We start from the raw sequence: 53672 nt of genomic DNA on the forward strand, positions 1-53672 counted from the left end.
TCGCTGTTGAGCACCGAGGCGAAGCTCAGCGCGAGGTTCGGCAGCGTGTAGCGGTCGGCGCGCGGCAGCGCGATGCGGAAGGTGTGGGCATCCACCACCGTGAACTGCGAGGGATTCTCGAGCGAGCCGGTCGCGAGCTGGCGCTTGCTGGCCGGCAGCGAGACCGCGCGGTCGAGCGACCATTTCACGTCGGCGGCCGTCACCGGCTTGCCGTCGTGGAAGGTGGCGTCGCGGCGCAGGAAGAAGGTCAGGGTGCGGCCGTCGGCGCTGGTCCCGAAGCGCTCGGCCAGCTCGCCGCGGAAGCGTCCGTAGTCGTACTTGAAGACGCCCGGCGAGAGTTGCGCGCGGTCGAAGTTGACGAGCCGATCGTAGACGTTGAAGAACAGGCCCAGCGATTCGCGGCTCACGCCCTCGCCGTGCGGGTCCTGCGAGTTGGGCGCGCCCTCGGAGAGCACGCGCAGCGTGTCCTTGCGTGCCTGGGCCCATGCCGACAGCGGCAGGCTGGTGCCGGCGACGGTGCCGAGCGAGAAGGCGGCGCTGCCTTGTTGGATGAAACGGCGACGGTCCATGGTGATGGCTTTCGGAAAGACGATGAGGAATCAGATCGAGGCGTGGCGTTGCGGACTGGCGCCGTTGAGCCAGTGGTTGCCGACTGCATGCGGCTTCCAGCGCACCGGGTCGTGCACGGTGTGGGTGCGCGCATTGCGCCAGTGGCGGTCGAGGTTGTGCTCGGCCAGCGTGGACTGCGTGCCCGCGAGCTCGATCAGTGCGGTGGCGGCCTCGAGCGCGAACTCGGTGCTCAGCACCTTGGCCTCGGCCACCGCGATCGAGGCCTCGGTCACGTGTTCGGCACCGGGCTCGTCGCGCGCACGGTCGAGCGCGCGGCCCGCGCGTTCGAGCAGCGCCTCGGCCGCATGCTGCTGGATCACCAGCCGGCCGATGCGCGCGAGCGTGAGCGGATCGTCGGCCGCGCGCGCCACGCCGCTGTCGGGCCAGGGCCGCGCGCGCTCGCGCACCCAGTGGTGCAGGTCGGCCATGGCGGCGCGGCCGATGCCGAGGTCGATGGCCGCGTGCAGGAGCTGCGCGAACGGGCCGTGGATGGTCGGCGGCTCGAACAGTTGCGCGCGCGGCAGCACCTGCAGCGCGCCGACCGCCACGTTGTCGGCCGTGACCGTGCCGCTCGCGGTGGTGCGCTGGCCGAAGCCGCTCCAGTCGTCGACGACCTCGAGGCCCGGCGCCTCGCGCGCGACGTAGACCAGCACCTGGTTGTCCTGCTCGTCCTTGGCCGCGACAGGCACCCAGTGCGCGAACAGCGCGCCGGTGCAGTAGAACTTGCGGCCGTCGAGCCGCAGGCCCTCGGGCGTGGCGCGCAGCCGCGCGGTCACGACCTTGGCGTTGGCGGTGCCGCTTTCCGACACCGCGTTGCCGAAGCGCCGGCCCTCGATCGCCTCGCGGAAGAAGAACTTCTGCTGCTGCGCGTCGCCGATCAGGCGCACGGCGTCGACCAGGCAGTAGTGGTTCTGCGGAATCTGGCCGAGCGCGGGGTCGGCTTCGGAGATCAGCGCCGTGACCTCGGCCAGCGTGGCATGCGAGACTGCGGCGCCGCCGAAGGCGCGCGGCACCGTGATGCCCCACAGGCCGCTGGCCGAGAAGCGCTCGACCTCCTCGAAAGGCAGGCGGCGCTGCCGGTCGCGCTCGGAGGCGCCGGTGGCGAAGTCGGCCGCGAGGCGGCGCGCGATGGCGAGGGCCTCGGCATCGTCGCGCACGACGTGGACCGGGCCGGTGGAGACGGAGGAGGGAGCTGTCATGGCGATGCGGAAGTGCGACGCCGCACCCCGGTGTGGGAGGACGGCAGCCGGGCGCGGCCCGGACCGAAGATCTTTTCGCGCCAGCTGCCTTCGGCATAGGCGCGCTTGTGCAGGCCGCGGCGCTGCAGCTCGGGCACCACGAGGTCGACGAAATGCTCGAGGCCCTCGGGGCTCACGGTGCGCACGAGGTTGAAGCCGTCGATGCCGGCCTCGGTGACCCAGGCCTCGATGGTGTCGGCGATCTGTGCGGGCGTACCGACCACGGGCGCATGGCGCGCGCCCAGCGGCATCTGCGCGAGCAGCGCGCGCGGGGTCAGCGGCGCACCGCCGGGCCCCTTGAGCGAAGCGACCGAACTTTGGATCGCATCGGCGCTGCCGCCGCCGATGGCGTCGTCGAGGCCATGGCGCGAGAGGTCGTGGCCGATCGCGCTGCTGAACTGCACCAGGCCGGCCTCGGGCTGCGCGTAGCGGCGGTACTCCTCGTAGCGCGCGCGGGCCTCGGCTTCGGTGGGAGCGGTCACGACCAGCAGCGTGGTCACGAAGCGCACCGCGTCGGCATCGCGCCCGGCCTCGGCGAGCGCCGCGCGCAGCTTGCGCACCACGGCCGCGGTGGCGGCCAGGCCCTGGTTGGGCACGAACACCACCTCGGCATGGCGCGCCGCGAAGGCCGTGCCGCGCGCCGAGGCGCCGGCCTGGAACAGCAGCGGCGTGCGCTGCGGCGAAGGCTCGCAGGGGTGTACCGCATCGAGACGCCAGCCGTCGCCCGCATGACGGATGGCGCGCACGCGCGCGGGGTCGGCATAGATGCCGCGCGCGCGGTCGGCGATCACCGCGTCGTCGTCCCAGCTCTCTTCCCAGAGCCGGTAGACCAGCGTCATGAATTCGTCGGCCAGGTCGTAGCGCCGGTCGTGGCCGGTGGCGGCGGCCGCGCCCTGCGCGCGCGCCGAGCTGTCGAGGAAGCCGGTCACGATGTTCCAGCCGATGCGGCCCTCGCTCAGGTGGTCGAGCGTGGACATGCGGCGCGCGAAGGCATGCGGCGCCTCGGCCGCGATGGTGGCCGTGATGCCGAAGCCCAGGTGGCGCGTGACGCTGGCCATCGCGCTCACGAGCACGGCCGGGTCGTTGATCGGCACCTGGATGCCGTGGCGCAGCGCGGCCTCGGGGCTGCCGCCCCAGACGTCGTAGACGCCGGTCACGTCGGCGAGGAACAGGCCGTCGAACAGCCCGCGCTCGAGCGCGCGCGCGAGGTCGAGCCAGTAGGGCAGCCGCTTGTAGTCGGTGGCGCGGTCGCGCGGATGCCGCCACAGGCCGTGGGTCAGGTGGCTGGGCGTGTTCATGTCGAACGCGTTCAGCAGGATGGGACGGCGGGGAAGGGGCATGGCTGGCTCGCGCGCGCGCCGCCGCGCGGGGCGGTGGCGCGCATGGCGGTGCGCTTGGGGAGGGCCGGTGGCGGTGTCAGTACGGGCGGCTGCCCGAGAGGCTGATGCGCTTGAGCACGCGGCGCTCGCCGTTGTCGAAGGCGCTGCGCGCATGCAGCGTCGCCTGGTTGTCCCAGTAGACGATGTCGCCCACGCTCCAGCGGTGCGTGTAGGCGAAGCGCGGCTGCAGCAGGTGCTGGCGCAGGCGCGCGATCAGCGCGGCGCCGTACTGCGGATCGACGCCGACGATCTCGACCTCGGTGCGCGCGCCCAGGTAGAGCACGCGGCGGCCGCTGTCGGGATGGGTGCGCACCAGCGGATGCACCTCGAAGGGCTCGAGCGGCGTGATGTCGGGCGTGCGGTAGAGCGGGAAGCCGGTGGTGAGCGGCTTGAGCTTGCGCAGGAAGGGGTTGTAGGTGACGAGCCGCAGGTGCTCGATCTCGCGCTGGGTGCCGGCATCGAGCTCGTCCCAGGCGGCCGCGAGGTTGTACCAGGTGGTGTCGCCGCCCTCCGAGGGCACCTCGATGCCGTAGAGCAGCGAGCCCGAGGACGGCACCGGCGTCCAGTGGTGGTCGGCATGCGCCGCGAGCTCGTCATGGCCGAGCACGCCGCCATCGACGTTCGACACCCGCACGATGTCGGGCGTGTTGCCGCCGTAGGGATCGGAGCCCAGCACCGGCACGTTCGACGGCGGACGGAACACGGCGCCGAAGTAGCTCGCGAGGCGCTCGAACTGCGCGTCGTCGAGCCGCTGCTGCTTGAGCACGAGTACATGCCGGTCGAGCAGCGCCTCCTTGAGCGCACGCACCTGCGCAGCCGGCACCGGACGCGTGGCGTCGAGGCCTGTGACCTCGGCGCCGAGCGATGCGTCGATCGCGGCGATCCTGAACGGGACAACGGAAGAAGGTTCGGCAACGGTCGGCCGTTCGGCGGCAAGCACGGAGGACATGGCGTGGGAGCGCGGGCGCGCTGGGTGGAATGGATGCTGCGCCCGATGCTAGGAAAGTTCGCATGGGTTGCATGCGCTCTTTGCGCATGTGGATATGCGGAAAAGAGAGGGAAGGGTGGCCGCGCTCACCCTCGGAAGAGGCCGGAATACCTTGCGAAGCTTCGGCCCGCGCAATCAGCTTTTCTTGGCGAGCGTGGCGATGGGAAGAACGAAGCTCAGCGGGTTGCTGCTGAAGGGAATGAATCCGTGATGGCGGTAGAACCTGGCCGCGACTTCGTCCTTGGCATCGACGACCAGCGCAAAGACTCCCATGCCCGATTGCATCGCGCGCTGCCCCGCATCCCACAGTAGCGCGGCGCCAAGTTGCCGCCCCTGGAAAGCTAGGCTCACCGCAAGACGGCCGAGCCGTGCCACGGGGACCGAGGGATAGCGCGGCAGTTTCTTGGCTATCGGCGCGTCGAGGTCCGTGAGCGGAATGCTGCTGGCGGCGAGCGTGTAGTACCCGGCAATGGCGCCCGACTGCTCATCGACCGCGACATAGCACACGCTCGTGCGGCGGCGTTGGTCCTGCGTGGCCTGCTCCCGCACATACCGATCGAGCGGATCGCTGCCGCATGCAAAGCCGGCACGGTCATGCTCGGCCCCGAGCACCTCGATGCGGAAACGCCCCGTCACTGCGAAGGCGCGATCAGTTTCTTGTGGGCCTTGGCGGCGCGTGCCATCGCGGGAGGCAATTCGGGCGGCGTCAGCAGGAGAGCGGCGAAGCGCTGCTGCTCCTCCATCGACAGGCGGATGATCTGCATCTGCTCGATGGTGCGGCGCGCCGCTTCCTGCGCGGCGCCGACGAGGAAGTCGCTGACGCTGCGGCCTTCGATCTCGGCCGCGCGGCGGACGATCTCCAGCACCTCCGGCGCAATGCGGGCTTCGACGCGTTCGGTTCGGGGTGGGCTGGTGGGCATGGCAAGAATCTCCTTCGAAAATGTACGGCAATAAGCCGTACATTGTCAAGAGTAATTTCTCTTTGGTCGTCACGCCGCCCCACCCGCACGGCGTGACACCCAGCGGTACGCGAAGAATCCGGCCGGCGCTCGTGTGGCTCTTGTTGGCTGTCTTCGAGGCGAATAAAATGTCTAATATTTTTGACATCTTCCGGATCCGAGTCTCGCAATGAACCTGATCGACATCGGCCACGCGGTACGCGCCAGGCGCACTGAGCTGGGCCTGTCCCAGTCTCAGCTGGCGCACCTGAGCGGCCTGTCGCGGCAGACCCTGGTCGGCCTGGAGAACGGTGCGCTGAGCGACCTGGGCGTCAACCGCGTGGGCCAGGTGATGGCGGTGCTGGGGCTGGACAGCCCCGCGCCGGATACGCTGGCGCGTCGCAAGAAGCGTGGCCTGTGGATGGCGGCTAAGACGGCCAGCGTCAGCTACGCGCGCGAACTCGGGCCCGAAACCCTGGAGAAGGTCCTGGCGAGCGGCGACGTGCCGCCGCCATTCACCGCGCACCTGACCCATCTGCTCGATGAAGCGCCCGTTCCCGTCGTCGTGATGGCCGTGGAGGAAACCGCCTCGCGCGCGCACCTGCCGCCGCGGCAGGTCTGGCGCAACGTGGCGAAGCTCGCGGAGTCCTTGTCCGTGCACCGGCGGGCGCTATGGGCATGAAGCCGAGGCCGCTGTCCAACGGTCCCTGGGAGGCACTGTTCGCGCGGGCGCTGACGCTGCTCGACGACATCGGCCGGTACGGTGGCATCGTCGATCCGTTCTGGACCCTGGGCGGCGGGACCGTGCTGATGTTCCGCTACCGTCATCGGCTGAGCAAGGACATCGATATCTTCGTGCCCGATCCGCAATACCTCGGCTATGTCACGCCTCGGTTGAGCGACACGGCGGCGGACTTGACGCAGGACTACACCGAGCAGCCGGGCGCCTTCGTCAAGTTGCAGTTCGAGGAGGGCGAGGTCGACTTCGTGGCCGCTCCCAATCTGCTGCCGGACAAGGCCTGGGAAATCTGGCACATCGGCGGCCGACAGGTGAAGGTGGAGACGGCCGCCGAGATCATCGCCAAGAAGATGTACCACCGCGGCGACCGGGTCACGGCGCGCGACCTGTTCGACCTTGCACTCGTGATCGAACGCGAGCCTCTAGACCTTCTGCCGGCGGCACCGTTCCTGCTGCGCCACCGGGACGCCTTTCTCGGACAGATCCGGCAACCGCATGCCGGCTTGCGCGCCGCGTTCGATGCCATCGCGACATTGGACTACGCGCCGGACTTCGAGCACTGCGCGACCACGGCCGGAGAATTCCTGATCGGCCTGTAGCCCTCAAGCCAGCACGTCCAACGACACGTGGTTCGCAAACCGAACCACGTCCGTGCTCTTCTTCAGAATCCCCGCATTCCGGAAGTCCGTCGCAAATGCCTCCACCTCGTTGCGCAGCGCCTTGCCCGCCGGATGGTGCTTGTAGGTCAGCTCGGTGAACAGCTTCTGCAGGTCTTCCACCGCGACCTTGGGTGCGTACTTGGCATAGATGCGCGCCGACTCGTTCGGGTTCTCGGCCACGTAGTCGGAGGCCTGCGCCAGCGCGCGCACGGTGGCGGCGGCGCGCGGCTTGTCGTTGCGCGCGAACTCGCCGCGCGCGCCGACGATGCAGCACAGGCGCTCGGCGTACTCGCCCTTGGCGCTGTTGGCGATCTCGGTGAAGACGCCGGGGTTGCGCTTCTCGATCAGGTAGACGTTCGGGTCGCCATCGGCAATGGCCTGGATCTCGCCCTTCTTCACGGCGATGTCGAGCAGGTCGGCCGGATAGACGCGCCAGTCGACGTCCTTGTCGATGTCGATGCCCTTCTTCGCGAGATGGATCGCATAGAACTGGCGCGCCGGGCTGTTCTGGTCCGACACGCCGATGGTCTTGCCCTTGAGGCTCGCGAGCTCGGTGGTCACGCCGGCGGCCTTGGCGCCCACCAGCCGCAGGCAGCCGCCGTGCACGCTGCCGACCACCTTCACGTCGAAGCCGGCTTCCAGCGGCTTGACCCAGCGGTGGATCAGGCCCACGCCGACATCGGCCTTGCCGGTGGCCAATGCCTCGAGCATCTGGTCGGACGAGCCGGCCCAGTTCAGCAGCTCGACATCGAGCCCGTTCTTCTCGAAGAAGCCGCGCTCCAGCGCGACCGGCACGGGCGCGAGGCAGAAGCCGGCCTGGCTCCAGGCAAAGGTCAGCTTGCGCGGCTGCGACCAGGCCGAGGCGCCGAGCAGGGCCGCGGAGCCCACGACGGCGGCAGCGGCGCCGGCTTGAAGGACGCTGCGGCGCGAAGGCGGCAGGCGCGAGGAAAGAGAGTCGGTCATCAGGGCTTCTCCACCGGAATATTCGAAGCGGCGAGTGTCCGAGCGCGGTCCGCGCCTATCCAACGAATGTTTTCAGTCATGCATATGTCCGGCCTGCAAGAGCGCGAAGAGTGCGCCATGCCTTGCTCGGAAAACGCATATCGCGCAGCGCTTTTTTTCGTTCCAGCGGCCACGGGCAACGCGAAGAATGGCCGGCCTGATCTTCATGCCCCGGGACCCCCACACCATGCCAACACCGATCTCCCGCCAACGCTTCCTGCGCCGGATCGCCGCGCTGTCGCTGGCCGGCGCCGCCTTCGCGCTGTCCGCACCCGTCCTGGCCGCGCCGGCCAGCGGCGAGCCCGTCTGGTTCGGCGTCAGCGGGCCGCTGACGGGCCAGAACGCGCAGTACGGTGCGCAGTGGAAGGCGGGCTTCGACCTCGCGCTCGAGCACATCAACGCGCAGGGCGGCATCCATGGCCGGCCGCTGGCCTACAACTTCGAGGACAGCCAGAGCGACCCGCGCCAGTCGGTCGCGATCGCGCAGAAGCTCGTGAACGACAAGCGCGTGCTGATCGAGCTCGGCGACTTCTCGAGCCCGGCCTCGATGGCGGCCTCGCCGATCTACCAGCGCGCGGGCCTGGTGCAACTGGGTTTCACCAACTCGCACCCCGACTTCACCAAGGGCGGCGACTACATCTGGAGCCCGTCGATCAGCCAGGCCGACGCGCAGCCGCTGCTGGCAGACCTCGCGGTCAAGACGCTGGGCTTCAAGCGCATCGCGGTGCTCTATCTCAACACCGATTGGGGCCGCACCAGCAAGGACGTGCTGGTGAAGGCCGCGCAGGAACGCGGCGCGCAGCTCGCCATCGCCGAGGGCTACCAGCCCGACGAGAAGGACTTCCGCTCCACGCTCGTGCGCGTGCGCGACGCCAACCCCGACGGCCTGGTGCTGATCTCCTACTACCCCGACGGCGCGCTCATCGCGGGCCAGGTGCGCAGCGTGGGCCTGAAGCAGCCGATCGCGGCGGTGGGTTCGGTCTACTCGCCCAAGTTCATCGAGCTCGGTGGCGCCGCGGTCAACGGCATCCACACCAACACCGCCTTCTTCCCCGAGGAGCCGCGCGCCGAGGTGCGCGACTTCGTGAAGAGCTTCCGCGCCAGGTACGACAAGGAACCCGACGCCTTCAACGCCTATGCCTACGACGCCGTGGTGTATGCGGCAGCTGCGCTGCGCCAGGCCGGACCCAATGCCGACCGCAAGGCCGTGCGCGATGCCTTCTACAAGATCAAGGACGTGCCCAGCGTGATCTTCGGCAAGACCAGCTTCGATCCGCAGACGCGCCGCGTGATCGGCGTGAAGAGCGTGAACCTGGTGGTGAAGGACGGCAAGTGGGCGCAGCTCGACGAGAAGGCGGCGCTGGCCTCGACCCAATGAGCGTGCTCGCGCACGGCGCGCCTTTCCGTGAGGAGAGGGCGGTCCTTCGATGAACTTCGGCTCCTTCTTCGACTACACGGTCAACGGCCTGATCATCGGCAACATCTATGCGTTGCTGGCGGTCGGGCTGGCGCTGATCTTCGGCGTCTCGCACCTGATCAACTTCGCGCACGGCTCGGTCTACACCGTCGGCGCCTACATCGGTTGGGCCTCGATCACCTATCTGCACACGCCACTGCCCGTGACGATCGCGCTGGTGGTGCTGGGCTCGGGCGCGCTCGGCATGCTGATCGAGCGCGTGGGCCTGCGCCCGCTGCAGGGCGCGGCGCGCATCGCGCCGCTCCTGGCCACCATCGGCATCAGCTTCGTGCTCGACATCCTGGTGCAGCTGGTCTTCAGCCCCGACCCGCGCGCGCTGCCCACGGCGTTGCCCGACTGGCGGCTGCAGGTCGGCAGCGGCACCATCGGCGCGCTCGACCTGCTGATCGCGGGCATCGGCCTCGCGAGCGCGGCCGTGCTGTTCGGCTTCCTGCGCTTCACCAAGCTCGGTTGGGCGGTGCGCGCCACCGCGCAGGACCGCGATGCCGCGCAGCAGATGGGTGTCGACGTCGACCGCGTGAACCAGACCGTGTTCGCGATCGCGGCCGCGCTCGGCGGGCTGTCGGGCCTGCTGGTGGGCATGTACTACAACAACATCAGCCCTGCCATGAGCTTCCAGGCCACGCTCAAGGGCGTGGTGGCCACGGTGGTTGGCGGCGTGGGCAACGTGCCGGGCGCCATCGTCGGCAGCCTGCTGCTGGGGCTGATCGAGAGCTACGGCGTGGCGCTGCTGGGCACGCCCTACCGCAACCTGTTCGCCTTCGCGCTGCTGCTGGCGATCCTGGTGTGGAAGCCCAACGGCCTGTTCGGCCGCAAGCGCGCGCTGCCGCCCGAGCCGCTGACCGGCACCTTCATCGCGCCGAGCAAACCCTGGCACGTGCCGCGCCGATTGCTCGTGGCGCTGTTCGCCGCCGCGGTGCTGCTGCCGCTGTTCGATCCCTCGCCCTACCTGCTGCAGACGCTCACCAACGCCTGGCTCTATGCCGCGCTGGCGCTGAGCCTCACGCTGGTGGCGGGCACCGTGGGCCAGATCTCGCTCGGCCATGCGGGGCTGCTGGCCATCGGCGCCTATGCGTCCTCGCTGCTGGTGCTCGACCCGCACCTGCCGGTGGGCACGGGCATCGTGCTGGCGGGCATCCTCACCTCGCTGATCGGCACCGCGCTGATCTTCCCGGCCTTCCGGCTGCGCGGCCACTACGTGTCGATCGCCACGCTGGGCATCGGTGAGATCGTGGCGCTCACCATCCTCAACTGGGAGAGCCTCACGCGCGGGCCGATCGGCGTCTCGGGCATACCACCGCTGTCGCTGTTCGGGCGCGATGCCTCGTCGAACGGCGCGATCTACTGGGCCTCGTTCGGCGCCATGGTGCTGCTCGCGCTGCTGCAGTGGCGGCTGCTGGGCTCGCACCTGGGCCGCACCTTCCGCGCGGTGCGCGAGGACGAGGTGGCCGCGCGCGCCTACGGCGTGAGCCCCGATCGCTACAAGGCACTGGCCTTCGGCTTCGGCGGCTTCGCGGCCGGCGTGAGCGGCGCCTTCACGGCCCACATGTACTCGTACATCAACCACGAGACCTTCGGCTCGCAGATCTCGATCCTGGCGCTCACCATGGTGATCCTCGGCGGGCTCGGGAACATCAGCGGCGCGTTGCTGGGCGCGGTCGCGCTCGTGAGCCTGCCTGAACTGTTCCGCGTCACCGCCGAGTACCGCATGCTGATCTATGGCGTCGCGCTGCTGCTGCTGATCCGTTTCCGCCCGCAAGGCCTGCTGGGCACCGTCTGAAGAAAGAACCACACACCATGAGCCATCTCAACGACTACCTCGCCGAGAAGCGCGCCGCCGTGCTGGCGCGCAATGCCGCCGTCGACGCGGGCAGCGCGCAGCCGCTGCAACTGAAGGCCAGCGTCAAGGCCGAGGGCCGCAGCGGCGTGCGCCGCCTGCGCATCCGCGACCACCAGGTCATCAGCGACAGCCCGCCGAACTTCGCGGGCTACGACCTCGGCCCGAGCTCGCCCGAGCTGCAGCTCGGCGTGCTCGGCACCTGCGTCACGCACATCTTCCTGATCCAGGCGGCCGAGCGGCAGGTGCCGCTCGAAAGCCTCGAGGTCGAGGTCACCGGCATCATCGATCCGCGCGGCGGCAAGCCGGGCCACGAGAGCACGCCGATCTGGCCGCACCAGATCGGCTACACGGTGCACATCGATTCGCCCGCGAGCCAAGCCGAGATCGACGCGCTGTTCGAGGCGGTGGAGCGCAACTGCCCGATCCTCAACCTGCTGCGCAACCCGCAGAGCATCCGCGCCGAGGTCAAGCTCGTGAACTCGAAGGCGCAGGCCGCCACCGCGCCGCAGGAAGCGGGCGATGCCATCGCTGCTTGAGATCCGCGGCCTGGTGCGCCGCTTCGGCGGCCTCACGGCCGTGAACGCGGTCGACCTGCACGTGGACGAGGGCGAACTGCTCAGCGTGATCGGCCCCAACGGGGCCGGCAAGACCACGCTCTTCAACCTCGTGACCGGCTTGGACCGGCCCGACGCAGGGCAGGTGCTGTTCGAGGGGCAGGACATCACGGGCCTGCCCGCGCAGCAGCTCGCCGCGCGCGGCCTGGCGCGCACCTTCCAGCATGGGCGCGTGTTCGCCAACCTCTCGGTGCTCGACAACGTGCTGGTCGGCGCGCACACGCGGCTGCGCGCCGTGAAGCCGCGCATGGGCGGCGTCCCGGGCCTGGGCGCGCTGGCCGAACTGGCGCTGGCGCTGGTGCAGCCCGCCGCCGTGCGGCGCGAGGAGGAGACGCTGCGCCAGGAGGCGCTCGAGATCGTCGCGCTGTTCGGCGAACGGCTGGCGCCGCGCATCGATCACCCGGCCTACAGCCTCTCGTACGCCAACCGCCGCCGCGTGGAGATCGCGCGCGCGCTCGCGCTCCAGCCCCGGCTGCTGCTGCTCGATGAACCGACGGCCGGCATGAACGAGAGCGAGACCGCCGAGATGCTCGAGATCATCCGCGGCTTGAAGGCGCGCGGCCAGACCATCCTGCTGATCGAGCACAAGCTCGACCTGGTGATGCAGCTGTCGGACCGCGTGGCCGTGCTCGACGACGGCCGCAAGATCGCCGAGGGCCGGCCCGACGACGTGCGCAACGACCCCGCGGTGATCGAGGCTTACCTCGGCCACCGGCAGGTGGGGCAGGTGGGCCAGGCACGGCCCGAGGCGGTGCCCGCATGATCGCCACCGTCGCCCGCACGGGCCTGCCGCCGTCGCCGTTGTGGGGAGACGGCCGCGACGAGGACCATGCCGCGCCGGCCGTGCCGCCCGCTGGCCCCGTGGCCCGCACCGCCGTCCATCCGTTGCTGCAGCTGCGCAAGGTCAACAGCTTCTACGGCCCGGTGCAGGCCCATTTCGACCTCGACATCGAGGTGCGCAAGGGCCAGATCGTGAGCCTGCTCGGCGGCAATGCCAGCGGCAAGTCGACCACCATGAAGATCGTGCTGGGCCTGCTCAAGCCGCGTTCGGGCGAGGTGCTGTTCGACGGCGTCTCGACGCTGGGCCTGAGCACGCCGCAGATCATCCGCAAGGGCATCGGCTCGGTGCCCGAGGCTCGCCGGCTGTTCCCCGCGATGACCGTGCGCGAGAACCTGCTGATGGGTGCCTACGCGCGCAACGACCGCCGCGCGGTGGCCGAGGACCTCGAGCGCATGCTCGAGCTGTTCCCGCGCGTGGCCGAGCGCATAGCCTTCCAGGCCGGCACGCTCTCGGGCGGCGAGCAGCAGATGGTGGCGATGGCGCGCGCGCTCATGGGCCGCCCGCAGCTCATCTGCATGGACGAGCCGACCATGGGCCTGTCGCCGCTGTACGTGGACAAGGTGCTCGAGCTGATCGCGCGCATCAATGCCCAGGGCGTCTCGGTCTTCATGGTCGAGCAGAACGCCAGCCTCGCGCTGCAGATCGCGCACCACGGCTACGTGCTGCAGACCGGGCGCATCGTGCTCTCGGGCCCGGCCGCCGCGCTGCTCGACGACCCGCGCATCCGCGATGCCTACCTGGGCGGCGACGGCGCCGCGCGCACCGCCTCCTGAACTTCACACGCCCCCCACGGGAGAACACACGACCATGTCATTGAAACTCGACCACATCGTCATCGCGGTGCACGACCTCGAGAGCGCCATCGCCGACTACGCGGCGCTCGGCTTCCAGGTACTGCGCGGGGGCGACCATCCGGGCCGCACCACGCACAACGCGCTGGTGGTGTTCCAGGACGGCAGCTACTTCGAACTGATCGCCTGGCGCGCGCCCTCGCCCGAGGAGCGCTGGTGGCAATTGCTGCAGCGCCACGGCGAAGGCATCGTCGACTTCGCGCTGCTGCCGCGCAGCACCGCGATCACCGTCGAGGAGTCCAAGGCGCGCGGGCTGACGCTCGACGGCCCGCTCGACGGGGGCCGCGTGCGCCCCGACGGCGAACGACTGCGCTGGCAGACCGCGCGGCCCGCGACGGTCGACCTGCCTTTTCTGTGCGGCGACCTCACGCCGCGCGCGTTGCGCGTGCCCGAGGGCGATGCGCGCACGCATCCCAACGGCGCGCTCGGCGTCGCCAGCCTCGCGCTCGCGGTGCACGACCTCGATGCCACGCTCGAGCGCTACCGCGCGCTGCTCGGCGACGGGCATGGCGAGGTGGCGGTGCATATCGGCGAAGCCGTGGCGCTGCCGGGCAGCGGCGTGCGGCTGGCCGTGATCGCGCTCGGTGGCAGCGCGCTGGTGTTCTCGTCGCCGCGCGCCAGCGCGAAGACGGATGCCGCCACGCCCATCGGCCGCGCGGTGGAGCAGCGGCTCAGCGCGCGCGGCGAGGGGCCGTACGCACTGGTGCTGCACACCGCGGCCACGCCGTCGCCCGAGGCGCCGGACCTCGCGAAGACGCATGGCGCATTGATCGAATTCGCGCCGGCCGCGCGCGAAGGCGCGGCGCGGCGTGCGTCGGCGCTCGACAGCCTCGTGGGCGGCTGAGGGGCGCGGGAGCGGGCCGCTTACTTGTCGGCGTGCTCATCCTTGGCTTCTTCGCCGTCCTCGGCCGATTCTTCCTCCGACTCCTCTTCTTCCTCTTCCGATTCCTCGAAGTACTCGGGGATCGGCTGCTCGGCCAGCGCCTTCGCGAGCTGCAGGCGGAACTCGGCCAGCGCCTTGGCCGACTTGGCGATGTCCTTCGCGCCCTGGTCGGCGATCTTCTCGACCAGCAGGGCCGGTTCTTCCGACAGGATGATCTCGATGTAGTGGTCGGCGAGTTCGGCGGCGGCGATGAGCTTGGCGTCGGTGGACATGCGGTACTTTCGGTGAAGTGGAGAAAGACGCCATCGTGCGCAGCGAAGGTGACGCCGGCACTACACACGCCGGCGCGGGGGTGTCATGCGTGCGTCATCGGAAGCGGCGTCAATGCCCGGGTCCGCAACAAACCGGGCCGCGACGCGCGGCCTCGCGCCACGCCATGAATCCCGGCCATCCCGTCCACGTCCTGTTCCTCTGCAACAGCAATGCCGCGCGCAGCCTGATCGCCGAATCGCTGCTCAACCAACTGGGCCACGGCCGCTTCGTCGCGCACTCCGCGGGCCATGCGCCCACGTCCGACGGCCAGGCCGATCCGCGCACGCTCGAGGCGCTGCGTGGCGCGGGTCTGCCGACCGAAGGACTGCGCAGCAAGAGCTGGGAAGAATTCGGCGCGGCCTCGGCCCCGCACATGGACCTCGTGGTCACGCTCTGCGACGAATCCGCGGGCGAGACCTGCCCGGTCTGGCCCGGCCAGCCCGCCTCGGCGCACTGGTCGCATCCCGACCCGCGCGCACCGGGCGCGGAGCTTGGCGACGACGCCTTCGTGCAGACCATGCATGCGATCCGCCGGCACGTGGAACTGCTGGTCAACCTGCCCGACGAACGCATCGACCGCCTCGTGATCGAGGCGGAGGCGCGTCAGATCGGGACGTCTTGAGCCGCTCGCGTGGGCTCAGCCTTCGCGGCGGTAGAGCGCCCACCTGACGGTCAGAACGTCAGCGGCGATCTTGGCGGCGTTGGCGCCCGCGTAGTCCTGCGTGGGGTCGAACTCGAAGCCCTGGCGGTAGCGCACCACCTGCCCGTAGTCCCGGTCGAACACCATCGGCCCGGTCAGTTCGGCGGGATCGGTGCCGGACGGAACGGCCATGAATTTCTCGGGATCGGTGACGCTTTGGTAGAGATCGACGCTGAGCTGGGACATGGTTTTTTTCCTCGAGGTCTTGGTCGGAAGAATGATCGGCCCCCGGCGCGGGTGGCGGGCAGTCCTCCACCGGCAGGCCGAGTCGGCAATGGCCTACAGAACACGCACGGTCCGATCGATACGGTGTATCAAGGCGTAGATGATTGCGACTGCGCCCAACTTCTTCGCTGGGGAACAAGCATGCAAGACAACCGGGACGCCGCCTTCGCGGCATGGGTGGGCGCCGAAGACGCGGCCCAGGCGGCCATTCACGTGCTGCACCAGCGAACGCGCGGCGGCCGCATGAAGGTCGCACCCCAGGAGATCGAACAGATCGCGCGCCTGCGCAAGGAGGCCGACGTGCGCTTCGCCGCGGTGTGGGGCGCGCTCGGCACGACAGCGTCCGCACCCGAGGCCTTGCCCGAGCCGCTGCCGCGCGTGGAGCGGCCGCAGCGCATCGTGGTGGGACCACGTTCCGCGCAGGGGCAGGCACTGCCTTCGATCGCGATCTGAGCGCGGGCCGCTTTGCGCGGCACTCATGAGCCGAGGCGTCCAGAAGAGCTATCTCTTCTTGCGTAGGTGAGCGCGTTTGCGTGGCGAATGAGCCCGCAGAAGACCGGAATCCTCGATGCGGTCGCTCCTTTTCGACGTGCAGCAGGACTGGCGACGACACCAGCGAGGATCGCGCAATATCCCAAAGGGCGAGTCCCTTGCCGACAGCGCCATTCGCTCCCCGCACAGCAGCGGTTTTCATGACTTTGGTCATTTCGTTTTTCGCTCGAGGCAGCACTAAGATGCCCGCCCATGGCCCACGCCACACCCCTGTCACCGCATGCCGCGCCGCTGCGCAGCGAAGCCGGCCTGCCCCTGCCGGCGCGCGGCATCCTGGTGGTCGACGACCATGAGCTGGTGCGCCTGGGCCTGCGCGCGCTGCTGCTCGCGGAGACCGGCAGCGTGCCGGTGTACGAGGCGCGCTGCCTCGCCGACGCCTTGCACCTCTACGCGCTCCATGAGGCCGCGCACCACCTGGTGCTGCTCGATCTCGACCTGCCCGACTCGCAGGGGCTGGACACCCTGGTGCGCTTCCGGCGCGCCTTTCCTTCCTCGCCCGTGATCGTGCTCTCGGGCAAGGACAGCCATGCGCTGATGCATGGCGCGATGGCGCTCGGTGCGCAGGCCTTCCTGCCCAAGACCGGCCACCTGGGCGAGGTGCTGCGCTACGTGAGGGACAACGACCTGATCGGCCTGCCGGCCCGGCCTTCGACGACCTCGAGCAGCGCGCCCACGACGCCGGCGCGCGCCGAGTCGCAGCCGCAGCTCAATGCGCGCCAGGTCGAGATCCTCGACTGGCTGCTGGCCGGCAAGTCGAACAAGGAGATCGCGCAGCTGTCGCACCTGACCGAGGGCACGGTCAAGAACCATGTGTCCACCTTGCTGCTGCTGTTCGGCATGCGCTCGCGAGCCCAGCTCATCAGCAGCCTTCGGTAAGCTCTCCACGCCATGCGGCCTTCGATGGAGATGCCCGCATGCTCGCGATGACTGACGCGCCCCCGCCCGAACTGGCCCGGCGGGTGCTGCGCGAACAGGTGGCGGCGGTCCATGCGAATGCGCCGGCCGCCTATCTCGCGGACATGCTCACGGCCCAGGCGCTGGGCATCGGCCTGTTCGTGGCCACCTGGCGCTGGCAGGTGCTGCTGTGGATGGCGCTGCACCTGGCATTGACGCTGCGACGCGCCTACCGGCGCTACCGGCGCAGCCCCGATGCGGCCGAGCATCCCGAGTACTGGGCGCGCTTCAATGCGCGCAACGTGCTGCTGCGCTCCTGCGTCTGGGGCCTCGCGCCCTGGCTGTGCGTGCCGCCGGGGCGCAACCTCGGGCTCTGGGTCATGGTCATCGTCATGATGATGGGCGGCTGCGCGGGCGGTGCGCTGTCGCTGGCGGTTCTCAAGCGCAACATCCCGCGCTTCATCGTGCCCAGCATGGCGAGCCTGACCCTGGCGCTGGCCTGGCGCGGCGACACGGTGCACCTGTTCCTGGCCACCGGTTGCCTGCTCTACATGTGCGTGATGATCACCTTCGCGCTGCAGCACCATCGGCTGCTGACGGCCTCGCTGACCATGCGTTTCGAGAAGGAGGCGCTGGCCGAGCAGCTGAGCCACCAGATCGCCGCGACCCAGCGCGCCAGCGAGGAGAAGACGCGCTTTCTCGCCGCGGCGAGCCACGACCTGCGCCAGCCCCTGCATGCGATCGCGCTGTTCGGTGCGGTGATCGAGAAGAAGCTGCAGGGCAGCGAGGAATGGGACCACGCGGTGCGGCTGATGGATGCGGTCGGAACGCTCGGCGATTCGCTCGATACCTTGCTGGACATCTCGCGGCTGGACGCCGGCGAGGTGGCACCGCGGATCCGGCCGGTGGAGCTCAATCCGCTGTTCCTCGCGCTCAACAACGTGTTCGCGGCGCAGGCGGCCGGCAGGGACCTGCAACTCCGATTGCGCGCCACGCCGTGCTGGGTGCTGAGCGACCCGCAGCTGTTGCAGCGGCTGCTCTCGAATCTCGTGGACAACGCGCTCAAGTACACGCCGCGCGGCGGCGTGGTGGTGGCCGCCCGTGCGCGCGGGCCGCTGGTGTGGATCGACGTCTGCGACACCGGCATCGGCATCTCGCCCGAGCACCTGGGCCGCATCTTCGACGAGTTCTACCAGGTCGACAATCCGGGCCGCGATCGCGCGCAGGGGCTGGGCATCGGCCTGTCGATCGTGCAGCGGCTCTCGCGCCTGCTGGCGCATCCGCTGCAGGTGCATTCGCGCCCGCAGCGCGGCAGCCGCTTCCGCATGGTGCTGCCGGCGGTGTCGGCCTCGGGTGTCGCGCCGTCCATCGCGCGCCCCGACGCCGTCCTGCCCTTGCCGCGGCGCGTGCTGCTGATCGACGACGAGGCGCCGATCCGCCAGGCCGTGACCGGGCTGCTGCAGGCCCATCGCGTGGCCATCGACGCGGTGGCCAGCGAGGCCGAAGCCGAGGCCGTGCTGGCGCAGGCCGCGCAGGCAAACGCCCCGGTCGACGTGCTGCTGTGCGACGTGCGCCTGGCCGATGGCGCCGACGGCCTGGCCGTGGCGCAGCGGCTGCGCGCGCGCTTCGGCCCCGGCTTGCAGGTGCTGCTGATCACCGGGGAAACCGCGCCGCGGCGGCAGCAGCAGATGCACGACGCGGGCCTGCAGGTGCTGCTCAAGCCGGTGGCGGCCGACAGGCTGCTGCAGGCCCTCGCAGCGCTGACGCGACACGAAACGACGCCCGTCCGCAGGCACGCCTGAGCGTCTTTTTTTCCGCCGAAAGTCGATGACCTTCGACACTAGATCGCAGGTGTCGCCATCCCTACCGTGGAGGCCTTCTCATCCACTCACTTGAAAGAAGGAAGGCCTCTCATGAACACCCGTCTTGCCGTTTGCCGTGCAGCGCGCACACCCGTCGCGTTGCTGGTCATGAATCTCGTGCTGGTGGCCTGCGGGGGGGGCGGCGGTGGCGGGGGCTTTGCCGGCTTCCCGGTCGCTCCCGCTCCCGCGCCTGCCGCGCAGACACCTCCGCCGGCACCCGCTCCAGCCGCGGCCTCGATCACGACGCAGCCCTCGAACACCACCGTGGGCCAGGGCGTGTCCGCCACCTTGAAGGTGCAGGCCGTGCACGCCACGGCCTACCAGTGGCAACGCAGCACCGACGGCGGTGCCCACTGGAGCGATGTCGCCGGTGCCACAAGCGACAGCTTCCGCACGGCCGCCAGCCTGTTGACCGACAGCGGCCAGCAACTGCGCGTGCGGGTGACGGGCGCCAAGGGCAGCGTGACCAGCAACGCCGCCACGTTGACGGTCAAGCCCTGGGTCGCCACCGTGCTGGCGACGACGGGCGTGAGCTACAGCAGCCCCTATCAGCTCGCGCTCGATGCGAGCGGCGCGAAGCTCTACGTGGCCATGGGCGGCAATGGCTCCGTCTATCGGATCGACACCGCCAGCGGCAGCGGTGCCGAGGTGACGCCGGGGACGACGATGAACATGCCCGCGGGCCTGGCACTGGCGGCCGACGGCACCCTCTACGTGAGCGACCAGCATCGCATCAGCAAGATCGCGCCCGGCGCCACGACCGCCAGCACCTGGGTCGGCACCGGCAGCAGCGGATACGCCGACAGCCCGGCCACCGCGATGTTCAACAACCCCACCGGCATCGCGCTCGACAGCGCGGGCAACCTCTTCGTGGCGGACACGGAGAACAAGCGCGTGCGCAAGGTCGCGCCCGACGGCACCACGAGCACGCTCGCGGGCGACGGCACGCAGGCCTACCTCGACGGCGTCGGCGTGGCCGCCCAGTTCGCGCGCCCGCAGGGCCTGGCGCTCAGTCGCGATGGCAAGACGCTCTACGACACCGACACCGACAGTCCCTGCCTGCGCAAGATCGACGTGGCCAGCGCCACGGTGAGCACGCTGCTGGGCGATTGCGCCAACGGCAACGCGGGCGCGGGCGTGGTCGACGGAACGGTGGCCACGCCGGCCAAGCTCGGCTATTCGTACGGCGTGGCGGTGGATGCGCACGACAACGTGTTCCTGACCCACGCCTGGGATGGCGTGGCGCGCGTGGTCACGCCCGCGGGCGAGATCAGCACCCTGCAGGACGGCACCGGCGCGCCGATCGCCTTCAACTTCCCGATCGGCGTGGCGGTGGCCGCCGACGGCACCGTCTACGTGGGCGCGAACCACGGCAACCAGATCCTCAAGCTCACGCTCGCGCCCTGAGCGGGCATGCCCGGTAATGCAACTCGCTCTCGACACGGGGACATTCGTCGAAAAGACGAGGGCGATTCGGCGCTCGCCCCTAAGATCGCGCCCTCAGTCATTGGGGAGTAGCTGACCTGCGCAACGCAGGAGCCCGCGTCAACACACTTGGCCTTCGGCCATGGCGCGAGCAGCTTTAGAGCCTGGCAAGACCTTTGACCACGTCACCTCGGTATGGGCCGGGAAGTGGCGTGGTCTTCGCGTCGCTGGCCCAGGGAGTTCTCTTTTCATCATGGAAGCCTTACTCGTATCCACGGGCGTGGTCGCGCTCGGGGAAATGGGCGACAAGACCCAACTGCTCGCGATCATCCTGGCCGCGACCTTTCGCAAACCCTGGCAGATCGTGGCGGGCATCTTCACCGCCACCGTCGTCAACCACGCGGCCGCGGGCGCGCTCGGCGGCTGGGTGGCCCAGGCCATGGGGCCGAACATCCTGCGCTGGGTGATCGGCGCCTCGTTCCTGGCCATGGCCGCGTGGATGCTGATCCCCGACAAGATCGACGACGACGCCGCGAAGACCAAGAGCCGTTTCGGCGCCTTCGGCACCACGGTCATCACCTTCTTCCTCGCGGAGATGGGCGACAAGACGCAGATCGCGACCGTGGCGCTGGCCGCGCGCTATCCCGACGTGGTGCAGGTCGTGATCGGCACCACGCTGGGCATGATGCTGGCCGACGCGCCCGCGGTCTTCCTCGGCGAGAAGATCGCGGCCAAGGTCTCGATGCGGCTGGTGCACGGCGTGGCCGCCGTCATCTTCGGCGTGCTGGGGCTGCTGACGCTGTTCAACGTCGGCAACCTGTTCTGAGCGCCGGCGGGCGGCCGCCTATTTGGCGGCGGCCGCCGTGCCCAGGCCCAGCTTGTCGATCACGGCCTTCTCGGTCTTCATGGTGCGCACCGCGTACTGCTTGTAGGCCGCGCTGTCCATGTAGAAGGTCTCCATGTCGAACTTGGCGAGCGACTCCTGGTAGTTGGGCATCTCCATCGCCTTCTTGAAGGCGTCGTGCAGGATCGCGACCACCTTCGGGTTCGCGCCCTTGGGCAGCACCAGGCCGAAAGGCGAGGCCTGCACCATGTCGATGCCCGACTCCTTGAGCGTGGGCGCGTTCGGGTACTTCTTCGAGCGCTGCTCGCCCCAGGTCGACAGCAGCCGTAGCTTGCCCTGGTCGACATAGGGGCCCCAGCCCGGCGTGTCGGCCACCGACATCACGTGGCCGCCGAGCACCGCCTGCAACGATTCGGAGTTGCCCTTGTAGGGCACGTGATTGAACTCCACGCCGGCCTGGATCGCGATCGCTTCCATCGTCAGGTGCAAGGTGGTGAGCGCGCCCGGCGTGCCGTAGCTCAGGCGGCCCGGGTTGGCCTTGGCATAGGCGAGGTACTCGCGCATCGACTTGATCGGCGAATCGGCGGGCACCACCAGGCCGAAGGAATAGCCGGCGAGGCCGATCACGTAGCTCAGGTCGTTGGCCGGGTCCCAGTTGAGCTTGGTGGTGTAGGGCAGGCGGAACACCGGCAGCGGCACCTGCGCGAGCGTGTAGCCGTCGGGCGCGGTGGCCTGCATGGTCTGCGCGGGCAGCACGCCGCCGGCGCCGGGCTTGTTCTCGATGATCACCGGCTGGCCGAGGATCTTCGAGGCGTTCTCGGCCAGCACGCGGAAGGGCACGTCGGTCGAGCCGCCGGCGGTGAAGCCGATCAGCACGCGGATCGGCCGCACCGGAAAGGCATCGGACTGCGCGAAGGCGGGAGCGGCGGCGAGGCCGGCGGCCAGCAGCAGGGCGTGCAGCGCACGGCGGGTGAGAGTGGGTTGTTTCATGGAAGGACGTGCGAACGAAGAAAGCGGGAAGGGCGGTGCGGCCGCCCCGCGAACGGGACGGGCCGCACCGGCGCCGTCAGGGCGCGGGACAGCCGCCGCGGCTGGCCGAGGAGAACTTGCAGCCGTAGTCGGCGCGCGCCACGGTCGCGGCGTCGAGCACCTCGTCGCCGGCCGGCTTCACGCCGTTCTGCTCCCAGTTCGTCATCGCGTCGAAGGCCTGGGTCTGTTCCTCGGTCGTGAAGTCGCAGTGGCTGATGCCGCGGATCGCGCGCTGCACGAGCCACTTCGAGGTGCCCAGCGCATCGGCGCGGCGCTTGTAGATCTGCTCCATGCTGAACGGCACGTAGACGTCGCCCAGCGTGTGGATGGTCACCACCGGCACGTCGATGCGCGCATTGGACTTGGGGAACCAGCGCAGGCCGTCGCGCCGCAGCCGGTTGGCCTCGGGGTCGGCATGCAGGCGGTAGGCGCCCTGGTTGAAGGTGACTTCCTCCGGGCTTTGCGCCGGGTCGTTGTCGAGCTGGTAGACGATGCCGGTGGTGTCGTAGCCGTCGCGGTTGAGGATGCCGTTGATGGTGCCGTCGCGGCCGAAGGTGCCCCACACGGTGGCGTTCATGCTGCCCGCGAAGCCGGCATCGAACATCGGGCGCTCGCCACCCGTGAGGTTCTTGACGATGGCCTTGTACTTCTCGCCCTGCGCGGTCGTCGCGCTCGGGAATCTCGTGAACAGCGCGGCACGCACCGTGGGCAGCAGGTCGTTCCAGTTGCTCACGGGCCAGCCGTTGACGGGCAGGCCCGCCAGCTGCTGCGCCGCGATCTGCGAGGCGCCGAAGTAGTTGTAGAGCTCGGTGTCGCCGAGCACGCCGCACATCGGCACCGCGCCCGCATAGCGCACCTTGTGGTTGGCCGTCTCCGTCGCCTCGGCATCGACCGCGGCCGCGGCCACGTGGCCGCCGAGCGACTGGCCGACGATGTAGGTCTTGCGCGGCGCATCGAGCGTGCGGCCGTTCTGCGAGGCGATGCGCTGGAAGGCCAGCGCGAGCGCGTTGGTGTCCTCGACGCCGGCGCGCACGTCGTAGTAGTTCTTGGTGTAGCTCGACGCGGCCCAGGCATAGCCCTGGCCGATCAGGTGCGCGCGGATCGTGGGATCGCTGACGCTCACCACCGGGCCCGTGCCGCCGTAGCCGTGCGCGTACATCACGAGCATGCCGTTCCAGTTCTTCGGCACTTCGACGCGGTAGCCCGCGCCCTCGAGCACGCCCCACCAGCGGTCGGTGTCGGGCGCGCCCGAGATGGCCGCGAACGGCAGCTTGGTCTCGTCGACCGTGAACTGGCGGCCGTCCTGCGCACGCGTTTCCTCGGGCTCGGGTGCGGCCGGGGGCGGCGGTGCCGGGGGATTGCCGGCGCCCGCGCCGCCTGCACCGGCCTGTTGCGCGGCAATCGCGGCGGCCAGCGCCGCGGCGCTGGCGCCCGACGAATCGCCGCCACCGCCGCCGCATGCGGCCAGCGTCGCGGCGGCGATGAGCGAGAGAAGGGTGGCGCGGCGGCCCGGATGGCGATGGAACTTCACGAGATGTCTCCTGCGTGTGGGGATGGGTTCCGCGTGAATCTTTTTAATTTCGTTCAGCGGAATTAGATTTATGGAACGTTCTTTCGAACGACGGCGAGTATCTTTCCGCTCGCGTTTCTCTCGTATAGGGAATTCCATGAACCGTTTTCAACTGCTGAAAATATAATTCCGTCCAACGAAATTAAATTGAGAGAAGCGCATGGGCCGCACCAAGCAGATCGACTTCGAGGAGGGTGCCGACAGCCCGCGCTTCGTGACCGCGCTGGCGCGCGGGCTGGACATCCTGGCCGCCTGGGGCCCCGACGAGAAATGGCTCACCAGCACCGAGCTCGCGCGCCGCACCGGCCTGCCCAAGCCCACGATCGCGCGCCTCGCCTACACCCTCGTCGTGGCGGGCTACCTGCGCCACTCGCGCGAGACCGGCAAGTACGCGCATGGCGACAGCCTGGTCGCGCTCGGCATCACGATGGTGTCGAACCTCAAGCTGCGGCGCATTGCGCGGCCCTACATGCAGGACCTGGCCGACCGCTACGACGCCTCGGTGTCGCTCGGCATCCGCAACGGGCTGTCGATGCTCTACGTGGAGAACTGCCGCTCGAGCGCGCCGCTGTCGCTGGGCCTGGACATCGGTTCGCGGCTGCCCGTGGCGCTGTCCGCGATGGGGCACGCCTACCTCTGCGCGCTCGATGCGAAAGAGCGCGAGCGGCTGCTGGGCGAGATCCGCCTGGCCGACCGCGAGCGCTGGCCGCAGACGCAGCAGGCGATCGAGACCTCGCTCGCCCACTGGCGCGAGCGCGGCTTCACGATGGTCGTGCGCGGCTGGGAGAGCGACATCAGCGGCGTGGGCGCGGCCATCCGGCAGGCCGACGGCAACGTCGTGACCTTCAACGTCGGCGGCTCGGCGAGCCGCTTCGGCCGCGAGCTGCTCGAGCAGGACATCGGCCCGCAGCTAGCACGCATGGTCAAGGTGCTCGAGTCCTTCGTGCGCGTAGACGACAACTGAGCGGGCGTTGCCCGCGGTGCGCGCTCAGGCGTGCCCGGCCAGTATCCGTTCGCGAGCGCGACCACGCGTGTCGTGACACCGGGCGTCGCGCCCTGTGCCGCCTTCAAGTGCGGGCTGCAAGTGCTCACGCGCTGCATGGCCAAGGAGTTTGGCGCGCATGGCATCCGCGCCAATGCCGTTTCGCCGGGCGCCATCCGCACGGACATGACCAGCGACGCGCTCGACCAGAGCCCCGGCTTCGAAACCCAGCTCGCCGCGCAGACCGCGCTCGGCCGCATCCGCGGGCCTGAGGCCGCTACGCCGCGAACAGCGTGGGCCGCAGCGCCCGCGCGGCATCGGCCAGCGCCTCGCGCGTGGCGTCGAAGGGCCAGCGCATGAACTCGTGGATCATGCCGTCGTAGCGCTTCACGCTGACCGGCACGCCAGCCTCGCGCAGCCGCTCGCCGTAGGCTTCGCCCTCGTCGCGCAGCGCATCGAACTCGGCCGTGACGATATGGGCCGGTGGCAGTCCGCGCAGGTCCCCGGCCAGCAGCGGCGAGACCAGCGCATGGGTCTTCAGTGCCGCGTCGCCGAGGTAGTGGTCCATGAACCAGTGCTGCATCTCGCGGCCGATGTTGCCGTACTGCCCCGCATAGGCCTGGATCGAGGTGTTGATGCGGCGGAAATCGACATCGGGATAGATCAGCAGCTGGTGCGCGATCCGCGGTCCCGCGGCATCGCGCGCCTTCAGCGCGACCACCGCCGCGAGGTTGCCGCCGGCGCTGTCGCCCGCGACCGCGAGCCGATGCCCGTCGGCCCCGAGCTGCGCCGCATGCTCGGCCACCCAGGCGGTGGCCGCGAAGGCCGCGTCGACACCGGCCGGGAACCTGTGCTCGGGCGCCAGCGGATAGGCCACCGAGACCACGACCGCCTGCGTCGCCACGGCGAGCGAGCGCGCGAGGCCGTCGTGCGTGTCGAGGTCGCCGAGCACGAAGCCGCCGCCGTGGAAGAACACGATGACCGGCAGCACCTGCTGCGGCGATGGGTGATAGATGCGCACGTCGAGCGGCCCGGCCGCGGTGTCGATGCGCCGGTCGGCGACCGAGGCCACCGGCGCGCCGGGCGGCAGGGCCGCGAGCATGCGGCGCATGCCCTGTCGGATCGCGTCGGGCGCGAGCGTGTGCATGTCGGAGAAGCGAGTGGCGGCGAGGCGATCCAGATGCGCCAGGGCCTGGGGATGAAGCGGCATGTCCTGTCTTCCGGTGGTGAAGGGGAGAGCCAATCTACGACTTGAACTTCGGTTCAAGTCAAGCGCTTCTTCGAGGTCTTAGCTAACGATGGGCTGCATGTGGCCGGAATCGGCTGCGAAGGTAAGTGATGGCAAGGATTGAATGGGTGAAGACGCGGCTAGACAACTGGGCGCGCTGGCAGTGCAGCCAGCAGGCAAACGGGCTCGGATTCGCGTCTTAGGCAGCGTTCCTGAACGAGCATCCAGGATGCTGAGCGTCAGGCGCAGATACCAGTCGATGTAATCGAGGCGTCGCTGACTCACGAAGGGGTTGAGTCCTTGAGGCACGAGCGTCCCCATGTTTACGCTGTGCTTTGGTGCATGTATCCGTTCGGGCTGGGCGTCATTGGGACTAGTCGTCGACTCGATTACGGTCGCGCCAATGCCTATGCCCTGCTTGAGGTTGGTGACCGACTGATGGCCAGTGGTATGCCGCGCGGGCAGCGCGATCACGACAGAATGCCGAGCCTTATCGAAGTCACCTCGAGAGGCGTGAGGCTAACAACGAGCTTCGGAAAACGCGGGTGGCGGATGGCGATGATTTCAAGTAAAAGCAGTTTGAGTCTGGAGAGGAGAATCCATTGTCAATTGTTTTGGACACGATGACGCCGGAGCAGCGTCGGCGTCAGCGCACGCGTAGGTTGCTGATAATCATGCTGATAGCCGGCTTGATGCTTGTCTTAGTCGGCCTGTATTCTGGCGGGGCTGTAAAAATTTCAACTTGGTCCAAATCTGGAGGGGCAGAGCCGCCCCCGGTCCAAGCTGCCCTGTTAGTTGCGGGCTTTAGCACATTTATCATTGCTCTTGCTTTTTCGATACTTGCGTATTTAAGGCCGGTCTTTACGGACGTTGTGCTTACGGGATTGCCTTCAGCTTATTTGCAATCAAAGCTTTACTCTGACGGCGACTATGATAATTCGCTCAAGGCGTTGCGAATTCAACTAGCTGACATTCAAAAGCGAGTGTATAACGATAGAACGGGTGATGCAAAATCTGTTGCTGAGGCACTCAGGCCTTCAGTGCAAGACGCAATTTTGCAGAGTCTTGAATCCCGATACGCTACTGAAGTTCTTGACGCAGACAGACTTGCTCAAGTTCGAGGCGTCTACGTTTCGTTGGAAAATAGAATTCGACTTGAAATCGAATCATTGGGATTGAAGGGAAATATAAATCTTACGATTGGGGTGATAACCACTCTGTTGGCGGTCGGAACGCTAACTGTTATGGTGTTTACAAGCAATCGAGATTTTAAAAATCTCATCGATGTGGCCTCCCACTATGTTCCGCGTTTGGCGTTGGTTGTATTTATTGAAATTTTTTCTTTCTTTTTTCTAAGACTCTATCGCTCGACACTAGATGAGATTCGTCGATATCAGGAAAAGCTTAACGACGCTGCTACGCAGCGAGTTGCTCTCGAGCTCGCATGGGCGCTGAACGACCCAGCACTCAAGGCAGACATATCGAAAGCATTGATAGTCTCTAGGCCCCAACCATCCAGTCCGACCGGGCCAGACGATCTTGATGTCAACGCTGTCGTTCGAGCAGTGGGTCAATTGTCGAAACTCATGCCTGCCGCTGGGGGATCGAAGACAGGCTAGGGATGGTCTGCACAACTCAAGCGCTGGCCGAATCGCCTAATCAGTTGCCGCCTGCGATGATCTCGGCATAGGGCAACTCGGATTGGGCCCGAATCTGTCGACCAAGAAGATGCATAAGCGCGAGTTCTTGGAAGAGATGGAGCGCGTGGTGCCGCGGGCGGCGTTACGACCTGCGCGGCGCATCACGTTGTGCAGACCATCCCTAACGCACCAGCTCGCGGAAGTTGGCCTTGAACTTCGGGCATTCGACCAGCGAGGCATGCGTGCACACGGCCGCGTGCTTGAGGCTGTCGCGCATGGTCTGCAGCCGCTCGATCTCGTGGTCGAGCTCGGTGGCGCGCTTGGCCATGCTGCGGCGCAGCTCGACGTCCTTGGGCGTGGACGCGAGGAAGCGCCCGATCTGCGCGAGCGAGAAGCCGGCCGACTTCGCGCAATGGATCAGCGCCAGCCGCGCGACCACCTCGGGCCGGTAGGCGCGCCGCAGGCCGGTGCGGCCCGCGGACTCGATCAGTCCGCGCCGTTCATAGAAGCGCAGCGCCGAAGGCGCCAGGCCGGCGCGCCGCGCGACCTCTGCAATATCGAGCATGGGATGTCTCCATCGTGGATCTCGTCGGCCGGGCCTCAGGCGAATTGCGCGAGGCCATGGCCCACCGACCAATTCTCCTTCGGCGAGTCGACGATGTTCACGAACAGGTCTTCGCCGCGCAGGCCGGGGCTCTCGGCGAGCAGCTCCGCGAGCCGCCGGAACAGCGCCTGCTTCTGCTGCGCGCTGCGCGTGTCGAACACCGTGATCCTGATGTAGACCACGTCGTCGCTGCGCGTCACGCCGTAGGCGTTGCCGTGGCGGAAATTCGCGGGCTCGTGCTCGCTGAGCGTCATGAAGCGGTTGTCCTCGGACACGCCGAGCGCGTCGCTGAGCGCGCGGCCGAGGCCGTCGAGGATCGCCTTGCGATAGGCCTCGGGCTTGCCGGCGCGCAGGAAGACATGGCTGATGGGCATCGTGATTCCTTCAAGGGGGTGGTGATGTCGGACGATGCTAGTCATACGGAATTGCTATGGATATTTATATCAACGACAATTTTTTGAAATGGTTGCACGCCCCCTCGATCTCGATGCCGTCCTGGCCTTCATCCGCATCGTCGAGCTCGGCAGCTTCACGCTCGCGGCCGAGGCGCTGCAGACCACGCAGGCCGGCATCAGCCTCAAGCTCAAGCGGCTCGAGGAGCGGCTCGGCTGCCGGCTGGTGGAGCGCACGCCGCGGCACGTGGAGCTGTCGGCCAAGGGTGCGGCCTTTCTCGAGCACGCGCGCGAGCTGCTGGCGGTGCACGACCGCGCGCTCGGCGCCTTCGCGCAGGCGCGCCAACGGCTCACCATCGGCATCAGCGACCACGTGGCGGGCCCCGAGCTGCCCGCGCTGATCGCGCGCATGAACGCGCAGGACCCGCAGCTGCTGATCGAGATCCGCATCGGCTCGTCGGGCGAGCTGCTGCAGAGCTTCGACCGGCGCGAACTCGACACCGTGATCGTGCGCCTGCATGCGGGCCGCAACGACGGCGAACTGCTGGCCGAAGAGCGGTTCGGCTGGTTCGCGGCACCGACCTGGCAGCACCGCGCGGGCGAGCCGCTGCCGCTGGCCACCATGGCCGAGCCCTGCGGCGTGCGCGCGCTGGCCGCGCGGCTGCTCGACGAGGCGCGCGTGCCCTGGACCGAGGTCTTCGTCGGCGGTGGCGTCGCCGCCGTCGCGGCCGCCGTCATGGCCGGCCTCGGCGTGGCCGCGCTGGCGCCGCGCATGCTGCCCTTCGGCGCGGTCGACGTGGGCGCGCGGCTCGGGTTGCCCGAGTTGCCGCGCCTGCCGGTGCTGCTGCACACGCGCGTGGGGGAAGGGCGGCCGCGCGCGGCGCTCGAGGCGCTGTCGGTGGCGTTCCGCAGCGTGGTGCGAGGCTAGGGCCTGTTAACCCTATTCAAGGGGTCGCGAAGCTCGCCAGAGCCCGCCCATCAAGGCGCGTGACGACGCGTGTGCGTCCGCACACGCTAGGAACGCAACGCCGAGGGGCGGGCTCTGGCGAGCTTCCCCCCGGGTTGCCCCGCAAAGGGGCCGTCTGCGGCGTTGCCCGCGCTTGCAAGGCGCCAGCCTTGCTGCGCGCGGGCGCCTTGCATCCAGCCCCTTTGCGGGGCAACGCGACCCCTTGAATAGGGTTAACAGGCCCTAGTTCAGAGAAAGCCGATCGACAGCCACGGAACTGCCGCCACCACGATCGTCCCCGCCAGCAGCGCCAGCATGTACCCCACGATCGGCCCGATCCCCGCGTCAGGCTGCACGCGCCCGATCGCGCAGGCCGCGTAGTAGCCCACGCCCAGTGGCGGCGCGAACAGGCCCAGGCCCATCGACAGCACCACCACCATCGCGTAGTGCACCTCGTGGATGCCGAGCTGGCGCGCGATGGGAAACAGCAGCGGGCCGAACAGCACGATCGCCGGGATGCCCTCGAGCACCGAGCCGAGGATCACGAAGATCACCAGCGACACGGCCAGGAACATCCCGGCGCCGCCCGGCAGGTTCGCCATCAGCTCGGCGAGCCAGCGCGAGAAACCCGACTGCGTGAGGCCCCAGGCCATCGCGGTGGCGGTGCCGATGATCAGCAGGATGGCGCCCGACAGCGAAGCGGTGGCCACCAGCATCGGCCCGAGCCGGCGCCAGTCGAACTGCCGGTAGATCGCGATCCCGGCCACCACCGCGTAGACGATGCCGATGGTCGAGACCTCGGTGGCGGTGGCCACGCCTTCCACCACGGCGGCGCGGATCACGAAGGGCAGGGCGAGCGCGGGCAGCGCCACCAGCGCGAGCCGCAGCACCTGCGACCAGGGCGAGCGCTCGACCCGGCTCAGGTCCTCGTGGCGGCTGCGGAAGTGCACCACCACGCACAGCATCAGGCCGAGGATCACGGCCGGCAGCAGCCCGCCGGTGAACAGCGCCGCGATCGACACGCCGGTGACCGAGCCGATGGTGATCAGCACCAGGCTCGGCGGCACGGTCTCGGTCTGCGCGCCGGTGGCCGCGAGCAGCGCGACCAGTTCGCCGTCGCTGGCGCCGCGCTTCTGCATCTCTGGAAACAGCGCCGGCGCGACCGCCGCCATGTCGGCCGCCTTCGATCCAGAGATGCCCGACACCAGGTACATCGCGCCCACCAGCACGTACGAGAGACCGCCCTTCACGTGGCCGAGCAGGCTCGCGAGGAAGGCCACCATCGCCTTGGCCATGCCGGTCATCTCGATCAGCAGGCCGAGGAAGACGAACAGCGGCACCGCGAGCAGGATCAGGTGCGACATGCCCTCGTCCATGCGCCCGACGATCACGGGCAGCGCGGTGTCGGTGGTCAGCGCGAGGTAGCCGAAGGTGCCGAGGCCGAAGGCGAAGGCGATCGGGATGCCGCCGAGCACGCAGGCCAGCACCACGCCGACGAAGAAGACCAGCAGGTTGAGCCGGCCCAGGTCCTCGAACACGGCGCGCCCGAAGCCGAAGGCCGCGACCAGGATCGCCACCACGCAGACGGCCTTGGTGGTGGTCTTCCAGTCGAAGTCGCGGAACAGCCGCAGCACCGCGAACAGCGCCATCAGCGCCACGCCCGCGGGCAGGGCGGCGGCGCGCCAGGCGTTCGAGATGTCGAGCGCGGGCGTGGTGATGAAGCGTTCCTCCGCGGCGTATTCCCAGGCCGGCCACGCGATCATCGCGAGGAAGGCGAGCGCCGCGCACAGCGCGAGCGCCTCGGCCAGCTGGCGGCGTTCGGGCGCGAGGCCCGACACCAGCGCCGTCATGCGCATGTGCTCGCCGCGCCGCAGCGCGACCACCGCGCCCAGCATCGCCAGCCAGATGAAGAGCATCGAGGCCAGCTCGTCCGACCAGATCAGCGGCTGGTGCAGCACGAAGCGCGCGACCACGCCCGCGAGCAGCACCGCCACGTCGGCCAGCACGAGCGCGCCGGCCGCGACGCTCACCGCGGCGCCGAGCGCCTGCTCGATGCGCGCCGCGAGCGGGTTGGATGCCGCCGCATCGAGAGCCAGCGCGGCCCCGTGGCCATGCCCCAGCGCGGCGCTCATGCGAGCTTGCCCACGCTGCGCTCGAGCAGCGCCCAGGCCTCGTCGCCGTATTTGGCCTTCCACTCGGCATAGAAGCCGGCCTTGCGCAGCTGGTCGCGGAACGCGGCCGGGTCGGGCTGGTTGATCTGCATGCCCTTGGCGGCCAGCTCCTTCTGCAGCCCGGTGTTGAGCTCGGCCACGTCGGTGCGTTCCTTGAGCGCGGCGGCGTTGACGTGCCGCGCCACGATGGTCTGCAGCTCGGGCGGCAGGCGGTCCCAGGCGCGCTTGTTGGCGAGGAACCAGAAGCCGTCCCACATGTGGTTGCTCATCGAGCAGTACTTCTGCACCTCGTAGAGCTTGGCGGTCGAGATGATCGCGAGTGGGTTCTCCTGGCCGTCGACGATCTTGGTCTGCAGCGCCGAATACACCTCGGCGAAGTTGATCGAGGTCGGCGCGGCCTCGAGCGCCTTGAACATCGAGGTCCACAGCGGCGAGACCGGCACGCGCACCTTGAAGCCCTTCAAGTCGGCCGGCGCCGCGATGGGCTTGCTCGAGGAGGTGATCTGGCGGAAGCCGTTGTCCCAGATGCGGCCCATCGCGAGGATGTTGGCCTTGGCGATCTGCTGGCGGATGTGGGCGCCGAGCTCGCCGTCCATCGCCTTCCACACGCTGGCGTAGTCGGGGAACGCGAAGCCCACGCCGCTGATGGAGGCCGCGGGCACCAGGGTGGCGAGGATCAGGCCCGACAAGGTGAAGAACTCGACCCCGCCCGAGCGCAGCTGGCTCAGCATGTCGGTGTCCGAGCCGAGCTGGTTGTTCGGAAAGATCTGGATGTCGACCTGGCCCTGGGTCTCGACGCGGATCGCATCGGCCATCTCCTTGGCCCGGATGTTCATCGGGTGCGTGACCGGCAGGTTGTTCGCGTACTTGTAGCTGTAGGGCTTCTTCTGCGCGAAGGCGTGGCGCAGCGGCAGGGCCAGCGTGGATGCGGCGGCGGCGGTGCGCAGCACGGTGCGGCGTTGGATGTTCATGGCGCTTGTCTCCTGTTGTGTGGGTTTTCTGGGGATCTGTGGAACGCTGTGGGGAAGGGGATGGAACTTCAGGCGATGGCGGCCTCCGCGATCTCGCCGCGCTCGATCAGCAGCCGGCGGATGTCGTTCTTCGCGACCTTGCCGTAGCCCGACTTGGGCAGCGCGGGCCAGAACAGCACGTGGCGCGGCCAGCGGTATTTGGCGCAGCGGCCGTCGAGGTGGCGCAGGATTTCCTCGGCGTCGACGTCGTCGCGCTCGCACACCATCACGGCCACGCCGACCTCGCCCCACTTGGCATCGGGCCAGCCCAGCACCGCGGCCTCGCGCACCGCCGGATGCGTCAGCAGGATCTCCTCGACCTCGCGCGGATAGACGTTGGAGCCGCCCGAGATGTACATGTCGGACTCGCGGCCCGTGATGTAGAGCAGCCCGCGCTCGTCCATGCGCCCGAGGTCGCCGGTGTGGAACCAGCCGCCGCGCAGCGCCTTGGCCGTGGCCTCGGGGTTGTCGAAGTAGCCCGCGAACACGGCGGGGCCGCGGCAACAGATCTCGCCGACGGCACCGGCCGGCAGGCGCTGCATCTGCGCATCGAGGATCGCGACCTCCATGCCGGTGCGCGGCCGGCCGCAGGAGCCGAGGTTCGCATCGGGATGGGCATCATCGGCCGAATGCATCGAGGGCGGCAGCACCGTGATGCAGCCCGTGACCTCGCCGAGGCCGAAGTACTGCACGAGCACCGGCCCGAGCTTGTGCAACGCGCGCTTCTGGTCGGCGCGGTACATGGGCGCGCCGGCATAGACCAGGTAGCGCAGCGAGCCGTGGTCGAAGGCATCGACCGACGGGTCCTCCACCAGCATCTTGACGATGGTGGGCACGGTGAAGAGGTTGCTGACTCGGTGCCGCTCGACCAGCGCCCAGATGGCGGGCGGATCGAGCCGGTCCGAGGCCGGCAGCACGGTCGCCGCGCCGCGCGCGACGTTGAGCAGCGCATGGATGCCCGCGCCGTGCGACAGCGGCGCGACGGCGATCGAGCAGTCGCGCTCGGTGGTGCCGGGGATCAGGTCGGCGAGGTGGTTCGTCACCACGAAGGCCAGTTGCCCGTGTGTCAGCACCGCGGCCTTGGGCTTGCCGGTGGTGCCCGAGGTGTAGAAGTACCACAGCGGCGTGTCTGCATCGACCGGTGCAGTGGCACTGGCCGCGCCAGCGTGCGCCGCGAGCAATGCCTCGTAGCCTTGCGTGCCTCGTGGCGTCTCACCGATCGTCACCACATGGCGCAGGTGCGCCGAGGCCGCGCGCACGGCTTCCACATGCGCGCCGAAGCAGTCCTCCGCGAGCATCACCGTGGCACGGCTCGCGCTGCCGAGGTAGGCCACCTCGGGAGGCGTGAGCCGCGCGTTCACCGGCACCCAGACCGCGCCCAGGCGGAACGCGGCCCAGCAGCTCTCGAACAGCGCGATGTTGTTGCGCGACTGCACGAGCAGCTTGTCGCCGGGCTGCATGCCGAGCGCGCGCAGCGCATCGACCAGCGCGTCGACGCGCGCGTCGATCTCGCGCCAGGTCCAGGTCCGGTCCTCGAGGATCAGGCCCGGCCGGTCGGGAAACAGCGCCGCGGTCTGCGACAGCAGCACCGAGAGGTTCGCCGCCTGCGCCGCGCTCACACTGCCTCCAGCACGCTGAGGTAGTTGGCGACCGCCGCGCCGCCCATGTTGAAGACGGCACCGGGCCGGCCCGTGGCCAGCTGCATGTCGCCCGCCTGGCCCGTGAGCTGCATCGCCGCCATCACGTGCTGCGACACGCCGGTCGCGCCGATCGGATGGCCGCGCGACTTGAGGCCGCCCGAGGGATTGACCGGCAGCCGGCCGTCCTTGCGCGTCACGCCGTCGAGGATCGCGCGCGCACCCTGGCCGTGCGGTGCCAGGCCCATGGCCTCGTACTCGAGCAGCTCGGCGATGGTGAAGCAGTCGTGCGTCTCGACGAAGCCGAGGTCGTCCAGCCCGAGCCCGGCCGCTTCGAGCCCGCGGCTCCATGCAAGCGCCGCGCCCTCGAAGCGCGTGGGATCGCGGCGCGACAGCGGCAGGTATTCGTTGACCTGCGTGCGCGAGCGCCAGCGCACGGCCGGCACGCGGGCCGAGGCCGTCGGCGCGGCCGAGATCACCAGCGCCGCGGCGCCGTCGGAGACCAGCGAGCAATCGGAGCGCTTGAGCGGCCCCGCGACCACCGGATTGCGGTCCGACACTTGGCGGCAGAAATCGAAGCCCAGGTCGCGCCGCATGTGGGCGAAGGGGTTGTGCATGCCGTTGGCGTGGTTCTTGGCCGCGATGGCCGCGAGCGCATCGCCCTGGTCGCCGAAGCGCTCGAAATAGCTGCCCGCGATGCGGCCGAACACGCCGGCGAAGCCCGCGGGCGTCTCGCCTTCCTCCTTCACGTAGGAACAGCGCAGCAGCGTCTGCGCGACCACCGGGGCGGGCACCGCATTCATGATCTCGAAGCCCACCACCAGCGCATGGCGCACGCGGCCGCTCTGTACCGCGTCGAGCGCGGCCCAGATCGCGGCCGAGCCAGTGGCACAGGCGTTCTCCATGCGCACGGCCGGCACATGGCGCAACGCCGGCACCGCGAGCGCGACCAGCGAGGCGCTGAAGTCCTGCGGCATGAAGCCGCCGTTGAAGTGGCCGACGAAGACACCGTCGATGTCGGTGGCCTCGAGCCCGGCCGTGTGCAGCGCGGGATCCACCGCGTCGCGGATCAGCTGCTCGCTGTCGACCGCGTCGAGCTTGCCGAAGACCGTGTGGCCCCAGCCGGTGATGAAGGCGTTGTCGTGGTTCATGGCGTGCGGCTCCTTCAGGCGTGCGCGGCTTCGGCGGCGCGTTCGGACGGCAGCCCGCGGCGCAGGGTCGGCAGGCCGACGCCCGCCGCATCGAAGCCGCCATCGACCGCGATCACCTGGCCGTTGATGAAGCTGGCGGCATCGCTGCACAGGAAGCCCACCGTGTTCGCCATCTCCTCCACGCTGCCGTAGCGCCCGAGCGGGATCGCGTCGTAGTAGTCGGAGCGGATCGCCACGCTGTGGACCAGCTTGGCCATCTCGGTCTCGACCGGGCCCGGCGCGATCACGTTCACGCGCACGCCGGCATTGCCGAGCTCCACCGCGTACTGCTTGGTCAGGTGGATCAGCGCCGCCTTGCTGGTGCCGTAGGCCACGCGCAGCGTGCTCGCGCGCAGGCCGGAGATCGAGGCCACGTTCACCACCGCGCCGCCGCCGGCCTGCACCATCAGCGCGCCGAAGGCCTGGGTGCAGAGGAAGGCGCCGTCGAGGTTGGTGCCGAGCACCGCGCGCCAGTCGGCGAAGCTGGTCTCGGCCACGCGCTTGAACACCGCCACGCCCGCGTTGTTGACCAGCGCATCGACGCGGCCGAAGCGCGCGACCACGGCATGCGCGGCCGCGTCGACCTGCGCGGGATCGGACACGTCGCAATTCACGGTCAGCACGCGATCGGGCTGCGCGAGCGTGCGGCCGGTCGCTTCGAGCGTGGCGCGGTCGTTGTCGAGCAGCGCGACCTGGTGGCCGTGCGCGAGGAACCATTGGCCGATCGCGAGGCCGATGCCGCGCGCGCCGCCGGTGACGACGGCGACGCGCCGGGAGGAGGTGGTGTCTGTCATGGGAGTCCTGCAGTTGTCGAAATCAGTTGTCGTCGTCGGCGGGCAGCCACTCTTCGAGCGTGACCTCGAAGGTGACGCACACGGTGTTGGCGCCGGCCACGAAGGGCCCGCCGTAGACCCGGCCCTCGGTGTCGGCGACCACGCCGGTGAGGGCCGAGCGCAGGCTGCCGTCGGGTTGCCGGCGCACTTCGCCGGCCAGGCTCACGACCTCGATGGCCGGGCCGCGGATCACCTGGCAGGCGCCGTCGGGGCGTTCGAGGCAGGCGTCGATCAGGCTGCCGAGCGCGCCGCGCACGAAGGCATGGCGAAAGCCCTGGGCCACGCAGAGCTTCTCGACGCCCTGCATCAGGTCTTCGTTGGGGCCGATGCGTGCGTAGGCCACGCGGCCCATGCGGCCGCGTTCGATCCGGTGGACTTCAGACATGGCCGGCCCTGGCCTCGGGGCGCATCAGCGGCATGCGCGTCTCTTCGTCGTAGGCCACGCGCAGCTCGAAGCTGTCGAGCGCGGTCACGAGCACCGTGACCGGCACGCGGCCGACCACGCTGCGGTCGCAGAGGATGTGGCCGCCGCGCACCGCGCCGTCCGCCTCGCAGAAGGCGCCATGGCAGTGGACCAGCGGCGCGTTCGACGCCGAGCGGCCCAGCGTGGCATTGCCGAAGATCAGCCGCGCGCCGCGCAGCGGCACCGGCGCGCCGTAGGTGGCGAGCACGCGGCCCGAGGGGTCGGGCAGGGCCATGCAGAAGCTCAGGCTCTCGAGGTCGCCGCCGAGCAGCGTCATCGAGGCGCTGTGCACCGCCTCGCGCGCCAGGGCCTCGACCAGGCCCTCGTGCAGGGTGCGGCCCGCGGGCAGCGAAAGCCGAAAGTGCCGACCGTGGTCGGCACGCATGTGGTTGATCCTCACGGGGCCGCTGGGCCCAGGGTGGACCACGGTCCTTGCTCGTGGCAGGGCCGTCGTCGACTGCTTGTTCACTTTGTCTCCTGACTGCGCGGCAAGGGGGTAGGGCCGGCGCATGGCCGCGGAGTCTAGGAGCCCCGATCCATAGCAACAAATCTACAATTCAGATCGATCAATACAGGATTCAGATCGATGGAACTCCGCCACCTGCGTTGCCTGGTCGCTGTTGCCGAGGAACTCCACTTCGGCCGCGCCGCCGAGCGCCTCAATCTCTCGCAACCGCCCGTGAGCCTCGCGATCAAGGAGCTGGAGGAGGAACTCGGCGTCGCGCTGTTCGAGCGCAGCTCGCGCCGCATCGCGATCACGCGCGCGGGCGAGGAGGCCCTGCGCGACGCGCGCGCCGTGCTCGGCGGCATGGAGAGCCTGCGCCGCCATGCGAAGGACGCGGCGGCCGGCCTCAAGGGCTCGATCGCGGTCGGCTTCATCAGCCTGCCGGCCTACACCTTCCTGCCGCAGGTGCTGCGCGACTTCAACGAGAACCATCCCAACGCGAGCATCGCGCTGCGCGAGGGCATCACCGAGCAGATCCTGGCCGACGTGCAGTCGGGCCGGCTCGACATCGGCCTGATCCTGCAGCCGGCCGAGATGCCGCCCACGCTGGACTCGCGGCTGGTGCAGAAGGACACGCTGATCCTCGCGCTGCCCGAGACGCATGCGCTCGCGCGGCCCGGCAGCGTGGCGCTCGAGCGCTTCGCGAGCGAACGCTTCCTGGGCTTCGAGCGCCACATCGGGCCGCAGATGTTCGATGCCATCGTCGCCACCTGCATGCGGCGCGGCTTCAGCCCGCGCATGTTCCCGGCGCGCCAGATGAACACCATCGTGAGCCTGGTCTCGGGCGGCGTGGGCGTCGCGCTGGTGCCGGCCTGCGTGAAGGCGCTGCATCGCGAGGGCGTGGTGTTCCGTCCGCTCAAGGGCGAGAAGACGCATGTCGACACGCTGGTGGTCTGGCGCAAGTCGGACGAGTCGCCGCTGCTCAAGGCCTTTCTCGCGCTGCTGCCGAGGCTGCGCGACTGACGCGCCGACTTTCTCAAAAGAATACGGACAGACGGTCCTATCCCTCGAGCGCCCGGGCAATTATTCTTTTCCGCCAGCAGACATCACCCCCGCGGTGAGCCTGCCCCGGGTGCGGAACAGGGAGGGAACGCACCCGCGCGTCCATGCGCCATTCATGACTCCAAGACGGTTCCTTTCGGGGGGCCGCGTGGACGCGAATTTCCGATGCCCCTTCAAGACGGTGCCGGCCTGGTTCGCCGTAGCGCGAGCCTGTCCGGTGAATTTCATGAATGCAGCACAGGACAACCCACATGAGAGCTGGTCTTCACGCCGCGCCGCGGCCCAAGCGTCTTCGTCTCGCGATCACCGGCCTGATCGTTCTCGCGCAACTCGCGCCCCTCGCGACCGCGCAGGGCACGGCGAACCCCGCCGGTGCACCGCCAGCGCAGCTCGAGCAGGGCCGCATCTGGTCGGTGCGCGTGTCCTATGCGACGCGCGAGGACATCCAGCGCCTGTCGCGCTGGATCGATCACATGCGGGTCGACAAGGTCGGCAAGACCATCGCGACGGAACTCGACTCGCGCGGCGTCGAACGCTTGCGCAGCCTGGGCTATGCGGTCGAGATCGATGCCGAGCGCTCCGAGAAGATCCGCGGCTTCCAGCATGAGCGGCAGCAACTCCTGAAGCAGAGCACGCCCGGAACGCCGCAGGCTTCGCAGAAGACATCGGCACTGGGCAAGCCTGGCGACCCGCTGTTCGACGGCAACGCCGCCTGCTACCGCACCGTCGAGCAGGCCAACCTCGACATCGATGCGCTGGCTGCTCGCTATCCGAAGCTGGTTCGCGTCGCCCCAGTGGGCCAGACCTGGGTGCAGACGCAACTGCTCTCGTTTCGCAACGTGCTGATCAAGTACCTGCCGCAGAGCGTGCTGAGCACGATCGATTTCGATCTGCTGCCCGACAGCGAGGCCAACCCGCTGCGTGCCGTCGTCATCGGCAACCAGGAACGCATCCAGGACAAGACCGTACCGCGCATGGTCACCACCTCGTCGATCCATGCGCGCGAATACACGCCGGCCGAGATCTCCACGCGCTTTGCCGAATGGCTGGTGAAGAACCACGGCACCGATCCCACGGCCACATGGCTGCTCGATCACAACGAGTTCCACTTCATCCTGCATGCGAATCCCGATGGCCGAAAGCTCGCGGAACAGGCCGTGGCGCAGAACCTCGGAAGCGGTTGGCGCAAGAACGTGAACCTGGTGGACGGCTACTGCAGGTCGCCCGATAACGAGGTGCTGGCCCAGTTCATCGGGCCCGTGGATTCCGGCGTCGACCTGAACCGCAACTTTCCGTTCGGCTGGAACAGCACCAAGGGCGAGGGATCGAGTGGCGACGCGTGCGAAGGGGACTTCCGGGGCAAGGCCGCTGCCTCGGAGCCGGAAACGGCCGCGATCGTCCGGTATGTCGCGGGCACGCGCCAGCAGGACGGCAGCTTCGCGGGCGGCCTGCTGCAGGACCGGCGAATCGCCGCGGCCAACGATTTCTCGACCGGCGCGCCCAGCGACTACGAAGGCCTGTACCTCGACATCCACAGCTTCTCGCAACTGGTGCTGTGGCCCTGGGGGATTCGGCGCGACACCTTGGGCGGAGACTCCAAGACCGCGAACGACGACGGCATGGCGGCCTTCGCGCAACGCCTCGCCTGGTACAACGGATATGCCGCCGATCAGATCGTCGGCTACGACACCGACGGCACGACCACCGACACCTTCTATGGCGAGCTCGGCGCGCCTTCGTTCACGATCGAGCTGGGCACCTCCTTCTACGAGCCCTGCGAGGAGTTCGAGAAGAACACCTTCCCGAAGAACGTGGCGTCGCTGCGCTATGCGGCACGCACGCTGAAGGCGCCGTACCAACTGCCACTGGGGCCCGACGCCGCGGACTTGAAGCTCTCCGCTGCCACCGTCAGGCAGGGCGAGTCCGTCACGCTCACGGCCACGATCGACGACGACCGCTATCGCTACGCCGAGGGCGACAGCGAGCGGCCGGTGACCCAACACGCCCCCCAGCCCATCCAGGCCGCCAACGCCTACATCAACACCGTGCCCTGGGACAGCGCGGCCAAGGCGATCCCGCTGAGCGCCACCGCCGACATCGCCTTCGGCGCGGGGCCCAAGGTGACGGTCTCGGGCGTCATCGACACATCGGCCTTCCTGCCGGGCAAGCACCTGCTCTACGTGCAGGGCGTCAACCAGAAGGGCAGGGCCGGTCCGCCCGACGCGGTCTTCCTGGAGGTACTGGCCAAGGAAGCACCGCAGCCCTGCCCGCCGACGCCGTCGGCGAGCTGACCGACCTTGCCTCGTCTTCGACATCGGGAGTCACATCATGCAGATCCAACTCGTGGTCTTCGCGCGGCGCCTGTGCGCGCTGTTCTTCTGCCTTGCGGTTGCCGCCTGCGGCGGCGGCGATGGAGGCGGCGCCAGCTTCATGCCCGTGGGCATCGCCCCCGGCACCGGAACCATCGCGCCGGTCATTCCGCCGGTCACCGAAAGCAACTGCAAGTCCTAGCGTCGTCGCCGTGCATCGCGGCGCCGTTCACCTGCATCCCACGATCGACAAGGAGTGACCATGAGAAGTGATGTTCGTCCGCGCCGCCCCAAGCCGGCCAACCGCGTCTGGTGTGCCCCGCTGCTGTGCCTCGTGCTGTCGGCTTGTGGTGGAGGCGATGGCGCGAGCATCTCTCCACTTGCCATGGCGCCGCCAGCGACGGCCGGGGATGGCGTTGTCGCGCCGATGCCACCGGCAGTTCCCGCCGTCGTGCCGCCCTCGCTCGAAGGCATCGAGTACCTCGACATCGCGGGCCTGAGCGAGAAGATGGCGCAGGGCGCCACCTCGCGCGACATGGCGACCTACTTGCTGGCTCGCATCGATGCGCTCGACAAGAAGGGGCCGGCCGTCAATGCCGTCATCGAGCTCAACCCCGACGCCATGGCCATCGCCGACCAGCTGGACGCGGAGCGTGCCAGCGGCAAGTCGCGCGGGCCGCTGCACGGCATTCCGGTCTTCCTGAAGGACAACATCGACACCGGCGACAGGATGCAGACCGCGGCGGGCTCGCTGGCGCTGGTGGGGGAGCCCGCGCCGCAGGACGCCTTCGTCGCGAAGAAGTTGCGCGAAGCAGGCGCACTGATTCTCGGGAAGACGAATCTCAGCGAGTTGTCGGGCTTTCGTTCCCTCTTCCTCCCCAGCGGATGGAGCGGGCGAGGTGGCCAGACATTGAATGCACATGTGCTGGACGGAGAACCTTGCGGATCGAGTGCGGGATCGGCCGTGGCGGTGGCTGCGGGCTTCGTGCCCATCGCGATCGGCACCGAGACCGATGGATCGATCCTGTGTCCCGCGGCGATGAACGGCATCGTCGGTATTCGCCCTACGCTGGGCTTGGTGAGCAGAACAGGCGTCGTCCCGATCGCGAGCATTCAAGACACCCCGGGCCCGATGGCACGCACGGTGCGCGATGCGGCCCTCCTGCTTTCCGCGATGGCGGCCGCCGATCCGAAGGACACGGCCACGGCCGACGCACAGGCGCACGTGGTGGATTTCACGAAGTTCCTGAGCCCCGACGGCCTGAAGGGCAAACGCATCGGCTATGCGCCCGGCCTGTATGCCACAGCCGACTTCTATCCCGACTTCATGGGCGCACTGGACACCCTGCGCCGCCTCGGCGCCACGGTGGTAACCGTGGAGAGCCCCAACGAATCCGAGGTCGATGAATGGACGCTGCTGACGTATTACTTCGGCAGGGAACTGAATGCATACCTTGCAACCAGAACCGGGCTTCCCGTCAAGAACATCGAGGAACTGCAGGCGTTCAACAAGACCACACCCTTGCGTCCCGATGGAACACCCTACTCGCAATGGTGGATCGACCAGGCCGTCGCTCTGCTTGGACCTCCCACCGTTCCCTATGAGCAACTGGCCCGCGAACAGAAGGCCCGGGTGGCCGGCGAGTTTGATCGCGTGCTGACATCGAATGGCCTCGATGCCCTCGTGAGCCCGGGACGCAGCGGTGCCATGGCCGGCTACCCCGGCATCACGGTTCCGATGGGAATCGACAGCGGCGGCATGCCGGTTGCGATCTTCTTCGTCGGCACGCGCTGGAGCGAGCCCACGCTGCTGTCGATCGCCTACGGCTTCGAGCAGGCCACGAAGGCAAGGCGCAATCCGGAGTTTCGCAAGAATGCCCCTGTGCCATGAGCCTCAACCCGACGGCAGCAGCAGCTCCAGCACGGCCACCACCACACCGCCCAACGCACACAGCCCGCTGCTGACCCGCAGCGCCCTGACATCGCGTGCTTCGCAGCCCTGCCGCCGGGCGGCCCAGGCGGCATAGCCGATCCCCGCCGCGAGCACCAGCCCCATCCAGCCGCCCGCGCCGATCATCGGGCACCTCGCCGATGCGCGGGCGCGAACGACGGCTGCATGCGGTAGTCGAGCCGAACGAGGCCCGGCGTGACCGCTATGCGGCGAAACAGGAAGGGATTCGGTATCGGCTGCGCGCGCAGCGCTCGATGAATGGTCCGCAGGACCCGAAGAAGTTCGGCCATGGCAACACCTCGACAAGGTTGCAGGGCCGTCCCTCAGTGTGCGTCAGCGCCGAAGTCGTCCTCGGCGCGTCTCGATGCCGTGCGCATGGAGCGCGCCGAGGATAGCAGCCGCATCCGCGATGTCGCGCGAATCGGCCTTCATGTCGAACGGTTATGCGGTTCAACGCGCCTCGGCTGCCCACGCGACGGCATCGGCGCCGGCCGGGATGCGCATCGGCGCCGCGGGATCGGTGGCCGCGCGCCACACGGCCTCGGCGACGTCCAGCGCATGGGTGGTCGGGGCGGAAGTGTCCTGGAACTGGGCGAAGACTTTCTGCGCGAGCTCCGCATAGTCCTCGTGATCGAAGCCCGCCATGTTCGGCCGCGCGTTGTCGCCGAAGCGCGTCTCGGGCGAGCGGCCCGGCAGCACCAGCCGCAGCCGCACGCCCAATGGCTCGAGCTCGAGCGCCATCGACTCGGTGAAGGCATTGACCGCCATCTTGCTCGCGCGGTAGGCCGCGATCAGCGGCAGCGCCTTCAGCGTCACGCTCGAGGTGACGTTGACCACCACGCCCGCGCGCCGCTGCCGGAACTGGGGCAGCACCGCCTGCATCAGCGCGAGGGTGCCGAAGGTGTTGGTCTCGAAGAGCTGGCGCACGGTGGCCAGCGGCGTGAGTTCGGCCGGCGAGGCCGCGCCGAAGCCCGCGTTGTTGACGAGCACGTCGATGGGGCCGGCCGCTTCCACGGCATGCGCGATGCTCCGTGGATCGGTGACGTCGAGCGCGAGCACGCGCAGGCGCGGCGATGCGGGCAGCAGCTCGGGGCGCGGGGTGCGCATGGTCGCGACGACCTGCCAGTCGCGGTCGAGGAAGTAGCGCGCGGTTTCGAGGCCGAAGCCCGAGGAACAGCCGGTGATGAGAACGGTCCGGGTCATGGAGATCCTTGAGAAGGGGAGTGATCGATGCCTGACGATAGGTCGCGAGGGCCGGACTTGCTACGATCCCGAGTCCGAGTCTCATCAGGAATCGTCCGAACATGGTGGATCCCCTGGCCGAAGTGGTCATGCTGCTGCGGCCGAGCGCGCGCTTCTCCAAGCGCGTGTTCGGCGTCAGCCCCTGGCGCATCGAGCGCTCCGATGCGGGCGAGCCCTTCTACTGCGTGATCCTCGAGGGCGGCTGCCGCCTCGCGGTCGACCGGGGCGAGGCGATCGAGCTGCAATCGGGCGACTTCGTGCTGGTGCCCGCCGCCCGCCACATCGCGCTCTCCAGCCTCGAGCCGCCACCGCCGGGTGTGCAAACCGCGCCGCCGGTGCCGCTGGGCAACGGCGAATTCAGGGTCGGCGATGCACGGGGTGCGATCGACCTGCGCATGCTCGCGGGCCACTGCAGCTTCGATTCGCCCGATGCCTCGCTGCTGGTGTCGCTGTTGCCGCAGTTCGTGCATGTGCGCGGCGAGGAGCGGCTCTCGATGCTGGTGCAGTTCGTGCGCGAGGAGTCACGCGAGCAGCGGCCGGCGCGCGAGCCCGTGCTGGCGCGGCTGCTGGAACTGCTGCTGATCGAGGCGCTGCGCTCCACCGGCGGAACCAATGCCTCGTCGGGGCTGGCGCGCGGCCTCGCCGAGCCGCGCCTCGCGGCCGCGATCCGCGCGATGCACGAACGCCCGGCGCAGGACTGGACGGTGGCCGAGCTCGCGCACGAGGCCGCGCTCTCGCGCTCGACCTTCTTCGAGCGCTTCGGCCGCACGGTCGGCGTGGCACCGATGGAATACCTGCTGGCCTGGCGCATGGCGCTCGCGAAGGACCTGCTGCGACGCAACGCGGGCAGCGTGGCCGAGATCGCACAACGCGTGGGCTACAACGCCGCGAACACCTTCAGCAGCGCCTTCGCGCGGCACGTCGGGCTGCCGCCGACGCGGTATGCGCGCGAGCACGCGGGCCTCGCGCAGGTGCCGGACGGTGCCTGAGCGCGGCGTTCACGCCGTCTCGGCCGGCACGTAGACCACGCCCTCCATCAAGCGTCGCGCCGTGCGCTGAAGACCCAGCGCCGTGAACCGCGGCAGCGCCGCACCGGGCTGCGCGACGACCTTGACCGCCATCACGCCCAGCGGATGACCGATGCGCAGCACCTCGCCGCGCAGCCGGTCGCCCGCGGCCGCATGGACCCGCGTGCCCGGAATGCGCGAGGCCGCCGCGGTGCAGATCGACCCCGTGCCCGCCATGCTGTCGTGGCACTTGCCGAGGAACACGAGGCGCGCGCGCAGGTCGCTGTCCTCGCGCCCGGCCGGCGCCACGATCACGGCCAGCGGCAGGCCCGGCAGATGCACGTCCCGCCAATGCGCGTAGAGCCCGATGCGTTCGCCGGCCCTGGCCTGGATCTCTCCGATGGTTTCGATCAGCGCGCGGTCGCCGCCGATCGCGGGCGGCATCTCGTCGCCGTTCAGGCCCAGCGACTCGGCCGCGATGAAGACACAGGGCGTGGCCGCATCGACGATCGAGACCCGCACCTCGCGTCCGTCCTCCAGCGCGATCGCATCGACTGGCTGGCCCGTCGGCAACAGGCGGCCCGTCTTGGCACCGAGCGTGTCGGTGTAGTCCATGAGGATCTCGGCCCCGGTGCCCGGCACGCCCGCGATGGCGCAGTCGCCCGTCACGCGGGCCTTGCCGTCGCGCACCTGCACGCGCGCGACCAGCACGGTGCCCGTGTTCGTGTTGTGGATGCGCACCACGGTCAGCGGCTCGACCGCTTCGACCAGCCCCTCGTCGACCGCGAACGGCCCCACGGCGGAGGAGATGTTGCCGCAGTTGGCGTCGTAGCCGATCAGGTCGCGCTCCACGTCGCATTGCGCGAAGGTGTAGTCGACATCGGCATCGGGCCGCGTCGACGGACCGATCAGCGCCACCTTGGACGTGACCAGCCGCGAGCCGCCCATGCCGTCGATCTGCAGCGGGTCGGGCGTGCCCATGGCGCGCTTGAGGAAGGCGTCGCGCGCCGGGCCCGGCGGCGGCACGTGGCGCAGGTGGAAGAACAGCGCCTTGCTGGTGCCGCCGCGCATCAGCACGCAGGGCACGCCATGCTGTTCGCCGAAGGTGCTGGAGTCGTCATGCGCCATGGCTCACTCCGGCGTGACGCCCGCGGCACGCGCGGCCTCGCCCCACTTGCGGTTCTCGGCGACCAGGAAGGCCTTGAGCTGCTCGGGCGACCCGCCCTCGAGCTCGCTGCCCGAGGTCTCGGCCGAACGGATCACGTCGGGGCGGCGCTGCGCCTGGAGCAGCGCCTTGTTGAGCTTCTCGACCACGGCGGGCGGCGTGGCGGCCGGGGCCAGCACGGCGGTCCACGACGCGACCTCGAAGCCCGGATAGCCCTGCTCGGCGATGGTGGGAACCTGCGGCAGTTCCTTGTAGCGGCCCTTGCTCGACACGCCGAGCACCTTGAGCTTGCCCTGGCGCACCTGCGGCAGCACCAGCCCGCCCGCGTCCATCATCACGTCGATCTGGCTGCCGATGAGGTCGGTGAGCGCGGCCGACGAGCCCTTGTAGGGCACGTGCACGATGTCGGCGCCGGCCGCCTTCTTGAGCATCTCCATCGCGAGGTTGGCCGTGATGCCGCGCCCGCCCGAACCGTAGTTGAGCTTGCCCGGATGGGCCTTGGCATAGGCCACGAGGTCGGCCAGCGTGTGGAAGGGCGAGGCCGCCGGCACCACCACGTAGAGCCGGCCCACGCCGTTGAGCATGACGGGAGCGAAGTCCTTGACCGGGTCGTAGCCGGGCTTGGCGTAGATCGAGGGATTGATCGCCAGCTGGCCCGAGGTGCCCAGCAGCAGCGTGTAGCCGTCGGGTGCCGCGTTGCGCACGTCCTGCGCGCCGAGGATGCCGTTGGCGCCAGCCTTGTTGTCGACGAACACCGGCTTGCCGAGGATCTCGGTGAGCGCGATCGACAGGGCGCGCGCGCCGGTGTCCACGGTCTGCCCGGGCGGATAGCCGACGACGATGCGGATCGGGCGCGAGGGATAGCCGTCGCCTTGCGCCCATGCGAACGAGGGCACGAGCGACGCGGTGGTGGCCGCGGCCGCGCACTGCCCGAGGAAGCGGCGGCGAGAGGGGTTCGAATGCATGAAGTCTCCTTGGAATGTGTTCGGGGAACTGGGATGGCTCAGGCCGGGTCCAGCACCGATCGCGGCACCCAGGCCGTGCCGTCCATCAGGCGGCGTGCCGTGCGCGCGAAGCCCAGCGCCTCGAAGGCCAATGGCCGCGAAGCCTCGCAGCGCCCCTGCACGTCGACACGCATCGCGCCGAGCGGATGGCCGATGTGCAGGCTGTCGGGCACGACGCGTGCGTCGATGCCGCGTGCCGCCGCATGCACCACCGAGCCCTCGACGCTCGCGCAGGCTGCGGTACAGATCGCGCCCGTGCCCGCCATGCTTTCGTGGCAGCGGCCGTAGAACACCAGCCGCGCGCACAGGTCGACCTGCGCGGCCGTCACGGCGCGGCCCTGCGCATCGGCATAGGCGGTCGGAGGCGCGACGATCACGACCAGCGGCAGCGCGGGCGACACGCTGTCGGCCTCGTGCCAGTCGGCGCACAGGCCGAGCAGGGCGGCCGCGCGCGCACGCAGCGCCTTCAAGGTCGACAGCAGCGCGGCATCGGCATCGATCGCGTTCGGCAGCTCGGTGCCCGCGAGACCCAGGGAATCGGCCGCGACGAAGACGCAGGGATTGCCGACGTCGCAGAGGCTGACCTCGAAGCGGCGCCCATCGTCGAGCGCGATCTCGTCGCGTGCATGGCCCGTGGGCATGCCGCGGCCGGTCTTGGCGCCGATGGTGGCGCGGTAGTCCATGAAGATCCGCGCGCCGGTGCCGGGCACGCCGGGAATCGCGAAGTCGCCGCGCACGCGCGCATGGCCGTCGGCCACGGGCACGTGCGCCACCAGCAGCTTGCCGGTGTTCGTGTTGTGGATGCGCACGCGCGCCACGGGCCCTTCGGCCGGCACCAGTCCCGCGTCGATCGCGAACGGCCCCACGCCCGCCGAGATGTTGCCGCAGTTGCTCGTGAAGACCACGCGGCCTTCGCCCGGCGGCACGATGCCGTAGGTGTAGTCCACGTCGGCCTCCGGATGCGTGGGCGGCCCGACGATCGCGAGCTTGGCCGTGACCAGCCGCGAGCCGCCGAGGCCGTCGATCTGCAGCAGGTCGTGCGCGCCGAGCAGCGCCATCAGCAGGCGGTCGCGCCGCGTGCCCGGGGGCGGCAGGTCGGCGGCGTTGAAATAGAGGCCCTTGCTGGTGCCGCCGCGCAGCACGGTGCAGGGCACGCCGACCTGTTCGCCCATGACTTGCATCGCCTCAGTCCTCGAGCGGGAAGCGCTTGACCAGCGCAGCGAGGCGCGCATCGTCCTCGCGGATCATGGTCTCGAAGGCGGCAGGGCTGGTGAAGGCCGGCTCCGCCCCCGCGACCGCCAGGGCCTCGCGCACATGGGCGTCCTTGCCGGCTTCGCGCGTGGCATCGGCGATGGCGCGTGCGATCGCGGCCGGCGTTCCCTTGGGCGCGAACACGCCGTACCAGGTCACCGAATAGGAGTCGGGCCAGCCGGCCTCGAGGCTGGTCGGCACCTCGGGCAGCGCCTGCGCGCGCCGTTCGCCGTTGGTCACGAGGATGCGCACGCGCCCGGCCTTGTGCAGCGGCATCGCGGCCGTGATGCCGGTGAAGGCCATCGTGAGGTTGCCCGAGACCAGGTCGCCCACGATCGGCGAGGTGCCCTTGTAGTTGACGACCGCGAGGTCGCGCAGCTGGTAGTCGGCCGCGAACTTCTGCGCCCGCACCTTGGAGCTGTTCTCGCCGCTGCCCGCGTTGCACGGCTTGGTGCGGCAATGGGCGATGAGCTCGGGCAGGGTCTTGAAGGGCAGGGTGGCGGTCATCACCAGCGCGGTCGGCGAGGTGGCCACCGCGGTCACGGGCGTGAGCCGGGTCACGGGATCGATCGCCTTGAGGCTGCGCTGGTACTTCATCAGCAGCAGCGAGGGCACCTGGAACAGCAGCGTGTAGCCGTCGGGCGCGGCCTCGATCACGCGCCGGGTGCCGATCAGGCCGTCGGCGCCGCCGAGGTTCTCGACCAGCACCGGCTGCTTCCACAGCACCGACAGCCGGCTCGCGACGGCGCGCGCGGTGGCGTCGGTGCCGCCGCCGGGGTTGTAGGGCACGATCAGCGTGACCGGGCGTTGCGGCGCCCAGGCGGTCTGGGCCTGGGTCGTGGCGGCGCCGAGGCCGCAGGCCGCGCAGAGCGCGGGCAGCCAGCGGCGCGCCAGCGAGCGAAGGGATGTGTCGAACATGGAAGGCGGTCTCCGGTGATCAGGATTGCGGCACGGCAGCCGCCGGCCAGGCCCAGGGGCGGGCCGCGCGGTCGCGCGCCTGCCAGGCATCGACGGCGCCGCGCAGCTTCAGCGTGCGGCCGATGTCGTCCAGCCCTTCGAGCAGGGCTTCGCGGCGCAGCGGATCGACCTCGAAGGGCAGCTCGCCGCCATCGGGCAGCGCGATGCGCTGCGTGCGCAGGTCGACCTGCCACGGGCCGTCGGCGCTGCAGGCCGCATGGGCACGTGCGAGTTCGGCCGGCGCGAGGCGGATCGGCAGCACGCCGTTCTGGAAGCAGTTGGCGTGGAAGATGTCGCCGAAGCTCTCGGCGATCACGCAGCGGATGCCGCGCGCCAGCAGCGCCCACACGGCGCCCTCGCGCGACGATCCGCAGCCGAAGTTGCGGCCGGCCACCAGGATCGGTGCCTCGCGCCAGCGCGGCTGGTTGAGCACGAAGTCCGGGTCTTCGCTGCCGTCGGCGCGAAAGCGCAGTGCCTCGAAGGCCCACGGGCCGAGCTCGCCGCGCGCGAGGCTGGTGAGGCGCTCGATGCGCACGATCAGGTCGGTGTCGACGTTGTCGATGGCCAGCGGCGCCGCGGCGCCGCGCAGGAGGGTGAAGGGCTGCATGCTCAGAGGCTCCGTGGATCGGCGATGGCGCCGGACAGCGCGGCCGCGACGGCGCTGGCCGGGCTGGCGAGGTGGGTGCGCGCGCCCGGGCCCTGGCGGCCGACGAAGTTGCGGTTCGAGGTCGAGACCACGCGCTCGCCCGGCGCCGCCTGCTCGCCGTTCGCGGCCACGCACATGCTGCAGCCCGGCTCGCGCCATTCGAAGCCGGCCTCGCGGAACAGCCGGTCCAGGCCTTCGCGCTCGGCCGCGCGCTTGACGTTCTCCGAGCCCGGCACCACCCAGGCCCGCACATGCGAGGCCACGCGCCGGCCGCGCAGCAGGGCCGCGGCCTCGCGCAGGTCCGAGAGCCGGGAGTTGGTGCACGAGCCGATGAACACGCGGTCCACGCGCTGGCCCTGTAGCGGCGCGCCGGCCGCGAGCCCCATGTAGTCGAGCGCGCCCTGCCAGGCCTGGCGCTGCGAGGCGTCGGCAGCATCGGCGGGATCGGGAATGCGCGCGTCGATCGCGATCGCATGCTCCGGGCTCGTGCCCCAGGTCAGCGTGGGCGCCACGGCGCTCGCGTCGATCCGCGCCTCGCGTGCATAGACCGCGCCGGGATCGCTCGGAAGGCCGCGCCAGTACGCAGTCGCTTCGGCGAACCGGTCCTCGGGCGGCGCGAAGTCGCGGCCGCGCAGATAGGCCTCGGTCTTCGCGTCGGGCGCCATCATGCCGATGCGCGCGCCCAGCTCGATCGAGAGATTGCACAGCGTCATGCGCTGCTCGATCTCCATCGCGCGCACGGCCTCGCCGGCGTACTCGACCGCGAAGCCCGTGCCCGCGCTGGCACCGAGCCGCGCGATCATCGCGAGCGCGAGGTCCTTGGCGCCCACGCCCGCACCCGGCAGGCCGTCGAAGTGCACGCGCAGCGTGCGCGGGCGGCGCAGCACCAGCGTCTGGCTCGCGAGCGCATGCGTGACCTCGGACGAACCCACACCGAAGGCGATCGCCCCGAGGGCACCGTTGGTGCAGGTGTGGCTGTCGCCGCAGATCAGTGTCATGCCGGGCTGCACGATGCCGAGTTCCGGCCCCATCACATGCACGATGCCCTGGCCGGGCTGCCCCAGGTCGAACAGGCGGATGCCCGCGCCGCGCGTCAGCAGCTTGAGTCCCTGGTACAGATGCACGCCGCCCGCGAAGCTCTGGCCGGTGCGACCCGGCGCGCTCGAGACGGCATGGTCGGGCGTGGCGAAGGCCAGCTCGGGGTTGCGCACCGGTAGACCGCGCTCGGCCAGCTCGCGCAGGCCGGCGGTGCCCGAGAGGTCGTGCAGCAGGTGGCGGTCGATGTGCAGCAGGTCCCAGCCGTCGGGCAGGGGCTGGACCACGTGCGCGTCCCAGACCTTGTCGAACAGCGTGCGCGGCGCGGCGGTGGAGGAGGTCGTCATGGCGGTCATTCCGCCGCCTGGAAGCGCGTGCGCAGCGCATCCCACTCCGCGGCGCCCAGGCGCCGGAAGCGCTCGGCCACGCCCGGCGCATGGGCCGAACTCGGCGGCTGGCCCGTGCTGCGCAGGGCCGACAGCGCCTGTTCGCAGGCCGAGGCCGCGGCGCCGATCAGCAGGCTCGGCAGGATCGCGAGGCGATAGCCCATCTCCTGCGCCGTCGCCAGGTCCAGGTCGGGCGTCTTGCCGCCGCGCACGATGTTGAGCAGGCACGGTCCCTCGACGCGCCGCGGGATCGAGGCCAGTTCCTCCATCGACTGCGCGGCCTCGACGAACACCATGTCGGCACCGGCGGCCAGCGCCTCGCGTGCGCGCTCGACCGCCTCGTCGAGCCCGAGCATCGCGCGCGCATCGGTGCGCGCGATCACCAGGAAGGCCGGGTCGCGCCGGGCCGCGAGGGCAGCGCGGATCTTGGCGACGAACTGGTCGCGCGGAATCACCTCCTTGCCGTCGAGGTGGCCGCAGCGCTTGGGCGCGACCTGGTCCTCGATGTGCAGCCCGGCCACGCCGCGCATCTCGTACTCGCGCACAGTGCGCGTCACGTTGAGCTCGTTGCCGTAGCCGGTGTCGGCATCTGCGATGACCGGCACCCCGACCGAGCGCGCCAGCACGCCCGCCGCCTCGGCCATCTCGTTCATCGACAGCAGGCCGTAGTCGGGAAAGCCGCGCGCCGCCGAGGCGCCGGCGCCGGTCATGTAGACGCAGGCGAAGCCGGCCGCCTCGACCATCTTCGCGGTCATGCCGTCATAGGCGCCGGGGGCGACGACGAGTTCGGGGCGGGAAAGCAGCTGGCGCAGGTCGTGGGCGGTGGTCATGGAGCGAGGCGTCGAAGTGATTTAGTGATGACATCATAATGCTATAACCTTTCAACGTTGTTAGGGTATGCCTGAATGGGCGGGCACAATCGGCGCGAACGCGCGGGCGGCCCGCGCCGCCGAAGCACTGCTCTCCATGGACACACCGAACCCTTCCCAACTGCGCCGCGAACCCGGCACCGCGCTGCACCGGCAGCTCTTCATGGTGCTGCGCGACCAGATCGCCCAGGGCGCCTATGGCGTGGGCGAGCTGATTCCGGCCGAGGACGCGCTGTGCGCCCAGTTCGACGTCTCGCGCATCACCGTGCGGCGCGCGGTGTCGGACCTGGAACACCTGGGCCTGGTCGAGAAGCGGCCGGGCCGCGGCACCTTCGTGCGCGCCGTGCCGCGCGCGCAGCGGCCGCAGCCTTCGTTCGGCCTGATCGAGTCGCTGGGCCGGCAGGCACGCGAGACCGAGGTGACCGTGCTCAAGGTCGAGACGGCCCTCGCGCCGCCGACGGTGGCGCAGCAGCTGCAGCTGGAGGCGGGCGCCGTCGCCGTTCACGCGGTGCGCCTGCGCTCGGCGCATGGCACGCCGATGATGGTCACCGATGCCTGGGTGCCGCAGGAAGTCGGCCGGCACGTGACCGCCTCCGAGTTGCAGAAGCGCGCGCTGTTCGAGATCCTGATGGCCGAGGGCATCAAGTTCGGCCGCGTGATCCAGGAGGTGACCGCCGTCGCGGCCGACCCCGTGCTCGCCGGCCTTCTGCGCGTGGACCTCGGCGCGCCGCTGGTGCGGCTGGTGCGCCTGCTGCACGACCGGCGCAAGCGGCCGGTGCAGTACATCACCATCCATTTCACGGGCGAGCGCAGCCGCGTGCTGATGGAGGTGCCGGCCGAGGCGGTGAACACGATGGGGGCGGGGCAGATCGTGCATGACCTGGAGTTGCCTGAGGGCTGAGCCCATGTTCGAACCCTACCTGCAGCGCTGGGACCTGGTCCCCGACGGCGAACCCTTCTCCTCGTTGAGCGGCCATCTGCTGCCGGTCCGCGCGCGCGGCCTGCCGGCCATGCTCAAGCTCTCGCACCAGCCCGAGGAGATGGCCGGTGCGGCGCTGATGGCCTGGTGGGACGGGCAGGGCGCGGCGGCCGTGCTGGCGCAGGCCGGCGAAGCGCTGCTGATGGCGCGCGCCGAGGGCACGGCGTCGCTGGCGCGGATGGCCAGGGGCGGGCAGGACGACGAGGCGACGCGCATCCTCTGCGAGGTCGCCACGCGCCTGCATGCCCCGCGCGACAAGCCGCTGCCGCCGCTGGTCCCGCTGACGCGCTGGTTCGCCTCGCTGTGCGCGGAGGACGCCGGCCACGCGGGCGTGCTCGGTGCATCGGCGCGCACCGCGCGGGCGTTGCTGGCCGCGCCGCGCGAGGCCAGCGTGCTGCATGGCGACATCCACCATGGCAACGTGCTCGACTTCGGCGCCGACGGCTGGCTCGCGATCGATCCCAAGGGGCTGGTCGGCGAGCGCGGCTTCGATGTCGCGAACATCTTCTGCAACCCCGACGACGCGACCGCGCTCGCGCCGGGCCGTTTCGAGCGGCGCCTGGCCATCGTGGCCAAGGCCGCGGACATCGACCGCGAGCGCCTACTGCAATGGGTGCTCGCCTGGGCCGGCCTGTCGTCGGCCTGGATGATCGAGGACGGCGACGAACCCGGCGGCACGCTCGAGGTCGCCAGGCAAGCGGCCGCGGCGCTCGGCATCGCGCATTGACGCGCCGTCGACCAGGGCCGCCGAAGACGGCGGCGCCCGCTACCCGGCCTCGAGATCCAGGTCGAAATTC

The 53672-nt window shown here is 69.6% G+C and carries 57 protein-coding genes, 1 pseudogene and 1 riboswitch (2 of these 59 cut by a window edge); of the genes and pseudogenes, 26 read left to right on the forward strand and 32 right to left on the reverse strand.

Annotated elements, in window-relative coordinates:
* The 6 genes from BM109_RS19715 to BM109_RS19740 all read right to left on the reverse strand — a co-directional run.
* Positions 1-569, reverse strand: the start of a protein-coding gene (locus BM109_RS19715; protein WP_093345856.1) for an ABC transporter substrate-binding protein. 1042 nt of this gene lie to the left of the window's left edge; 569 of the gene's 1611 nt are visible here — the first part of the coding sequence; its start codon is at positions 567-569; the stop codon falls past the left edge of the window.
* Positions 570-599: 30 nt separating this feature from the next.
* Entirely contained in the window at positions 600-1808 is a 1209-nt protein-coding gene (locus tag BM109_RS19720; protein WP_093345858.1) for an SfnB family sulfur acquisition oxidoreductase, read from the reverse strand.
* Positions 1805-3187 (reverse strand): LLM class flavin-dependent oxidoreductase, encoded by a 1383-nt coding sequence (locus BM109_RS19725; protein ID WP_093345861.1) that lies wholly within the window; start codon positions 3185-3187, stop codon positions 1805-1807. Before BM109_RS19725 ends, BM109_RS19720 begins: the two co-directional genes overlap by 4 nt.
* Positions 3188-3263: 76 nt before the next feature.
* Positions 3264-4175 carry a TauD/TfdA dioxygenase family protein gene (locus BM109_RS19730; RefSeq protein ID WP_093345863.1) on the reverse strand — a complete coding sequence of 304 codons (912 nt, stop codon included), beginning with the start codon at positions 4173-4175 and terminating at the stop codon, positions 3264-3266.
* A 174-nt stretch (positions 4176-4349) separates the two neighbouring features.
* Positions 4350-4850 carry a GNAT family N-acetyltransferase gene (locus tag BM109_RS19735; RefSeq protein WP_093345866.1) on the reverse strand — a complete coding sequence of 167 codons (501 nt, stop codon included), beginning with the start codon at positions 4848-4850 and terminating at the stop codon, positions 4350-4352.
* Complete coding sequence (locus tag BM109_RS19740; RefSeq protein ID WP_093345868.1) at positions 4847-5134, reverse strand: type II toxin-antitoxin system TacA family antitoxin; 288 nt, start codon at positions 5132-5134, stop codon at positions 4847-4849. The genes BM109_RS19735 and BM109_RS19740 overlap by 4 nt, the downstream gene beginning before the upstream one ends.
* Positions 5135-5342: 208 nt before the next feature.
* Here BM109_RS19740 and BM109_RS19745 point away from each other — a divergent pair, with 208 nt between their 5' ends.
* Both BM109_RS19745 and BM109_RS19750 read left to right on the forward strand, forming a co-directional pair.
* A complete protein-coding gene (locus BM109_RS19745) occupies positions 5343-5834 on the forward strand; it encodes a helix-turn-helix domain-containing protein (protein WP_093345871.1) in 492 nt (163 codons plus the stop codon).
* Positions 5825-6490: a nucleotidyl transferase AbiEii/AbiGii toxin family protein gene (locus tag BM109_RS19750; RefSeq protein ID WP_093345873.1), complete on the forward strand. Its 666-nt coding sequence runs from the start codon at positions 5825-5827 to the stop codon at positions 6488-6490. Before BM109_RS19745 ends, BM109_RS19750 begins: the two co-directional genes overlap by 10 nt.
* Positions 6491-6493: 3 nt before the next feature.
* Here BM109_RS19750 and BM109_RS19755 read toward each other — a convergent pair whose 3' ends face one another.
* Complete coding sequence (locus BM109_RS19755; protein WP_093345876.1) at positions 6494-7513, reverse strand: ABC transporter substrate-binding protein; 1020 nt, start codon at positions 7511-7513, stop codon at positions 6494-6496.
* A gap of 226 nt (positions 7514-7739) precedes the next feature.
* On the opposite strand from BM109_RS19755, the gene BM109_RS19760 reads away from it, so the two are divergent.
* From BM109_RS19760 to BM109_RS19785, 6 genes are read left to right on the forward strand one after another with little or no spacing between them, the layout of a single operon-like run.
* Positions 7740-8930, forward strand: coding sequence for an ABC transporter substrate-binding protein (locus BM109_RS19760; protein ID WP_093346189.1), 1191 nt, complete (start codon positions 7740-7742; stop codon positions 8928-8930).
* A 49-nt stretch (positions 8931-8979) separates the two neighbouring features.
* Positions 8980-10809, forward strand: coding sequence for an ABC transporter permease (locus BM109_RS19765; RefSeq protein ID WP_093345878.1), 1830 nt, complete (start codon positions 8980-8982; stop codon positions 10807-10809).
* A gap of 17 nt (positions 10810-10826) precedes the next feature.
* Positions 10827-11405, forward strand: coding sequence for an OsmC family protein (locus BM109_RS19770; RefSeq protein WP_093345881.1), 579 nt, complete (start codon positions 10827-10829; stop codon positions 11403-11405).
* Positions 11389-12246, forward strand: coding sequence for an ABC transporter ATP-binding protein (locus tag BM109_RS19775; protein WP_093345883.1), 858 nt, complete (start codon positions 11389-11391; stop codon positions 12244-12246). Before BM109_RS19770 ends, BM109_RS19775 begins: the two co-directional genes overlap by 17 nt.
* The gene (locus tag BM109_RS19780; RefSeq protein ID WP_093345886.1) at positions 12243-13097 is read left to right on the forward strand and encodes an ABC transporter ATP-binding protein; all 855 of its coding nucleotides are present in this window, start codon (positions 12243-12245) and stop codon (positions 13095-13097) included. The genes BM109_RS19775 and BM109_RS19780 overlap by 4 nt, the downstream gene beginning before the upstream one ends.
* 34 nt (positions 13098-13131) lie before the next feature.
* A complete protein-coding gene (locus BM109_RS19785) occupies positions 13132-14019 on the forward strand; it encodes a VOC family protein (RefSeq protein WP_093345889.1) in 888 nt (295 codons plus the stop codon).
* A gap of 20 nt (positions 14020-14039) precedes the next feature.
* On the opposite strand, the gene BM109_RS19790 is transcribed toward BM109_RS19785, so the two are convergent.
* Positions 14040-14330, reverse strand: a complete 291-nt coding sequence (locus tag BM109_RS19790) for a hypothetical protein (protein WP_177239394.1) — start codon at positions 14328-14330, stop codon at positions 14040-14042.
* A gap of 164 nt (positions 14331-14494) precedes the next feature.
* Here BM109_RS19790 and BM109_RS19795 point away from each other — a divergent pair, with 164 nt between their 5' ends.
* Positions 14495-14992 (forward strand): arsenate reductase ArsC, encoded by a 498-nt coding sequence (locus tag BM109_RS19795; RefSeq protein WP_093345891.1) that lies wholly within the window; start codon positions 14495-14497, stop codon positions 14990-14992.
* 15 nt (positions 14993-15007) lie between these two features.
* On the opposite strand, the gene BM109_RS19800 is transcribed toward BM109_RS19795, so the two are convergent.
* Complete coding sequence (locus BM109_RS19800) at positions 15008-15256, reverse strand: hypothetical protein (protein WP_093345893.1); 249 nt, start codon at positions 15254-15256, stop codon at positions 15008-15010.
* Between the two features lie 180 nt (positions 15257-15436).
* On the opposite strand from BM109_RS19800, the gene BM109_RS19805 reads away from it, so the two are divergent.
* The 5 genes from BM109_RS19805 (at position 15437) to BM109_RS19825 (ending at position 20854) form a co-directional block, all read left to right on the forward strand.
* Complete coding sequence (locus tag BM109_RS19805) at positions 15437-15748, forward strand: hypothetical protein (RefSeq protein WP_093345896.1); 312 nt, start codon at positions 15437-15439, stop codon at positions 15746-15748.
* 291 nt (positions 15749-16039) lie between these two features.
* Positions 16040-16723 carry a response regulator transcription factor gene (locus tag BM109_RS19810; protein ID WP_093345898.1) on the forward strand — a complete coding sequence of 228 codons (684 nt, stop codon included), beginning with the start codon at positions 16040-16042 and terminating at the stop codon, positions 16721-16723.
* A gap of 47 nt (positions 16724-16770) precedes the next feature.
* Positions 16771-18543, forward strand: coding sequence for an ATP-binding response regulator (locus BM109_RS19815; RefSeq protein WP_093346191.1), 1773 nt, complete (start codon positions 16771-16773; stop codon positions 18541-18543).
* Between the two features lie 111 nt (positions 18544-18654).
* Positions 18655-20010, forward strand: coding sequence for an NHL repeat-containing protein (locus BM109_RS19820; protein WP_093345901.1), 1356 nt, complete (start codon positions 18655-18657; stop codon positions 20008-20010).
* Positions 20011-20100: 90 nt separating this feature from the next.
* A riboswitch (yybP-ykoY riboswitch) is annotated at positions 20101-20270 on the forward strand.
* An 11-nt stretch (positions 20271-20281) separates the two neighbouring features.
* A complete protein-coding gene (locus BM109_RS19825; RefSeq protein ID WP_093345903.1) occupies positions 20282-20854 on the forward strand; it encodes a TMEM165/GDT1 family protein in 573 nt (190 codons plus the stop codon).
* 18 nt (positions 20855-20872) lie between these two features.
* Here the strand turns inward: BM109_RS19825 and BM109_RS19830 are convergent, their stop codons facing one another.
* A complete protein-coding gene (locus BM109_RS19830; protein ID WP_093345906.1) occupies positions 20873-21862 on the reverse strand; it encodes a tripartite tricarboxylate transporter substrate-binding protein in 990 nt (329 codons plus the stop codon).
* 76 nt (positions 21863-21938) lie between these two features.
* Positions 21939-23432 carry an alpha/beta hydrolase family protein gene (locus BM109_RS19835; RefSeq protein ID WP_093345909.1) on the reverse strand — a complete coding sequence of 498 codons (1494 nt, stop codon included), beginning with the start codon at positions 23430-23432 and terminating at the stop codon, positions 21939-21941.
* A gap of 199 nt (positions 23433-23631) precedes the next feature.
* Between BM109_RS19835 and BM109_RS19840 the strand changes: the two genes are divergently transcribed.
* Both BM109_RS19840 and BM109_RS19845 read left to right on the forward strand, forming a co-directional pair.
* Entirely contained in the window at positions 23632-24435 is an 804-nt protein-coding gene (locus tag BM109_RS19840) for an IclR family transcriptional regulator (RefSeq protein WP_093345911.1), read from the forward strand.
* A 30-nt stretch (positions 24436-24465) separates the two neighbouring features.
* Positions 24466-24813 carry an SDR family oxidoreductase gene (locus tag BM109_RS19845; RefSeq protein WP_093345914.1) on the forward strand — a complete coding sequence of 116 codons (348 nt, stop codon included), beginning with the start codon at positions 24466-24468 and terminating at the stop codon, positions 24811-24813.
* On the opposite strand, the gene BM109_RS19850 is transcribed toward BM109_RS19845, so the two are convergent.
* Positions 24731-25663: an alpha/beta hydrolase gene (locus tag BM109_RS19850; protein WP_093345916.1), complete on the reverse strand. Its 933-nt coding sequence runs from the start codon at positions 25661-25663 to the stop codon at positions 24731-24733. The genes BM109_RS19845 and BM109_RS19850 overlap by 83 nt on opposite strands.
* A 620-nt stretch (positions 25664-26283) precedes the next feature.
* On the opposite strand from BM109_RS19850, the gene BM109_RS40785 reads away from it, so the two are divergent.
* Both BM109_RS40785 and BM109_RS40790 read left to right on the forward strand, forming a co-directional pair.
* Positions 26284-27300 (forward strand): hypothetical protein, encoded by a 1017-nt coding sequence (locus BM109_RS40785; protein WP_143129203.1) that lies wholly within the window; start codon positions 26284-26286, stop codon positions 27298-27300.
* Positions 27301-27367: 67 nt separating this feature from the next.
* Positions 27368-27466, forward strand: a pseudogene (locus BM109_RS40790) (IS5/IS1182 family transposase); the annotation flags it as partial.
* 36 nt (positions 27467-27502) lie between these two features.
* Here BM109_RS40790 and BM109_RS19855 read toward each other — a convergent pair.
* The gene (locus BM109_RS19855) at positions 27503-27886 is read right to left on the reverse strand and encodes a MerR family transcriptional regulator (protein WP_093345918.1); all 384 of its coding nucleotides are present in this window, start codon (positions 27884-27886) and stop codon (positions 27503-27505) included.
* A 35-nt stretch (positions 27887-27921) separates the two neighbouring features.
* Positions 27922-28299, reverse strand: coding sequence for a tautomerase family protein (locus tag BM109_RS19860; RefSeq protein ID WP_093345920.1), 378 nt, complete (start codon positions 28297-28299; stop codon positions 27922-27924).
* Between the two features lie 88 nt (positions 28300-28387).
* On the opposite strand from BM109_RS19860, the gene BM109_RS19865 reads away from it, so the two are divergent.
* On the forward strand, positions 28388-29245 hold the full coding sequence (locus BM109_RS19865) for a LysR family transcriptional regulator (RefSeq protein ID WP_093345923.1): 858 nt from the start codon (positions 28388-28390) through the stop codon (positions 29243-29245).
* Between the two features lie 266 nt (positions 29246-29511).
* Here the strand turns inward: BM109_RS19865 and BM109_RS19870 are convergent, their stop codons facing one another.
* The 7 genes from BM109_RS19870 to BM109_RS19900 all read right to left on the reverse strand — a co-directional run bounded on the left by BM109_RS19870 (position 29512) and on the right by BM109_RS19900 (position 36952).
* On the reverse strand, positions 29512-31395 hold the full coding sequence (locus BM109_RS19870) for a TRAP transporter large permease (RefSeq protein ID WP_093345926.1): 1884 nt from the start codon (positions 31393-31395) through the stop codon (positions 29512-29514).
* Positions 31392-32405 carry a TRAP transporter substrate-binding protein gene (locus BM109_RS19875; RefSeq protein ID WP_093345928.1) on the reverse strand — a complete coding sequence of 338 codons (1014 nt, stop codon included), beginning with the start codon at positions 32403-32405 and terminating at the stop codon, positions 31392-31394. Before BM109_RS19875 ends, BM109_RS19870 begins: the two co-directional genes overlap by 4 nt.
* A gap of 68 nt (positions 32406-32473) precedes the next feature.
* Positions 32474-34063, reverse strand: a complete 1590-nt coding sequence (locus BM109_RS19880; RefSeq protein ID WP_093345931.1) for an acyl-CoA synthetase — start codon at positions 34061-34063, stop codon at positions 32474-32476.
* Entirely contained in the window at positions 34060-35232 is a 1173-nt protein-coding gene (locus BM109_RS19885) for an acetyl-CoA acetyltransferase (RefSeq protein WP_093345934.1), read from the reverse strand. The genes BM109_RS19880 and BM109_RS19885 overlap by 4 nt, the downstream gene beginning before the upstream one ends.
* Positions 35233-35246: 14 nt before the next feature.
* A complete protein-coding gene (locus BM109_RS19890) occupies positions 35247-36065 on the reverse strand; it encodes an SDR family NAD(P)-dependent oxidoreductase (RefSeq protein WP_093345936.1) in 819 nt (272 codons plus the stop codon).
* A gap of 22 nt (positions 36066-36087) precedes the next feature.
* Positions 36088-36489: a PPC domain-containing DNA-binding protein gene (locus BM109_RS19895; RefSeq protein WP_057591869.1), complete on the reverse strand. Its 402-nt coding sequence runs from the start codon at positions 36487-36489 to the stop codon at positions 36088-36090.
* On the reverse strand, positions 36482-36952 hold the full coding sequence (locus tag BM109_RS19900) for a DNA-binding protein (RefSeq protein WP_256222667.1): 471 nt from the start codon (positions 36950-36952) through the stop codon (positions 36482-36484). Before BM109_RS19900 ends, BM109_RS19895 begins: the two co-directional genes overlap by 8 nt.
* Positions 36953-37153: 201 nt before the next feature.
* On the opposite strand from BM109_RS19900, the gene BM109_RS19905 reads away from it, so the two are divergent.
* From BM109_RS19905 to BM109_RS19920, 4 genes are all read left to right on the forward strand, one after another.
* Positions 37154-38035 carry a LysR family transcriptional regulator gene (locus tag BM109_RS19905; RefSeq protein WP_057591871.1) on the forward strand — a complete coding sequence of 294 codons (882 nt, stop codon included), beginning with the start codon at positions 37154-37156 and terminating at the stop codon, positions 38033-38035.
* Positions 38036-38325: 290 nt separating this feature from the next.
* Entirely contained in the window at positions 38326-40365 is a 2040-nt protein-coding gene (locus BM109_RS19910) for a M14 family zinc carboxypeptidase (RefSeq protein ID WP_177239395.1), read from the forward strand.
* A gap of 37 nt (positions 40366-40402) precedes the next feature.
* On the forward strand, positions 40403-40585 hold the full coding sequence (locus BM109_RS19915; protein ID WP_093345944.1) for a hypothetical protein: 183 nt from the start codon (positions 40403-40405) through the stop codon (positions 40583-40585).
* A gap of 60 nt (positions 40586-40645) precedes the next feature.
* Complete coding sequence (locus tag BM109_RS19920) at positions 40646-42274, forward strand: amidase family protein (RefSeq protein ID WP_218159388.1); 1629 nt, start codon at positions 40646-40648, stop codon at positions 42272-42274.
* A gap of 3 nt (positions 42275-42277) precedes the next feature.
* Here BM109_RS19920 and BM109_RS19925 read toward each other — a convergent pair whose 3' ends face one another.
* From BM109_RS19925 to BM109_RS19930, 3 genes are all read right to left on the reverse strand, one after another.
* Positions 42278-42460, reverse strand: a complete 183-nt coding sequence (locus tag BM109_RS19925; RefSeq protein ID WP_093345946.1) for a hypothetical protein — start codon at positions 42458-42460, stop codon at positions 42278-42280.
* Positions 42457-42624 carry a hypothetical protein gene (locus BM109_RS41255; RefSeq protein ID WP_177239396.1) on the reverse strand — a complete coding sequence of 56 codons (168 nt, stop codon included), beginning with the start codon at positions 42622-42624 and terminating at the stop codon, positions 42457-42459. Before BM109_RS41255 ends, BM109_RS19925 begins: the two co-directional genes overlap by 4 nt.
* Before the next feature lie 160 nt (positions 42625-42784).
* Positions 42785-43537: an SDR family oxidoreductase gene (locus BM109_RS19930; RefSeq protein WP_093345949.1), complete on the reverse strand. Its 753-nt coding sequence runs from the start codon at positions 43535-43537 to the stop codon at positions 42785-42787.
* 101 nt (positions 43538-43638) lie between these two features.
* Between BM109_RS19930 and BM109_RS19935 the strand changes: the two genes are divergently transcribed.
* Positions 43639-44565, forward strand: coding sequence for an AraC family transcriptional regulator (locus tag BM109_RS19935; RefSeq protein WP_093345951.1), 927 nt, complete (start codon positions 43639-43641; stop codon positions 44563-44565).
* Positions 44566-44574: 9 nt separating this feature from the next.
* Here BM109_RS19935 and BM109_RS19940 read toward each other — a convergent pair whose 3' ends face one another.
* Genes BM109_RS19940 through BM109_RS19970 form a run of 7 tightly spaced genes read right to left on the reverse strand, consistent with a single transcriptional unit; the run spans position 44575 to position 51857 of the window.
* Entirely contained in the window at positions 44575-45711 is a 1137-nt protein-coding gene (locus BM109_RS19940) for a 2-methylaconitate cis-trans isomerase PrpF family protein (protein WP_218159389.1), read from the reverse strand.
* A 3-nt stretch (positions 45712-45714) separates the two neighbouring features.
* A complete protein-coding gene (locus BM109_RS19945; RefSeq protein WP_093345954.1) occupies positions 45715-46713 on the reverse strand; it encodes a Bug family tripartite tricarboxylate transporter substrate binding protein in 999 nt (332 codons plus the stop codon).
* 38 nt (positions 46714-46751) lie between these two features.
* Entirely contained in the window at positions 46752-47933 is a 1182-nt protein-coding gene (locus BM109_RS19950) for a 2-methylaconitate cis-trans isomerase PrpF family protein (RefSeq protein ID WP_093345956.1), read from the reverse strand.
* A gap of 4 nt (positions 47934-47937) precedes the next feature.
* Positions 47938-48921: a Bug family tripartite tricarboxylate transporter substrate binding protein gene (locus BM109_RS19955; protein WP_093345959.1), complete on the reverse strand. Its 984-nt coding sequence runs from the start codon at positions 48919-48921 to the stop codon at positions 47938-47940.
* A gap of 19 nt (positions 48922-48940) precedes the next feature.
* Complete coding sequence (gene leuD, locus BM109_RS19960; RefSeq protein ID WP_093345961.1) at positions 48941-49567, reverse strand: 3-isopropylmalate dehydratase small subunit; 627 nt, start codon at positions 49565-49567, stop codon at positions 48941-48943.
* A 2-nt stretch (positions 49568-49569) separates the two neighbouring features.
* Positions 49570-50988, reverse strand: a complete 1419-nt coding sequence (locus BM109_RS19965; RefSeq protein WP_093346199.1) for a 3-isopropylmalate dehydratase large subunit — start codon at positions 50986-50988, stop codon at positions 49570-49572.
* Between the two features lie 5 nt (positions 50989-50993).
* The gene (locus BM109_RS19970; RefSeq protein WP_093345964.1) at positions 50994-51857 is read right to left on the reverse strand and encodes an isocitrate lyase/PEP mutase family protein; all 864 of its coding nucleotides are present in this window, start codon (positions 51855-51857) and stop codon (positions 50994-50996) included.
* A 136-nt stretch (positions 51858-51993) separates the two neighbouring features.
* Here BM109_RS19970 and BM109_RS19975 point away from each other — a divergent pair, with 136 nt between their 5' ends.
* A complete protein-coding gene (locus BM109_RS19975; protein ID WP_093346201.1) occupies positions 51994-52797 on the forward strand; it encodes a GntR family transcriptional regulator in 804 nt (267 codons plus the stop codon).
* A gap of 4 nt (positions 52798-52801) precedes the next feature.
* On the forward strand, positions 52802-53602 hold the full coding sequence (locus tag BM109_RS19980; RefSeq protein WP_093345966.1) for an aminoglycoside phosphotransferase family protein: 801 nt from the start codon (positions 52802-52804) through the stop codon (positions 53600-53602).
* Positions 53603-53641: 39 nt separating this feature from the next.
* Here the strand turns inward: BM109_RS19980 and BM109_RS19985 are convergent, their stop codons facing one another.
* A protein-coding gene (locus BM109_RS19985) for a VOC family protein (RefSeq protein WP_143129204.1) crosses the window boundary here: on the reverse strand, positions 53642-53672 show its 3' portion. 365 nt of this gene lie beyond the right edge of the window; 31 of the gene's 396 nt are visible here — the last part of the coding sequence; its start codon lies beyond the right edge, outside the window; its stop codon occupies positions 53642-53644.

Origin of the sequence: Variovorax sp. PDC80, from assembly GCF_900115375.1 — a bacterium.
Lineage (GTDB): Bacteria > Pseudomonadota > Gammaproteobacteria > Burkholderiales > Burkholderiaceae_C > Variovorax.

Coding starts and splice junctions, on each gene's coding strand:
- BM109_RS19720 (WP_093345858.1), bottom strand. CDS start 1,808: ATGACAGCTCCCTCCTCCGTCTCCACCGGCCCGGTCCACGTCGTGCGC.
- BM109_RS19725 (WP_093345861.1), bottom strand. CDS start 3,187: ATGCCCCTTCCCCGCCGTCCCATCCTGCTGAACGCGTTCGACATGAAC.
- BM109_RS19730 (WP_093345863.1), bottom strand. CDS start 4,175: ATGTCCTCCGTGCTTGCCGCCGAACGGCCGACCGTTGCCGAACCTTCT.
- BM109_RS19740 (WP_093345868.1), bottom strand. CDS start 5,134: ATGCCCACCAGCCCACCCCGAACCGAACGCGTCGAAGCCCGCATTGCG.
- BM109_RS19745 (WP_093345871.1), top strand. CDS start 5,343: ATGAACCTGATCGACATCGGCCACGCGGTACGCGCCAGGCGCACTGAG.
- BM109_RS19750 (WP_093345873.1), top strand. CDS start 5,825: ATGGGCATGAAGCCGAGGCCGCTGTCCAACGGTCCCTGGGAGGCACTG.
- BM109_RS19755 (WP_093345876.1), bottom strand. CDS start 7,513: ATGACCGACTCTCTTTCCTCGCGCCTGCCGCCTTCGCGCCGCAGCGTC.
- BM109_RS19760 (WP_093346189.1), top strand. CDS start 7,740: ATGCCAACACCGATCTCCCGCCAACGCTTCCTGCGCCGGATCGCCGCG.
- BM109_RS19765 (WP_093345878.1), top strand. CDS start 8,980: ATGAACTTCGGCTCCTTCTTCGACTACACGGTCAACGGCCTGATCATC.
- BM109_RS19770 (WP_093345881.1), top strand. CDS start 10,827: ATGAGCCATCTCAACGACTACCTCGCCGAGAAGCGCGCCGCCGTGCTG.
- BM109_RS19775 (WP_093345883.1), top strand. CDS start 11,389: ATGCCATCGCTGCTTGAGATCCGCGGCCTGGTGCGCCGCTTCGGCGGC.
- BM109_RS19780 (WP_093345886.1), top strand. CDS start 12,243: ATGATCGCCACCGTCGCCCGCACGGGCCTGCCGCCGTCGCCGTTGTGG.
- BM109_RS19785 (WP_093345889.1), top strand. CDS start 13,132: ATGTCATTGAAACTCGACCACATCGTCATCGCGGTGCACGACCTCGAG.
- BM109_RS19790 (WP_177239394.1), bottom strand. CDS start 14,330: ATGTCCACCGACGCCAAGCTCATCGCCGCCGCCGAACTCGCCGACCAC.
- BM109_RS19795 (WP_093345891.1), top strand. CDS start 14,495: ATGAATCCCGGCCATCCCGTCCACGTCCTGTTCCTCTGCAACAGCAAT.
- BM109_RS19800 (WP_093345893.1), bottom strand. CDS start 15,256: ATGTCCCAGCTCAGCGTCGATCTCTACCAAAGCGTCACCGATCCCGAG.
- BM109_RS19805 (WP_093345896.1), top strand. CDS start 15,437: ATGCAAGACAACCGGGACGCCGCCTTCGCGGCATGGGTGGGCGCCGAA.
- BM109_RS19810 (WP_093345898.1), top strand. CDS start 16,040: ATGGCCCACGCCACACCCCTGTCACCGCATGCCGCGCCGCTGCGCAGC.
- BM109_RS19815 (WP_093346191.1), top strand. CDS start 16,771: ATGACTGACGCGCCCCCGCCCGAACTGGCCCGGCGGGTGCTGCGCGAA.
- BM109_RS19820 (WP_093345901.1), top strand. CDS start 18,655: ATGAACACCCGTCTTGCCGTTTGCCGTGCAGCGCGCACACCCGTCGCG.
- BM109_RS19825 (WP_093345903.1), top strand. CDS start 20,282: ATGGAAGCCTTACTCGTATCCACGGGCGTGGTCGCGCTCGGGGAAATG.
- BM109_RS19830 (WP_093345906.1), bottom strand. CDS start 21,862: ATGAAACAACCCACTCTCACCCGCCGTGCGCTGCACGCCCTGCTGCTG.
- BM109_RS19840 (WP_093345911.1), top strand. CDS start 23,632: ATGGGCCGCACCAAGCAGATCGACTTCGAGGAGGGTGCCGACAGCCCG.
- BM109_RS19850 (WP_093345916.1), bottom strand. CDS start 25,663: ATGCCGCTTCATCCCCAGGCCCTGGCGCATCTGGATCGCCTCGCCGCC.
- BM109_RS19855 (WP_093345918.1), bottom strand. CDS start 27,886: ATGCTCGATATTGCAGAGGTCGCGCGGCGCGCCGGCCTGGCGCCTTCG.
- BM109_RS19860 (WP_093345920.1), bottom strand. CDS start 28,299: ATGCCCATCAGCCATGTCTTCCTGCGCGCCGGCAAGCCCGAGGCCTAT.
- BM109_RS19865 (WP_093345923.1), top strand. CDS start 28,388: ATGGTTGCACGCCCCCTCGATCTCGATGCCGTCCTGGCCTTCATCCGC.
- BM109_RS19870 (WP_093345926.1), bottom strand. CDS start 31,395: ATGAGCGCCGCGCTGGGGCATGGCCACGGGGCCGCGCTGGCTCTCGAT.
- BM109_RS19875 (WP_093345928.1), bottom strand. CDS start 32,405: ATGAACATCCAACGCCGCACCGTGCTGCGCACCGCCGCCGCCGCATCC.
- BM109_RS19885 (WP_093345934.1), bottom strand. CDS start 35,232: ATGAACCACGACAACGCCTTCATCACCGGCTGGGGCCACACGGTCTTC.
- BM109_RS19890 (WP_093345936.1), bottom strand. CDS start 36,065: ATGACAGACACCACCTCCTCCCGGCGCGTCGCCGTCGTCACCGGCGGC.
- BM109_RS19895 (WP_057591869.1), bottom strand. CDS start 36,489: ATGTCTGAAGTCCACCGGATCGAACGCGGCCGCATGGGCCGCGTGGCC.
- BM109_RS19900 (WP_256222667.1), bottom strand. CDS start 36,952: ATGCGTGCCGACCACGGTCGGCACTTTCGGCTTTCGCTGCCCGCGGGC.
- BM109_RS19905 (WP_057591871.1), top strand. CDS start 37,154: ATGGAACTCCGCCACCTGCGTTGCCTGGTCGCTGTTGCCGAGGAACTC.
- BM109_RS19910 (WP_177239395.1), top strand. CDS start 38,326: ATGAGAGCTGGTCTTCACGCCGCGCCGCGGCCCAAGCGTCTTCGTCTC.
- BM109_RS19915 (WP_093345944.1), top strand. CDS start 40,403: ATGCAGATCCAACTCGTGGTCTTCGCGCGGCGCCTGTGCGCGCTGTTC.
- BM109_RS19920 (WP_218159388.1), top strand. CDS start 40,646: ATGAGAAGTGATGTTCGTCCGCGCCGCCCCAAGCCGGCCAACCGCGTC.
- BM109_RS19925 (WP_093345946.1), bottom strand. CDS start 42,460: ATGATCGGCGCGGGCGGCTGGATGGGGCTGGTGCTCGCGGCGGGGATC.
- BM109_RS41255 (WP_177239396.1), bottom strand. CDS start 42,624: ATGGCCGAACTTCTTCGGGTCCTGCGGACCATTCATCGAGCGCTGCGC.
- BM109_RS19930 (WP_093345949.1), bottom strand. CDS start 43,537: ATGACCCGGACCGTTCTCATCACCGGCTGTTCCTCGGGCTTCGGCCTC.
- BM109_RS19935 (WP_093345951.1), top strand. CDS start 43,639: ATGGTGGATCCCCTGGCCGAAGTGGTCATGCTGCTGCGGCCGAGCGCG.
- BM109_RS19940 (WP_218159389.1), bottom strand. CDS start 45,711: ATGGCGCATGACGACTCCAGCACCTTCGGCGAACAGCATGGCGTGCCC.
- BM109_RS19945 (WP_093345954.1), bottom strand. CDS start 46,713: ATGCATTCGAACCCCTCTCGCCGCCGCTTCCTCGGGCAGTGCGCGGCC.
- BM109_RS19950 (WP_093345956.1), bottom strand. CDS start 47,933: ATGCAAGTCATGGGCGAACAGGTCGGCGTGCCCTGCACCGTGCTGCGC.
- BM109_RS19955 (WP_093345959.1), bottom strand. CDS start 48,921: ATGTTCGACACATCCCTTCGCTCGCTGGCGCGCCGCTGGCTGCCCGCG.
- leuD (WP_093345961.1), bottom strand. CDS start 49,567: ATGCAGCCCTTCACCCTCCTGCGCGGCGCCGCGGCGCCGCTGGCCATC.
- BM109_RS19965 (WP_093346199.1), bottom strand. CDS start 50,988: ATGACGACCTCCTCCACCGCCGCGCCGCGCACGCTGTTCGACAAGGTC.
- BM109_RS19970 (WP_093345964.1), bottom strand. CDS start 51,857: ATGACCACCGCCCACGACCTGCGCCAGCTGCTTTCCCGCCCCGAACTC.
- BM109_RS19975 (WP_093346201.1), top strand. CDS start 51,994: ATGGACACACCGAACCCTTCCCAACTGCGCCGCGAACCCGGCACCGCG.
- BM109_RS19980 (WP_093345966.1), top strand. CDS start 52,802: ATGTTCGAACCCTACCTGCAGCGCTGGGACCTGGTCCCCGACGGCGAA.